General features: G+C 55.5%; 46 protein-coding genes, 1 tRNA gene and 1 other RNA gene (1 of these 48 running past the window's edge). 39 read left to right on the top strand and 9 right to left on the bottom strand.

The window, feature by feature from the left end; translation table 11 throughout:
* Positions 1-291: 291 nt before the first annotated feature.
* From csm6 to RBQ93_RS07415, 6 genes are all read left to right on the top strand, one after another.
* Positions 292-1,443 (top strand): CRISPR-associated ring nuclease Csm6, encoded by a 1,152-nt coding sequence (csm6, locus tag RBQ93_RS07390; protein WP_320371462.1) that lies wholly within the window; start codon positions 292-294, stop codon positions 1,441-1,443.
* Between the two features lie 76 nt (positions 1,444-1,519).
* Positions 1,520-2,656, top strand: coding sequence for an ATP-binding protein (locus RBQ93_RS07395; protein ID WP_320371463.1), 1,137 nt, complete (start codon positions 1,520-1,522; stop codon positions 2,654-2,656).
* A gap of 84 nt (positions 2,657-2,740) precedes the next feature.
* Positions 2,741-3,088: a hypothetical protein gene (locus tag RBQ93_RS07400; protein ID WP_320371464.1), complete on the top strand. Its 348-nt coding sequence runs from the start codon at positions 2,741-2,743 to the stop codon at positions 3,086-3,088.
* Between the two features lie 15 nt (positions 3,089-3,103).
* Positions 3,104-6,016 (top strand): TIR domain-containing protein, encoded by a 2,913-nt coding sequence (locus RBQ93_RS07405; RefSeq protein WP_320371465.1) that lies wholly within the window; start codon positions 3,104-3,106, stop codon positions 6,014-6,016.
* A 20-nt stretch (positions 6,017-6,036) separates the two neighbouring features.
* Entirely contained in the window at positions 6,037-7,704 is a 1,668-nt protein-coding gene (locus RBQ93_RS07410; protein WP_320371466.1) for a hypothetical protein, read from the top strand.
* Positions 7,701-8,981, top strand: coding sequence for a TRAFs-binding domain-containing protein (locus tag RBQ93_RS07415; RefSeq protein ID WP_320371467.1), 1,281 nt, complete (start codon positions 7,701-7,703; stop codon positions 8,979-8,981). The genes RBQ93_RS07410 and RBQ93_RS07415 overlap by 4 nt, the downstream gene beginning before the upstream one ends.
* A 3-nt stretch (positions 8,982-8,984) precedes the next feature.
* Here the strand turns inward: RBQ93_RS07415 and RBQ93_RS07420 are convergent, their stop codons facing one another.
* A complete protein-coding gene (locus RBQ93_RS07420; protein WP_320371468.1) occupies positions 8,985-9,167 on the bottom strand; it encodes a hypothetical protein in 183 nt (60 codons plus the stop codon).
* Between the two features lie 153 nt (positions 9,168-9,320).
* On the opposite strand from RBQ93_RS07420, the gene RBQ93_RS07425 reads away from it, so the two are divergent.
* The 6 genes from RBQ93_RS07425 (at position 9,321) to RBQ93_RS07450 (ending at position 12,765) form a co-directional block, all read left to right on the top strand.
* On the top strand, positions 9,321-9,548 hold the full coding sequence (locus tag RBQ93_RS07425) for a hypothetical protein (RefSeq protein WP_320371469.1): 228 nt from the start codon (positions 9,321-9,323) through the stop codon (positions 9,546-9,548).
* A gap of 192 nt (positions 9,549-9,740) precedes the next feature.
* On the top strand, positions 9,741-10,187 hold the full coding sequence (locus RBQ93_RS07430) for a hypothetical protein (RefSeq protein WP_320371470.1): 447 nt from the start codon (positions 9,741-9,743) through the stop codon (positions 10,185-10,187).
* Positions 10,188-10,386: 199 nt separating this feature from the next.
* Positions 10,387-10,953 (top strand): LemA family protein, encoded by a 567-nt coding sequence (locus RBQ93_RS07435; RefSeq protein WP_320371471.1) that lies wholly within the window; start codon positions 10,387-10,389, stop codon positions 10,951-10,953.
* Positions 10,950-11,909 carry a DUF3137 domain-containing protein gene (locus tag RBQ93_RS07440; RefSeq protein WP_320371472.1) on the top strand — a complete coding sequence of 320 codons (960 nt, stop codon included), beginning with the start codon at positions 10,950-10,952 and terminating at the stop codon, positions 11,907-11,909. Before RBQ93_RS07435 ends, RBQ93_RS07440 begins: the two co-directional genes overlap by 4 nt.
* Before the next feature lie 13 nt (positions 11,910-11,922).
* Positions 11,923-12,360, top strand: coding sequence for a hypothetical protein (locus RBQ93_RS07445; protein WP_320371473.1), 438 nt, complete (start codon positions 11,923-11,925; stop codon positions 12,358-12,360).
* Between the two features lie 18 nt (positions 12,361-12,378).
* Complete coding sequence (locus RBQ93_RS07450) at positions 12,379-12,765, top strand: DUF3232 domain-containing protein (protein ID WP_320371474.1); 387 nt, start codon at positions 12,379-12,381, stop codon at positions 12,763-12,765.
* A gap of 7 nt (positions 12,766-12,772) precedes the next feature.
* On the opposite strand, the gene RBQ93_RS07455 is transcribed toward RBQ93_RS07450, so the two are convergent.
* Positions 12,773-13,366: a helix-turn-helix domain-containing protein gene (locus RBQ93_RS07455; RefSeq protein ID WP_320371475.1), complete on the bottom strand. Its 594-nt coding sequence runs from the start codon at positions 13,364-13,366 to the stop codon at positions 12,773-12,775.
* 131 nt (positions 13,367-13,497) lie between these two features.
* On the opposite strand from RBQ93_RS07455, the gene RBQ93_RS07460 reads away from it, so the two are divergent.
* The 5 genes from RBQ93_RS07460 (at position 13,498) to RBQ93_RS07480 (ending at position 17,894) form a co-directional block, all read left to right on the top strand.
* On the top strand, positions 13,498-14,673 hold the full coding sequence (locus RBQ93_RS07460) for a S1C family serine protease (RefSeq protein ID WP_320371476.1): 1,176 nt from the start codon (positions 13,498-13,500) through the stop codon (positions 14,671-14,673).
* 87 nt (positions 14,674-14,760) lie between these two features.
* Entirely contained in the window at positions 14,761-15,024 is a 264-nt protein-coding gene (locus RBQ93_RS07465; RefSeq protein ID WP_320371477.1) for a hypothetical protein, read from the top strand.
* Between the two features lie 74 nt (positions 15,025-15,098).
* Entirely contained in the window at positions 15,099-16,064 is a 966-nt protein-coding gene (locus RBQ93_RS07470) for an RluA family pseudouridine synthase (RefSeq protein WP_320371478.1), read from the top strand.
* Positions 16,065-16,162: 98 nt separating this feature from the next.
* The gene (locus RBQ93_RS07475; RefSeq protein ID WP_320371479.1) at positions 16,163-17,251 is read left to right on the top strand and encodes an alkene reductase; all 1,089 of its coding nucleotides are present in this window, start codon (positions 16,163-16,165) and stop codon (positions 17,249-17,251) included.
* 184 nt (positions 17,252-17,435) lie between these two features.
* The gene (locus RBQ93_RS07480; protein WP_320371480.1) at positions 17,436-17,894 is read left to right on the top strand and encodes a hypothetical protein; all 459 of its coding nucleotides are present in this window, start codon (positions 17,436-17,438) and stop codon (positions 17,892-17,894) included.
* 39 nt (positions 17,895-17,933) lie between these two features.
* Here RBQ93_RS07480 and uvrC read toward each other — a convergent pair whose 3' ends face one another.
* Positions 17,934-19,778 (bottom strand): excinuclease ABC subunit UvrC, encoded by a 1,845-nt coding sequence (gene uvrC, locus RBQ93_RS07485; RefSeq protein WP_320371481.1) that lies wholly within the window; start codon positions 19,776-19,778, stop codon positions 17,934-17,936.
* A gap of 211 nt (positions 19,779-19,989) precedes the next feature.
* Here uvrC and bamD point away from each other — a divergent pair, with 211 nt between their 5' ends.
* Both bamD and RBQ93_RS07495 read left to right on the top strand, forming a co-directional pair.
* Positions 19,990-22,521 carry an outer membrane protein assembly factor BamD gene (bamD, locus tag RBQ93_RS07490; protein ID WP_320371482.1) on the top strand — a complete coding sequence of 844 codons (2,532 nt, stop codon included), beginning with the start codon at positions 19,990-19,992 and terminating at the stop codon, positions 22,519-22,521.
* A 1-nt stretch (position 22,522) separates the two neighbouring features.
* Entirely contained in the window at positions 22,523-23,080 is a 558-nt protein-coding gene (locus tag RBQ93_RS07495) for a LysM peptidoglycan-binding domain-containing protein (protein WP_320371483.1), read from the top strand.
* A 77-nt stretch (positions 23,081-23,157) separates the two neighbouring features.
* Here the strand turns inward: RBQ93_RS07495 and RBQ93_RS07500 are convergent, their stop codons facing one another.
* Positions 23,158-24,435: a hypothetical protein gene (locus RBQ93_RS07500; protein WP_320371484.1), complete on the bottom strand. Its 1,278-nt coding sequence runs from the start codon at positions 24,433-24,435 to the stop codon at positions 23,158-23,160.
* A gap of 137 nt (positions 24,436-24,572) precedes the next feature.
* On the opposite strand from RBQ93_RS07500, the gene RBQ93_RS07505 reads away from it, so the two are divergent.
* The 5 genes from RBQ93_RS07505 to RBQ93_RS07525 are packed head-to-tail and all read left to right on the top strand — an operon-like array spanning position 24,573 to position 28,062.
* The gene (locus tag RBQ93_RS07505) at positions 24,573-25,973 is read left to right on the top strand and encodes an FAD-binding oxidoreductase (protein ID WP_320371485.1); all 1,401 of its coding nucleotides are present in this window, start codon (positions 24,573-24,575) and stop codon (positions 25,971-25,973) included.
* The gene (locus tag RBQ93_RS07510) at positions 25,963-26,229 is read left to right on the top strand and encodes a hypothetical protein (RefSeq protein ID WP_320371486.1); all 267 of its coding nucleotides are present in this window, start codon (positions 25,963-25,965) and stop codon (positions 26,227-26,229) included. Before RBQ93_RS07505 ends, RBQ93_RS07510 begins: the two co-directional genes overlap by 11 nt.
* The gene (locus tag RBQ93_RS07515; protein ID WP_320371487.1) at positions 26,216-26,800 is read left to right on the top strand and encodes a Maf family nucleotide pyrophosphatase; all 585 of its coding nucleotides are present in this window, start codon (positions 26,216-26,218) and stop codon (positions 26,798-26,800) included. The genes RBQ93_RS07510 and RBQ93_RS07515 overlap by 14 nt, the downstream gene beginning before the upstream one ends.
* 2 nt (positions 26,801-26,802) lie before the next feature.
* Positions 26,803-27,489: a YggS family pyridoxal phosphate-dependent enzyme gene (locus tag RBQ93_RS07520; protein ID WP_320371488.1), complete on the top strand. Its 687-nt coding sequence runs from the start codon at positions 26,803-26,805 to the stop codon at positions 27,487-27,489.
* Between the two features lie 24 nt (positions 27,490-27,513).
* Positions 27,514-28,062 (top strand): DUF4124 domain-containing protein, encoded by a 549-nt coding sequence (locus RBQ93_RS07525; protein WP_320371489.1) that lies wholly within the window; start codon positions 27,514-27,516, stop codon positions 28,060-28,062.
* A gap of 21 nt (positions 28,063-28,083) precedes the next feature.
* Here the strand turns inward: RBQ93_RS07525 and RBQ93_RS07530 are convergent, their stop codons facing one another.
* From RBQ93_RS07530 to yihA, 4 genes are read right to left on the bottom strand one after another with little or no spacing between them, the layout of a single operon-like run.
* Complete coding sequence (locus tag RBQ93_RS07530; protein WP_320371490.1) at positions 28,084-28,635, bottom strand: carbonic anhydrase; 552 nt, start codon at positions 28,633-28,635, stop codon at positions 28,084-28,086.
* A 1-nt stretch (position 28,636) separates the two neighbouring features.
* The gene (gene mqnB / locus RBQ93_RS07535; RefSeq protein ID WP_320371491.1) at positions 28,637-29,413 is read right to left on the bottom strand and encodes a futalosine hydrolase; all 777 of its coding nucleotides are present in this window, start codon (positions 29,411-29,413) and stop codon (positions 28,637-28,639) included.
* Entirely contained in the window at positions 29,410-30,216 is an 807-nt protein-coding gene (folE2, locus tag RBQ93_RS07540) for a GTP cyclohydrolase FolE2 (RefSeq protein ID WP_320371558.1), read from the bottom strand. Before folE2 ends, mqnB begins: the two co-directional genes overlap by 4 nt.
* 38 nt (positions 30,217-30,254) lie before the next feature.
* Positions 30,255-30,863, bottom strand: coding sequence for a ribosome biogenesis GTP-binding protein YihA/YsxC (yihA, locus tag RBQ93_RS07545; RefSeq protein ID WP_320371492.1), 609 nt, complete (start codon positions 30,861-30,863; stop codon positions 30,255-30,257).
* A 319-nt stretch (positions 30,864-31,182) separates the two neighbouring features.
* On the opposite strand from yihA, the gene RBQ93_RS07550 reads away from it, so the two are divergent.
* From RBQ93_RS07550 to RBQ93_RS07580, 7 genes are all read left to right on the top strand, one after another.
* Positions 31,183-31,605, top strand: a complete 423-nt coding sequence (locus tag RBQ93_RS07550; protein WP_320371493.1) for an ankyrin repeat domain-containing protein — start codon at positions 31,183-31,185, stop codon at positions 31,603-31,605.
* 101 nt (positions 31,606-31,706) lie between these two features.
* Positions 31,707-32,270, top strand: a complete 564-nt coding sequence (locus tag RBQ93_RS07555; RefSeq protein ID WP_320371494.1) for an elongation factor P — start codon at positions 31,707-31,709, stop codon at positions 32,268-32,270.
* A gap of 67 nt (positions 32,271-32,337) precedes the next feature.
* Positions 32,338-32,414 (top strand) — tRNA-Ile (locus tag RBQ93_RS07560).
* Positions 32,415-32,530: 116 nt separating this feature from the next.
* Positions 32,531-33,655, top strand: a complete 1,125-nt coding sequence (locus RBQ93_RS07565) for a Nif3-like dinuclear metal center hexameric protein (protein ID WP_320371495.1) — start codon at positions 32,531-32,533, stop codon at positions 33,653-33,655.
* 49 nt (positions 33,656-33,704) lie between these two features.
* The gene (locus RBQ93_RS07570; protein WP_320371496.1) at positions 33,705-34,418 is read left to right on the top strand and encodes a zinc ribbon domain-containing protein; all 714 of its coding nucleotides are present in this window, start codon (positions 33,705-33,707) and stop codon (positions 34,416-34,418) included.
* Positions 34,419-34,594: 176 nt separating this feature from the next.
* Positions 34,595-34,960, top strand: an RNA gene (rnpB, locus tag RBQ93_RS07575) — RNase P RNA component class A.
* 28 nt (positions 34,961-34,988) lie between these two features.
* On the top strand, positions 34,989-35,330 hold the full coding sequence (locus RBQ93_RS07580) for a hypothetical protein (RefSeq protein ID WP_320371497.1): 342 nt from the start codon (positions 34,989-34,991) through the stop codon (positions 35,328-35,330).
* Positions 35,331-35,432: 102 nt separating this feature from the next.
* Here the strand turns inward: RBQ93_RS07580 and RBQ93_RS07585 are convergent, their stop codons facing one another.
* The gene (locus RBQ93_RS07585; protein ID WP_320371498.1) at positions 35,433-37,355 is read right to left on the bottom strand and encodes a GGDEF domain-containing protein; all 1,923 of its coding nucleotides are present in this window, start codon (positions 37,353-37,355) and stop codon (positions 35,433-35,435) included.
* Positions 37,356-38,526: 1,171 nt separating this feature from the next.
* On the opposite strand from RBQ93_RS07585, the gene RBQ93_RS07590 reads away from it, so the two are divergent.
* The 8 genes from RBQ93_RS07590 to RBQ93_RS07625 all read left to right on the top strand — a co-directional run.
* Complete coding sequence (locus RBQ93_RS07590; RefSeq protein ID WP_320371499.1) at positions 38,527-40,752, top strand: peptidase domain-containing ABC transporter; 2,226 nt, start codon at positions 38,527-38,529, stop codon at positions 40,750-40,752.
* A 47-nt stretch (positions 40,753-40,799) separates the two neighbouring features.
* On the top strand, positions 40,800-41,819 hold the full coding sequence (locus tag RBQ93_RS07595; RefSeq protein WP_320371500.1) for a hypothetical protein: 1,020 nt from the start codon (positions 40,800-40,802) through the stop codon (positions 41,817-41,819).
* 27 nt (positions 41,820-41,846) lie between these two features.
* Positions 41,847-42,206 (top strand): hypothetical protein, encoded by a 360-nt coding sequence (locus tag RBQ93_RS07600; protein ID WP_320371501.1) that lies wholly within the window; start codon positions 41,847-41,849, stop codon positions 42,204-42,206.
* Positions 42,207-42,229: 23 nt separating this feature from the next.
* Positions 42,230-42,907 (top strand): REP-associated tyrosine transposase, encoded by a 678-nt coding sequence (locus RBQ93_RS07605; protein WP_320371502.1) that lies wholly within the window; start codon positions 42,230-42,232, stop codon positions 42,905-42,907.
* Between the two features lie 42 nt (positions 42,908-42,949).
* Complete coding sequence (locus tag RBQ93_RS07610; RefSeq protein ID WP_320371503.1) at positions 42,950-43,906, top strand: hypothetical protein; 957 nt, start codon at positions 42,950-42,952, stop codon at positions 43,904-43,906.
* A 1-nt stretch (position 43,907) separates the two neighbouring features.
* Positions 43,908-56,102: a putative Ig domain-containing protein gene (locus RBQ93_RS07615; protein WP_320371504.1), complete on the top strand. Its 12,195-nt coding sequence runs from the start codon at positions 43,908-43,910 to the stop codon at positions 56,100-56,102.
* 81 nt (positions 56,103-56,183) lie between these two features.
* Positions 56,184-57,191, top strand: a complete 1,008-nt coding sequence (locus RBQ93_RS07620) for a M23 family metallopeptidase (protein WP_320371505.1) — start codon at positions 56,184-56,186, stop codon at positions 57,189-57,191.
* Positions 57,192-57,671, top strand: the beginning of a protein-coding gene (locus RBQ93_RS07625) for an HlyD family type I secretion periplasmic adaptor subunit (protein ID WP_320371506.1). Its footprint extends 939 nt past the window's final position; only the first 480 of its 1,419 coding nucleotides appear in the window; it begins with the start codon at positions 57,192-57,194; its stop codon lies off the right edge, out of view.

Raw genomic sequence — 57,671 nt, forward strand, 5'->3', positions numbered from 1 at the left:
TACTTCCCAGGGAGAGACGATGCCAAGGGCCATACCAAAGAGCTGTTCGGGTTGCATGTGACGGGCACCTCCAAAATGAGATGACCGACTATACCACGGCTACCCACTCATTTCGACGAAGAGCCTTCTTGAACAGGTTGGTGATGCTATAAACAGTGGCAGCTATGCGAGCCCAGACCAAACCGAGCCAGAGATCATACAGCTTGGTGAAACTCCCCAGCCAGACAGCCAACCTGTTGATTGAACAGCGTTGATACGGTATAGATAGTCGACTACATCACCGGAGTCTTTATGCCTTCCCCTAAACAATTCCGTGAAGTACTGATCTTTGTTGCTGGTGCCACGCCCCAGATCATTACAGAAACTATCTATGCCCTGGCCATGCAAAATCCGCCGATTCATGCGGATGAACTGCATATCATTACCCATAGCCAAGGCAAGCAGCTTATCATGCAGAAGCTTGGTAAGGATGGAGTGCTGCAGCAACTGTGCACAGAGTACGGCATCCCACGGCTATCGTTGAGCGATGCCAATTTTCTGGTCATCACTGATCAGGACGGAAACGAGCTGAGTGATATCCGCACGGTCGCCGACAACGAACAGGCCGGCGACCAGATCGCTGCCTTTCTGAGAACAAAGGCAGCAGAGCCATCAGTAAGGCTGCATTGCTCACTTTCCGGCGGCAGAAAGACCATGACGCATTACATGGGGATTGCCTTCCAACTCTTTGCCCGCCAATGGGACAGGCTTTATCACGTCATGGTGGCACCTGAATTTGAGAAGGTGGAGCAGTTCTTCTACCCGCCCAAGCAACCGCATCAATTAACCGTAAAAAGCCGTACGGGGGAAGTCATCATCAACACTGCCGATGCCAATGTCTCACTGGTGCAGTTGCCAATGATCTACCTGCGGGACAAAGTGCCTTCCCAGGCGGCCACAATTCGCGAGATCGTTGCTGAAGGGCAGAAAGAGATCGATATGGCTGCCACACAGCGGCCTGTACGGGTAAACCTGGCAGAGCGTACTCTCTATATTAGCGACACGCTGATTGACCTCTCGCCGATCCAGTTGATGCTTTATACCACCTTCCTCAACCTCAAGCGTCAGCCATGCCGGTTCAGTTCCCGCGACTACTGCCATGAATGCACTGCCTGCTTTGTCCCACTAGTGGAATTGACCAGCAGTGAGGCCATCGAACAGATGGCAAAGGATTACCAGGCCATCTATGGCAATGACCCCTTAAAGGCGGATGAGTTGCTGGAAAAGTGGGATAGAAACCTGCAGACCGACCTGTTGCGGCAGCAGATCAGCAAAATCAACGCTGCCATTCGAGATGACCTGAATGACCCCACTCTGTTACCGATCTATAAGGTGTCAACCGTCAAGCAGTACGGCAGCAGCCGGTATGGAGTAAGGGTTGATAAGGGCAAGATACAGATGTAAGAGCAATCATGCTTTACAAATAGGCTTACCAAAAGTATAGTTTGGTGGCATATTATTTTGCCCGCAGGCGGACGTCATGATAGAACGGCCATTCTGGATAGAACGGATTGAAAAGGCGTGGGGCGAAACCCCTATAGTTTGGCTGTGCGGTGTTCGTCGCTGTGGCAAGACCACCCTGGCTGAAAAACTTGGGCAAGAACGCATGCTGTATATCAACTGCGACCTGCCCAGTGTTGAAGAGATGGTGCGTGATCCGCACCTGTTTTTCAGTTCCTGTACAAAGCCGGTAGTGGTGTTTGATGAGATACATCAACTACAGGACCCAACCCGGCTGCTTAAGATCGGCGCGGATCTCTTTCCCCATATCCGCATCCTTGCCACCGGATCGTCCACCCTGGCAGCCAGTTCAAAGTTTCGCGATACCTTGACCGGTCGCAAGCGCACCATCCATCTTGTGCCTGTCCTGCTGGAAGAACTTTCCGCATTTGGTGTTGAACTTCCCCGGCGTCTGTTCCACGGGGGGCTGCCGCCAGCGCTGCTGGCAACCTCCAAAGCCCCGGGGATCTATCGTGAATGGCTTGACTCCTTTTTTGCCCGCGATATTCAGCGACTGTTCGGCTTCCGGGACATGAACCGCTTCAATGCACTTTTCGAGTACCTGATCCGCCAGAGCGGCGGCCAGTTGGAAGTGACCAGAACCGCCAGCGCACTTGGCATCAGTCGTCCCACCGTAGAAAGCCACCTGCAAGCCCTTGAGATAACCAATGCCATGACCCTGGTGCGTCCGTTTTTTGGCAACGGCCAGAATGAAATCATCAAGATGCCCAAGGCATATGCCTTTGACACCGGCTTTGTCAGTTATGTCAGGGGGTGGGACCCGCTCCGTCATGATGACCTGGGACATCTTTGGGAACACCTGGTTCTGGAACAGCTCCAGGCATATTTCCCCGAAACAACCGTGCGCTACTGGCGGGACAAAGCCGGGCGTGAGGTGGATTTCATCATCGAGCGTCGTCGGGACGAGGTGGATGCCATTGAATGCAAATGGGATCAGACCTCTTTTGATCCCACGGCGTTGCAGCTTTTCCGCACGTACTATCCGCAGGGCAGGAACTATCTGGTGGTTCCTTCGGCAAAGCCATCGTTTATGAGGCGTTTTGGACAGATCGAAGTGATGGTATGTGAACCGTTTAATCTGGCTTCAGACCATTAAAGAGTGCGGCAGCAGCCGGTATGGGGTGAGGCTGGAGAGAGGTAGACATGTGTCAGAATTTAATAAGTTAAATCAGGAGATATGATGTCAAAAAAAATGTCAAAGCCAATACAGAATGATAATAATGAATTCGCTAAATATTCTAATGACATCAATCATGTAATCGGCTTATTTGCATATGCGTCATTTGTTTCATGCATGAGCCTAAATGGCGAGAATTATGTAAGTACTTTTTCAAAACAACAGTATTACGCTTGGATATCATTTGCAGTAATGCTTTTAGCAGTAATTACACGAGGTAACGGGATACGCCAAATAATTGAAAAAAGAACAAAAAACACATCTGTTTTTAAATTCATAATAGAAAATCCAATTTATTTTTCAGGAGTTGCACTTTTAGTTATGCTTGGTTTTGGTTTAGTTAAAAACTGATTAGAGGTGGACGGCTTGAACGACGACATTTTCATATCATATTCGCGACGAGACAACTCTAGCAACCAGATCAGTCAGCTTGTTGAAAGAATTAAGACTGACTTCAAAGCGTTTTCTGGTCGAGAGCTCAGAATATTTTTTGATGTCGAAGAAATTAGAGGCATGGATGACTGGCGTCACCGAATTCTGGATGGTCTGAAAAGGTCTCATCTGTTTCTAGCTTGTCTTTCCCCATCATATCTCGAAAGCGAATACTGCGAATGGGAGTTTAACGAATACTCCAAACATGAAATCGGGCGATTCTGTGGTTTTGAAGGAATTGCCCCGCTGTACTTTGTTGAGGTTCCTGGTTGGAATGACAAATTATTTGAACAGAACTGCAAGGCATGGGTTACGGAACTGCGTCGTCGACAGCAGTTTGATTTTCGCCCGTGGTCTACAATGGGAATAGAAGCTTTGCGTAATGCCGATGTTCAGGAACGGATGACTAAGCTCAATGAGCAAATTAAAGAGCGTATTCTTCGTGGGGAGCGGGCACGACAAGCCATTGGTAACGTTGATTCACACAATCCGCACTTCATGGGACGCAGAGATGAACTGCGTCGCCTACGTGAGAACGTAACATATGGGCGGGCAGGAGTTCTGACGGTTATTCATGGGGTTGGTGGGCTGGGAAAAACAGCGCTTGCCATAGAATACGCCCATTCCTACGCAGAGCTATATGGAGGGGGCAGGTGGCAGGTGCCGTGTGAAGGGAAAGAAGACCTTCGTGCTGTAATTACAGAATTAGCCTCTCCGCTAGAGATAACTTTTTCAGATGACGAAAAGCGTAGCCCGGTGCTTCAATTTGAGAGAGTTAAGGCTAAGCTGCATACCTTGGCAAAGTCTGGGAATTCACAACACTCACTTATAATTTTGGACAACGTTGACAAAGCAAATTTGCTTGATGTTTCGCAAACAAAGCATCTTCCTTCAGACGATTGGCTGCACATAGTTGTAACTTCGCGCCTTGGGGAACAAGAACTGGCAGGTAACAGCAGAGACAGGGCCTTTTTAGCAATTGACGAGATAAGTGAAAAAGATGCCTTGGCACTGATCGAGTCCCATCAGCCAAATGGAAAATTCGCCAACGATACCGAGCGTGATGCTGCTTTGGAAATTGTTCGATTTCTCGGGAATTTTACTTTGGCCGTAGAGTCGGTAGCAGTGTACTTGGGGCATTTTTCCAGTGATATTTCATGTGCAGCTTTTCTTGCAAGATTGGAGAAGGAGGGACTTGAAGGTCTGGATTCAGCTTCTGATACAGTAGAAGTGGTTGTGAGACATGGGGAAAAGCGGCTGAATGCTACGCTACAACAGACATTGGAGCGTTTGAATGAAGCTGAAAAATTAGTTTTGAATTATGCGGCATTCTTCCCGACAGATCAAATTGTAGTCCCATGGTTACGGGAACTGCTTGCTCAGGCATTCCCTGAGTATGGTAAAGATGCTGAACCTGGGTATCCAGATCCATGGAGTACACTTCTACGGCGACTAATCAGCTTAAGACTTATTCAAATTACAGGTATCGTAGCCTACGACAATAAGCCACTTATCGTTCGAATGCATAGACTTATTCACACTTACTTGGGCGACTTTGTTGCCGATAGTGATAATGTTAATTTAGCAGAAAAGTTTTTTGTCTATATGTATAGCAAAACAGAATATATAGCTAAAAATTACTTCGATAAGAATATTCATAACGAAATAAAACCATTAATATCATTAGCTATCAGATATGCAAAATTAGAAATAGAGTACGTTCAGTCCATGATTGATAGTATTGTATGCTTGGCAATAAATACTGCGTTGTATAGTGACGCAAAACTTTTATGCAGTAGTATGCTAGTTAATGATTTAAAAAAAGGAAACGATAAAAATATATCTTCAACATACAGTAAATTGTCAATTATTGAAGAAAATATCGGCAATCTAACAGAGGCGATTGAATTTGCAAAACTAGCTATAAAATATAACATGAATGATATTGTACTTGAAAATAATATAGCTAACATTTATGAAAAGATTGGTAATACAGATGAGGCATTAAATATCAAAAAAAATGTTGCTACTTTTTATTTGAAACAAAATAAGCGCGAAGACCTTATGTATGCGTTGTTGGTTAGTAATTTGTCAACTGCTGAATTTAAGTCTGGTAACATTCTTGAATCATATATTTTGTCAAAAAAATCCATGACCATAAGAGAAAAACTTTTGCCTGCAGGACATCTGGATATCGCCAAAAACTGTCTGATATTGGCATCTATTGCGAGAAAGCTTGGCCTTTATGTTGAATCAAAAAGCTATTCAGAAAAGTCGCTATTTATATTTTTAGATAGTTTGCCAGAAAATCATCCTGCTATATCTGATGCATATAGCGAAATAGCTTTGTCAGATAGGTCTCTAGGCAATATTGAGTCTGCTAAGGCAAGCATACTCAACGCAATCGAAATCTTAGAAAGAAACGATACTATTAACAAATATAAATTAGCGAATCTTTTAGCTATCCTTGCGTTAATAGAACACGACTTAGGTAATTTAGTAACCGCTAAAGTTATGAACAATAAAGCTATAGATATTGCACGAAGTATAAATGATAAAATTGGAGAATCAATTTATTGTAATAATTTATCATTTGTTGAAATGGATCTTGGTCTTTCAGATAGCGCAAAAGATGCAATGTTTGATGCGTTAAGCTCTGCAAAAAAAATATTATCAGAGAATCATCCTGATATAGATTTAATGTCAAATAATTATTCATATGTTGTTAGAAATACAGTAGATCCTTTTATTCAATATAAGCAATTGAATCGTGTAGAAAAGATTGGCCGCAACGATTCATGCCCGTGCGGAAGTAATAAGAAATACAAAAAGTGCTGTGGCGCTTGAAAGAAAGGAGCCCACAGCATATGAGCAACCAGTTCCAACGAACACGCTACCGTCTCCGTATCGGTATCACCGGTCACCGGACATTGCATGACATTCCGTTGCTCAGCACCTGTCTGCGCAACTTCCTCATCACCGGTTATCTTAAAGCCTTTACGCCGGAGGCCCTACAAACCCTAACCACGACCACAAACACCCCCATTATGTTCTCCACCATCTCTCCCTTAGCAGAAGGCGCAGACCGCTTGGTGGCGAATGTAGTACTCAAACATGGTGGTATGTTGGAAGCTCTGCTCCCCATGCCGGTTGAAGAGTATGAGAAAGATTTTATAAGCCCTGAATCAAAGTGTGAGTTTAGAGAGCTCCTTTCGCAATCCCACCATGTAACGGTAACAGAGTGTGGAGCACCTCTTGACGATCCGAGCTACCGTCAGAATGCATACCTGCGTGTAGGTGAAGAAACCGTAGCCCGCTGCGATATCTTGATTGCCCTGTGGGATGGCTTGCCTTCCCGTGGTATAGGTGGCACTGCAGATATCGTGGCCCTGGCGCTGAATCAGAATAAGCCGGTGTTTATTGTTTTTACATCGCAACCCGGTAAAGTTGAGCTACTAAACGGAGGCACGTTACAGGTGAAATTCATTTCTGAGTTGGATGCATTTAATTCCTTTCCAATCAATGATGCAGAGCTGGAGGCCTGCTGTGCCAGCACCTATCAGGAGATTTTTGGATCAGCTCAGTCGGAATCGCTACCGGGGCATTTAAAGGAGCAGGTCAGAACACAGCTGATACCAGCCTATTGTAGGGCATCAAAGATTGCTGAATATTACCAGGGTCGTTACAAGCGGGTTGGCCGACTTGGCTATCTTTTCTCCACGCTGTCGGTTGCCTTTATGGCGTTTGCCGTTGTTTTTGCAAAACATCCGTTTTTATCCATACCTGGTTACATTGCTGAACTATGCCTGCTTATCTCCCTGTTCATCATGATCCACCGTGCCGAGCATGCTCGGGTGCACCCTGGCTGGTTGGAAAATCGTGCATTGGCTGAGCGTTTACGTACAGCCTTTTATTTTGTGGCCTGTGGTGAATCCCCTGTATCTGGTAGCGGCCAGAAGATCAGCTATCACCAGAACCAAAGCTGGGTTGATTATGCGTTTCGCCAAATCATCTCCAGTATTCCTGGCTTAAAGCGGCCCGAATCAGATTCTTTGCAACAGTATTGTGCTTTTATCAATACAGGCTGGCTACAGGGACAGATTGCTTACCACACGCAGAATGCAGCTAAAGTATCAGTCAAGAGTACTCAGCTTATGCGCTGGATGAAGATGTGCTTCATACTGGCAATTGTGGTGTCAATTGTGCACCTGGTTATTGCAACGTATGGTGCAACAACAGGACATCATCCTGAAGGCCTGCTGCTCGTGCTGGAAGAACTTTTGTCTATTGTTGCCATAACGCTCCCGGCAGCCGGCGCAGCCGTAGGGGGCTACCGTGCACTGCTGGAACAATCTCGGATTGCAGCCCGCAGTCGGGCAATGGCACAGCACCTTTCAAGCATCATTGAGCAGCCGGTGGCGGATACACCTGAGGCATTTAGAAAGCACCTCGAACAAATTCAAGACGTGATGCTGATCGAGTCAGAGGATTGGTTGGCATTGATGGAGCATGCCGAATTGGAGCGGATCGCATGAATACCTTTGTCGGCAACCTGCGCCAGGACGTTTTGATATCTGATGTGAATAAGGAGAAGCTAGAAAATGACCTGCGTAATTTGGACAAAGTCTACGGGGTAGGTGCTACAGAAGCAGTGGTCTTTTACTGCGCCCGTATACTTGAGGCAATTTTAAAAGAGGCCCATGTTAAATTTTTTGAGATGAATAGCAAGACGGGCATCGCAGAATCAAAACTAGTGGAAATGGAAAGTGCGCTTTACGAGTACAACCTGCTTCAACAGAACCGTTATTACTGGGCAAAGGGGTTGAGGCTGCTTGGTAATGAAGTTCGTCACAGCTTGCGCAAAATTAAAGCGGACGAAGCAGACTGCGCCCTTGTTTTTCTCGAATTCATACTGGTCTGGTATTTTTGTGAGTTCCCGCTAGGACCGAGGCAAAATACCATCTACAAAGGACAAGCCAGGATTGATCGAGCTGGTGGCAATCTGCTGCCGGATTTAGCATGGACCTTAGACAGTAGCAGGCTGAATCCAGAGAAGCTTAAAGTCATATTTGGCCCACACGGGCAGGACTATTTTAAAAAATTCTCCACAAACTTCACGTTCCCACTGTTGCTGATCGACATCTTTATTGCCCAGGGCGACCATACTTCTGCAGCTCGCCTCATTGAAGGATTGGAGTCCTTTGCGTACAAGCAAAAAGGTGCCTTAAGATATCGCTTTTTTCAACTGCAGGGTTTGCTACTAAGCAGAGAAGACCGGCTAGACGAGGCCATGCAATTGCTTGAGAAAGAGGATGCTCGGTTGAGGGCAAGATCAGAGCGTATTGACGTTGAAACTACAGGCATTTTAGCTGGTGTTTATAAACGTATCTGGAAGCAGCGGCAGGATGAAGGCTACCTGCGCAAAAGTTATGAAACCTACCGCAGGGGCTGGCGAGACAGCAAAAATACTTACTTGGGTATCAATGCAGCAACTACCTCGCTTTGGCTTAATAACCCGCTTGAGTCTCAGCAGATAGCCAAAGAAATAAAGGGAATACTTGAGCAGCGCCGGAAGTTGATCCAGCAGAAAACAGATAATCGCTATGACCTTAACTATTGGGATATGGCAACACTGGCCGAGGCCTGCCTGCTGACACATGATTTGGAGAGCTCGGTTGAATTGTATCAGCGAGCCTTTAAAAACTGCAAGAATCAGCCGGAAGACATTGATGTTACCCGGAGGCAACGGGACAGCCTGATCGAAGGATTATCGGTTCCAGCATCTGTTATCGAAAGACTCCGCACTCTTTAAGCACTATTCCCGGTTGCCCATAATCAGGCCGATAATGGCAAACACAACGGCACTACCAACCAATACCAAGGTTTTTGCCAGCGGCACATCTGGTTTTACCATGTTGCCAATTACTGCAATCGCTATGCAAATTTTGGATACATCCCAACAGAGCTTAATGAGTGATGTGCGTTGGCGTTTATTCACCGTGTTCCTCCTGAATCCATGGATGATCAATGCGAACCTCAGCGTCCCATATTCGGTTGTCGGAATGGGAAAGAAAATATTTCCACAATGTTGTTGAAGGCAGTAGAGATGTAACCCTAAGCGAGATATACAATGCCCCAGAGATCGAAATACATGCTCGCCTCGTTTATTATTGGAGGCGGCTGCTTTGTTGTCATGATGTTCCTGCTTGCAACGGCCTATATTCCAGATTTTATGCCCCGGGCCTACGAAAATTTCAGACGTAGCGGGCTGATCACAATTGTGCCGACTATTGCTGCGGTCGGATTACTAGCCTCCGTTGGCTGGTTGTGGTGGGAATGCCGCGCTGCATCCACCCCAGACGAAGATCAGGAAAACTGATTCTGCCTTTCCCCCTAAGCCCGCCTGTCCACGGCAACCTTTCGGCAATGTTTCGTTTTGCTCCCCATCTGTCTGCTCAGTCTATAGTCCCTTAAAAGCTACTACGGAAATGTACCTCTGTGGAGTGATCAGAGGGCTATCTTGCGGGGTTCTCTACCTCGCTCCAAAAGACTGATGAAGAAAGGATAATCTATGGACAAGAAAGTGGTTACGATTGTAGCAGCGGTTGTGGCATGCCTGGGTTTGTTTTTGCCTATGGCGGTTGGCGGGAATCTGAGTGTGAGTCTAACCCATCTGACAGGCATTCCCAAGGCTCTGTACCTTGCGGTCCCGGCGGTTCTGGCCTTGGCCATTCTCCGTAAAGCGAAGCCGTTCAGCGGTGATCACGGCTGGTTGGCGGGGACTGCTGCGGTTGCCGTGCTGCTTGCCGTTGTCGCCATGCTTGGCGGTATGAACACACTTGAGGCGGTGGCGGCTATGCAGAACAGCAGCATGAACATGTTTAATGCGCTCGGCGGTCAGCAGCAAGAGGTTGTCAAGATCGAGACAACCATGGGATTGGGCTCCGTGGTGATTATGGTGGGTTGCCTTGCCGCTGCGATGGTTGGCTTGTGGGACAGTAAAGCTCACAAACAGTAGTGTTTGACCCAGAAGAAGCATCGCGAGGGGCGCCAGCAGTGGCGCCCCTTTTGTATAACAGGTGTCCTGCTGCATCCTTCCGCGCAAAATCCCCTGCAGTTTGGCCCTGCCAGCATCAGCAACCTTTCCGCAATGTTTCACTTTCCCTGGCATAAGCCTGCTCAGGCTACAGTTTCTCCAAAACCACTACGGAGGAGCTATGAATACGATAACCCTGATGACTGTCGTCTGTGCCGGCCTTGTGCTGTTGGTCGGGATTGTGCTGTTCAACACCATGGTCGGACGCAAAAACCGGGTGCAGTTCGCCTTCAGCGGCATCGACACCCAGCTCAAGAAACGGTTCGATCTGATCCCCAATCTGATCGCAACGGTGGAGCGCTACATGCAGCACGAGCAGCAGGTGCTGCAGCAGCTGACCAGCCTGCGTTCCCAGGCTGTGCGGGGTACTGCCACCACTGACGAGCTGGTGCAGATGGACAACCAGCTGACCTCGACCCTGCGCTCGGTGTTTGCCCTCTCAGAGAACTACCCACAACTACGGGCCAGCGAGAATTTTATCCAGCTGCAGGGGGCCCTGAACGAGACCGAGGAACAAATTGCCGCAGCGCGACGGGCCTACAACGCTGCCGTTACCGACTACAACAACGGCTGCGAGATGTTTCCCTTGAACATCGTGGCCCGGATGATGGGCTATCGCACTAAGCTGTGGTTCGAGATCAGTGAGGCCGAACGTCAAAACGTGAATGTGAAGGGGCTCTGGTCATGACCGTACATGAGTGTGTTGCCGACGCCCTGCAAAACGGCTTGGGCGAAACGTTATCAGCATTGGAACAAAGAAGACAGCAGGTGCTGCAGGGTAACAAAAAGATCATGCTCTGGCTTGGCGGGGCAACCATCGTCGTACTGGCAGGGATGCTGATAGGCGGCCAGCATTGGGGCTTTGCGCTTATAGCAGGCTTTAGTGTGTTTGTGATCGTGGCGCTGATCGTCAGCCGCCGTAAGGCTAAGCTGGCTCATCTGTTTAAGCAGGAGGCAATCCCCGAATTGTTGCGTACGGCCCTGCCTGGATTCTGGTATGCCAGCAGCCGCTACGTCAGTGAGTTTGAGTTCAATAGCGCCAACCTGTTCATCAGACCGGATCGCTACAGCGGCAAGGATTACTTTGAGGGGACCCATGGCAAGACCAGGCTGCGCTTTTCACTGGTGCATGCTGAAGAACAATACGAGACCACCACCACAGACACCGACAGTGATGGTCACACGACCACTCGGACCGAGGAACATTGGCGTGATATCTTTAAGGGCCTGTTCTTTGCCGCTGACTTTAATAAGCACTTCAACGGCTGCACCCTGGTGAGAGCTGGCAAGGCCGGTATCTTCTCTGGGCTGTTCGGTAATCTGGTCAAGCTGGAAGATCCCCGCTTCAATCAACAGTTCAAGGTGTATTCCTCTGATCAGATGGAGGCACGCTATCTGCTGACCCCGCGCATGATGGAGCGATTACTGGACCTGAAAGACAGCCTCGGCAGTATTGAACTGTCATTCGTCGGTTCTTGGGTTAATATCGCTGCCGGTGGGTTCCCTTACAACGCCTTCGAGCCAGACGTGAAGCATCCTTTTACTGATCCGGCCCAGGTGGAACGGACGCTGGGTTGGATTTTCCTCGTAGTGGGTATTGTGGAGGAGCTCGACCTGAATACCCGCATCTGGAGTAAACAGTGAAAGGAGCCGCGAGATGAGACGGTTAACGATTGTCGCAGTGATGCTGCTGGTTACGGGGTGCGGCTCCGGCACGCAGGAGCTATCTTCAGCGCCGCAAACCTCTGTGTTCGGGAAAGCAGCGAAAGGTGGTATGACAACGGGCACGGTATTTCTCAAGGATTGTAACAACCGCGAGATATCCACCAGCACGACAGCTGACGGCAGCTATACGTTGGATACCACGGGGCTGACCAAGCCGTACCTGATGAAAGCGGTGTTTGCAAACCATTCGACGCTTTATGCTATTGTTCCGGATAATGGAACGGCTCATATCAATGAGTCGACCAACTGGATAGCCCAGCTGGCAGCAGTGGGGCTCGAACTGGCTGAAGTATATCTGTACATTAAAGGGACACTACTGATCCTGCTGGCAAACATCGCAGGGGCCATCTCGGATGCGTTGCCGCAATAAGCGGAAGGAGCAGAAGCTATGGAACCATTGAAGCTGATCAGGCAGGTGCTCGAGCTGGTTGAACGGGAGCCGGTGGCCTGCCGCTTAATCCGCGATGTACTGCGCTGTGCGGAACAGTATGGTGCTGCGGTCTGTCAGATGGAGGCCGATCTGTTGTTTGCCGATCCTGAGGGTGCGTTGTATCGAGAGCAGGTACAGGCGTTGGATCAGAACCGTACCCTGGCGCACAATGCTTTGCTCGACGCCATCAATATCTGCAACCGTTACCTTCGTAAGTTATTGGGAGAGGCTATGCCACCGGGAGGAATTTATCCTGACCCCGTGCATATTACGAGCGCCAACCGGCGTGCCATTGGTAATTGGGCCGGCCGCCTGGTGGAACAGCTCTTCAGTGGCCGTCGTTGATCTGCATCTATTTCGAGTACAGCACCGCCACGATGCGGGCCTTGCGGTCCCCCACCGAGACCAGGCCGTGGGGTTGGCTGGAGTCGTAGTAGACGCTGTCGCCGCTCTTGACCCGGTAGATATCGCTGCCGTAGTGCAGGTCGATCTCCCCCTCCAGCACGTAGAGGAACTCCTCCTCACCCTCGTGGCGGAAGAACAGCTTGTCGTCCCACTGGGAGTTGTCCACCTCCACCAGGAACGGCTCCATATGCTTGTGGCGCATCCCCTGGGCCAGGGAATGATAGGTATAGGGACGGTGTTCGGCGTTGACCGCCTGGCGCTGCAGGTCGGGCCGCAGCTGTTCGCCATGGGTCACCACCAGTTTCTGACGGTTGCCTTCATCCTCGAAGAAGAAGTGGATATCCACCTTGAGTCCACGGGCGATCTTGAGCAGGGTGGCCAGGGGCGGGATGACCTGTTCGTTTTCGATCTGGGAAAGCAGCGGCTTGGAGAGGCCGGTCAGCTCAGAAAGCTCCTGCAGGGTCAGGCGCCGTTGCTGACGCTGGCTGCGGATTTTTTCGCCGATCCGGAATTCTTTGATCTGTGCCTTGATGTCGCTCACGGGCGGGGCCTCCTGCAACGGGCGGTGATGACGGGCAGAACGGTTGACAGTGGGCGGAAAAGTGATTATGTCTAACCCTGTTCTATTCGTATGAGATTACCATGTAGCAACTATCAGAACGGGTTGTCAATATGATGCATCATTACTTGTCGCTTTCACGTCTGGTGCTGGCCGGTACGCTGCTGTTGCTGCTGGCCGGCTGTTCGTCACCTTCCTCGGATGAACCGCTGCTGTTTTCTTCCAAGCGGCCGGTGGGGGAGGCCGAAGCGCCGGTCAAGCAGGTGCCGGCCGATGTACTGGCGGCCCAACGGGCCTTTACGGCGGTCTCACGGCAGGTCACCCCCAGCGTGGTCAACATCTCCACCCTGGGGCGGCGTAAGCTGGTGCGGCCGATGCCGGATTTTCCATCCTTTTTTGATGATTTCTTCGGTGGTCCCCAGGTGCGGCAGAACCGCAGCCTCGGTTCCGGTTTTATCATCAGCCGCGACGGCTTTATCGTGACCAATGAACATGTGATCCGCGATGCCGAGAGTATCCAGGTCAAGCTGTCCAGCAACAAGGTCTACCAGGCCAAGGTGGTGGGGGGCGATCCCAAGACCGACATCGCCGTGATCAAGATCGAGGCCAGTGACCTGCCGGTGTCGGTGCTGGGTGATTCGGACCGGATCGAGGTGGGGCAGTGGGCCATCGCCATCGGCAATCCCTTCGGTCTGGAGCATTCCATGACCGTGGGGGTGATCTCCGCCACCGGCCGTTCCAATGTCGGTATCGAAACCATCGAGAATTTCATCCAGACCGACGCCTCGATTAACCCTGGCAACTCCGGCGGGCCCCTGCTGAATATCCACGGTGAGGTGGTCGGCATCAACACCGCCATTGTGGCGAGCGGACAGGGGATCGGTTTCGCGATCCCCACCAGTATGGCCAAGCCGATCATCGCCCAGTTGGTGGAGAAGGGCAGTGTCACCCGGGCCTGGTTGGGGGTCGGCATCCGTCCGGTTTCAGCGGAGGAGGCCAACCGTTTGGGGCAGGAGCATGGCGAAGGGACGCTGATCACCGAACTGGCGCCCGGCGGTCCGGCCGAGCGGGGTGGCCTGCAGCCGGAGGATCTGCTGGTGGAGTTTGGGGGCAGCCCGGTCAAGGATCCTTCCCATCTGCAGCGGCTGGTGGCCGAGGCCCGGATCGGCAAGCCGGTGCAGGTCAAGGTGCTGCGGTCGGGACGCCCGTTGTCGTTGACCCTGGTGCCCGCTAACGCCGACGAGGCCCGTCCGCTACGTTCCTCCGGTCCGGGGCGTCTGTCGCGCTGAGGCAGCGACACCTGTTTACTTTATGCGCTAACTACGCTACAGTGCGTTCACTTTTTGTCGTGCGCACTCCCTCCGAAAGGACGGCCTATGAACATCATCACCAGTAAAGAGCAGGCAGCACGTCTGGCGCGGGCTGTCGTCTCGGATGTGGCGATCTACAATCAGGAGAAGGTGGAGAAGGGGATCAAGAACGACAACATCTTCGAGACCCTGAGTGAGGAGATCGAGGAGGGGCGTCAGCACTTCTATTCGCGGGTAGCGCCGGAACTGAACCCGGAACAGATCTTTGACCTGACGCTGGTGGATATCCTGATCAAGCGGGCCGGTAAGATTGAATCGCCGATCTGGTAGCTTGTTGGCAACACTATATTTTATGACAGAGGCGTACCCGCTGGGGTGCGCCTCTGCTGTTTGGAGCGCAAGGTATGACGACGGAACAACAGCATAATCTGATTGTGCCGGCTGAGGCAGCTGGGCAGCGTCTGGATGCCTTTCTGGCAGCGCAATTGCCTGGTCAGAGCCGGTCGTCGCTGCAGCGGCTGATCACGGAGGGGCAGGTGCTGGTGCAAGGCGCCAAGCCCCGTCCATCATTCAAGGTGGAAGCCGGGCAGCAGGTGCTGGTGACGGTGCCGCCGCCGGTGCCGACCACGCCGCTGGCCGAGGCGATACCTTTGACGGTGGTCTATGAGGATCATGACCTGATCGTGATCGACAAGCCGGCCGGTATGACGGTGCATCCCGGTGCCGGGGTCGATTCCGGCACCTTGGTCAATGCCCTGTTGGCCCACTGCACCGACCTGTCCGGCGTGGGGGGCGAACTACGGCCCGGCATCGTGCACCGTCTCGACAAGGGCACCTCCGGTCTGCTGGTGGCGGCCAAGCATGACATCGCCCACCGCGGCCTGGCGGAACAGTTTGCCGCCCACAGCATCAAGCGGCTCTACTGGGCCTTGATCTATGGCTCGCCCGCAGCCGAAACCGGCAAGATCAGCGGTATCATCGGCCGTCACCCCACTGAACGGCTACGCTTGTCCGGCACCGCCCGCCACGGCAAGCCGGCCGTCACCAACTGGCGGGTGCTGGAGCGGTTCGGGGCGGCCAGCCTGGTCCAGCTGCGGCTGGAGACCGGCCGCACCCACCAGATCCGGGTCCACCTGAGCGAGGCCGGCATGCCGCTGTTGGGGGACCCGCTCTACCCGGACGGCGGCCGGTTCAACAACCTGAAGGATACGCGTCTGAAGGGGATGATCACCCATCTGGGCCGCCAGGCCCTGCATGCCCGGGTGCTGGGTTTTGTCCATCCGGTCAGCGGCCAGTATCTGGAGTTTGCGAGTGAGCCGCCGGAGGATTTTGCGGGCCTGCTGACGTATCTGCAGGGACTGGCCGCGTAACCGCGGCCGGCTTCGGGCTGTGCGTGGACATCCGACCCTGGTCTGGTATACTTGCTCCTCAAATCTGTTGCAGTCTTTTAAGTATGGAAGGAGTCGCCATGAAGCTGTTTGAACCGTGCCAGCTTGGTTATCATGCCCTGCAAAACCGGGTGGTGATGGCACCGATGACCCGTTCGCGGGCACCCGGAAATACTGCCAATGCCCTGATGGCGGAGTACTACGGCCAACGGGCCTCTGCCGGTCTGATCATCAGTGAAGGGGTCTCGCCGTCTCAGAACGGCCTCGGCTACGCCCGGATCCCCGGCATTGCCACGGCTGAGCAGACCGTTGGCTGGAAACAGGTCAGCGACGCGGTCCATGCCGGCAACGGCAAGCTGTTTGTGCAGTTGATGCACTGCGGGCGGGTGGGCAATCGGCGTAACCTGCCGCCTGGGGCTGAGCTGGTGGCTCCCTCGGCTGTGGCGCTGAGCGGTGCGGTCTGGACTGACAGCCAGGGCGAGCAGCCCTATGATCTGCCCCGCGCGATGACCAGCGTCGATATTGCAAAGACGGTTGACGAGTACCGTCAGGCCGCCCGCAACAGCATCACGGCTGGCTGTGACGGGGTGGAGGTGCATGGTGCCAACGGCTATCTGATCACCCAGTTTCTCGATCCCGGTTCCAACCTTCGTGACGACGGCTATGGGGGTGATGCCGGGCGCCGCAACCGCTTCGCGCTGGAAGTTGCGGTAGCGGTGGCCGAGGCCATCGGACCGGGCCGGGTCGGTATCCGACTTTCGCCCTACGGTGTCTTTAACGATATGAGCGGCAGTTACGACGGTAGTGCGGAGCAGTACATCGACCTGGCCGGTGAGTTGGGCAGGCTGGGGCTACTGTACCTGCACCTGGTGGATCACTCCGCCATGGGGGCGCCCAAGCCTGATCCGGTCACGGTGCAGGAGATGTGTCGGGCCTTTCGTCAGCGGGGCGGCCAGGCGGTGATCCTGTCCGGCGGGTATGACATTGCCAGGGCCGAGGCCGATCTGCAGAGCGGCGCCGCCGACCTGATCGCCTTTGGCCGGCCGTTTATCAGCAATCCTGATCTGGTGGCCCGGCTCAAGCTGGGCCGGCCGTTGACCGAACCTGACCAGACCACCTTCTACACCCCCGGTCCGGCCGGCTATACTGATTATCCGACGGCCGCCTGATGCGGCCCCGGTTTGTCCCGAGGAGTAGCATTGTCCCTTCGCGGTTGCATTCACCCCAAAGGAGCCTGCCATGTCTCAGATCAACTGGATTACCGATGTTAACGAGGGGCTGTCTCTCGCCAGACAGCACAACAAGCTGGCCTTTGTCGATTTTTTCAACCCCAACTGAATCGGTTGCAAACAGATGGACGCGGTCGCGTACATCGATCCGGCAGTCATCTCGTTCGTCAATGAAACCGTCATCCCGGTCCGCACGCCAGCCAGTGACCCTGAGCTGGGTTCCCGCTACAAGATCAAGTGGACCCCCACCCTGCTGTTGCTGGATGCCGACGGTGTCGAGCAGTACCGCACCCTCGGCTTCTATCCGCCCCAGGAGTTGATCCCTTCGCTGCTGCTGGGCATCGGTACGGCAAAGTTCAACCTGCCCGATCGTCAGGCAGCCTGCGAGTGTTTTGGGGAGATCATCGGCCAGTATCCGGCCAGTACTCAGGCGCCGGAGGCGATCTACCTGAACGGCGTGTCGCGCTACATTGAGAGCCGCGACGTCGCCAACCTGATCGGCATCTACGACCGGCTGGCAAGCGAGTATCCGGCCAGCCCCTGGCTGACCAGGGCCGATCCCTACCGGCTGCTGAAGAAGTAACTGGCTCTGCTGAGCGGCACAGGGCATGCCCCGTGCCGCTCAGGCCGGTGTCGGATCGTCGGCCCGCAGCGCTGCCTTGATCTCGTGGGCCAGCTGCGGGCCGATGCCCGGCAGAGCCGCCAACTCGTCTTGGCTCGCCTGGCGGATACCCTCCAGTGAACCGAAGCGGGTCAGCAGCTGGCGCTCGCGGCGTGGCCCGACCCCTGGAATGTCCCGTAGCCTGGAGCGGAGCAGCTCATGCTCACGCAGGCTGCGGTGGTAGTCGATGGCGAAGCGGTGGGCCTCGTCACGGATGGCGGCCAACAGTCTGATCGGGGTCCCGTCCTGCCGCAGTTTGACGGGGTTTCTGCGCCCCGGCAGGAAGACCCGCTCCTCGCTGCGCTCCACGGTTACATCCTTGCCGTCCCCCTTGACCCGACTCTTGGCCAGAGAGACCACCGGCAGCTGCTCGCGCAGCCCCAGCTCGTCGACAATCGCCAGGGTGCTGTTCAGTTGGCCGACACCGCCGTCCACCACCACCAGGTCCGGCAGCCCCCATTGCTCGATCCGCTGCGGGCTGAAGCGCCGGCTAAAGACCTCCTTCAGCATGGCGAAGTCGTCCTGGCCGGCAATGGCCTTGATCCGGTAGCGCCGGTAGCGGCCCTTGTCCGGCGCGCCGTCCAGAAATGCTACCCCGCTGCCCACTGAATGGCGGCCCTGCAGGGTGGAGATGTCGTAGCACTCGATACGGCGCGGCAGGGCAGGCAGGCCCAGCTTGTGCTGTAACTCCTGCAAGGTCCGTTCGATACCCTGCTGTGCGGCGTGCTTCTCCTGCAGCGCCGCCTGGGCATTGCGGACGGCCAGGGCCACCAGCTCCACCTTCTCGCCCCGCTGGGGGTGCGCGAGCCGCACCTTTTTGCCCTTCAACTCCGAGAGCCATTCTTCAAGTGCGCCCTGGTCGTCCAACGGCTGGGGCAGCAGCAGTTCGTCCGGGATGTTCCGTTCAGCATCGTAGTAATGTTGGATGAAGGCCGACAGGGCATCACCATCTCCAAGTTCGCCGCTGCCGTGCAGCACGCTGCTGCCGGACAGGCTGCCGCCCCGGATAAACAGCAGGGCTACGGCTAGCCGTTCGCCATCGCGGGCCAGGCCGAGGATGTCGCTGTCGCCGCCCTGGCTGACCACCTTCTGACGCTCCAGGGTGGTGTCGATGGCCTGCAGCAGGTCACGCCAGCGGGCCGCCTCTTCATAGCGCTGCAACGTGGCCGCCTCTTTCATGCGTTGCTTAAAGCCCGTCACCAGATCCTTGCTCTTGCCCTCCAGAAACAGGAGCGCGCCATCCACCAGTGAGCCGTACTGCTCAGGGCTGATCAGCTGGAGGCAGGGGGCGCTGCACTGGCCGATCTGGTGGTAGAGGCAGGGCCGGGCCCGGTTCATGCAGGTCGTCAGCGGGTAGTGGCGCAGCGGGAACATCCGTTGTAGCTGGCGCAGCACCTCCCGTGCCGCCGAGGCCGAGGCGTAGGGTCCGAAGTAACGGGCGCCGTCCCGGACGATCTTGCGCACCACCGTAAAGCGGGGGAAACGTTCCCGCAGGTCGATCCGCAGCGAAAAGAAGGTCTTGTCGTCTTTGAGGTTCAGGTTGTAGCGGGGTTGATGCTGCTTGATCAGGTTGTTTTCCAGCAGCAGCGCCTCTTTTTCAGTGTCGGTGACCGTAAAACGGATGGCGGTTACCCGCGCCATCAGGAAGCGGACCTGGGGCCGGCCATCGGTGTTGCCGAAGTAGCTGCGTACCCGTTGGCGCAGGTTGCGGGCCTTGCCGATGTACAGTATGGCGTCGTCGGCGTCGTACATCAGGTAGACGCCGGGGCTGGTCGGGAAGGAGCGTATGCTGTCGCGCAGATCCATGGGCTGCATTGTAGTCGGCCGCGCGCCAAAAGAAAAGAGGCTGATCAGTGCCGCTAGGTTGGTCGGGCAGAGCACGGTGCGGCGTGAAATCGAGCTTTCCGCGGTTGACAAGGGGTTGCGAAAGGTGCTATGAAATACGCATTTTATGTCAGTGTTTCTTGGCAGTTATCAACGTTGCCCCATCAATTGGGGAAAGGGTGCTCCCGTGAAGATGCCTAAGACCCGTCGCCGCTTGGCGACAATCGTCGCTGGACTGGCCTGTGTCGTCCTGTTTGCCGCACCGCTGGTAGTAGCCCAGGAAAGTGGGGATTCCCAGACCTTCCTGGCTGGTTTCAATGCCTACCAGCAGAAGGACTACCCGACAGCCGTCAATCGTCTCAGCGAGGTGTTGCAGAAGCATCCCGAGACACCGCTGCGGGACATGACGCTGTTCTGGTTGGCCCGGGCCCACTACAAGGCTGGCAACAACCAGGATGCGGCCCGCTACATGGCGCAGTTCACCCGCGAATATCCCGACAATCCCCTTAAAAACACCGTTGAAGATGAGTTGCTGACCCTGGCCAGCCGGTATGAGGCCAGCGGCCAGGCGGCTGCCGTCGCCAAGGCTGAAGCCGAGGCCAGCCGACAGGCTGAGGCGCAACGTCTGGCCCAAGAGCAGGCTGCCCGCGAGGCGGCCGACAGGGCTGAAAAGGCCCGTATCCTCAAGCTCAAGGCTGAGGAGGAGCGGCTGGCCCGCGAGAAGGCTGAAGCTGAACGGGTTGCACAACTGAAGCTCGAGGAAGAGCGCACGGCGAAGGAGTCAGCCGAACAGCAGCGTCTGGCCGCCGCCAAGGCTGAGGCAGAGCGTCTGGCCCGCGAGAAGGCGGAAGCCGAGCGTGTTGCTCAGTTGAAGCTCGAAGAGGAGCGCAAGGCCAAGGTGGCGGCTGAACAGCAACGTCTGGCGGCAGCCAAGGCCGAGACAGAGCGGTTGGCCCGCGAAAAAGCGGAGACCGAGCGTCTGGCCAAGCTGAAGTTGGAAGAGGAACGCAAGATCAAGGAAGCGGCAGAGCAGGCCAAAAAGCTGGCCGCACAGAAGGCTGCGGAGGAGCAAAAGGCTGCCCAGAAGGCGGCTGCCGCTGCTGCAGAGCAACGTGCCCTGCGCGAGAAGGCGATCAGCGAATACCAGCGCATCCTCGCTCAGTTTCCCGGCACGCCGGCAGCTAAAACTGCCGCTGCGCGCCTTAGCCAGCTTGGCGTCGCGGTGTCTGTACCTGCCGCTGCAAAGGCTGATCTGAAGACTACGACCGACAACGCCCAGGTGCTGTCGCTGGAAGTGGCCCAGTATGCCGCTTTTGAGTTCGGGTTGCAGCCGCAGCGCCAGCCGGCGGAAGTATCCCGCGTGGTTGCCATCCCCGTTGAGGTGCTGAACCGCGGCAATGGCAGTGACAGTTTCTATCTGGCCTCCGGTTTCCCGGCAGAGTTCGGCGCCCGTTTTGTCGCTGCTGCCGCCCCTGACCAGGCCATTAATCAGACCCCGCCACTGGCGCCGGGCGAGCGTTTTAATGGTCTGTTGCAGCTTACCGTTCCGGCCGACACCATCGACGGCCTGCGGATCACCTATCCGGTCAAGGCTGCGTCGCGATTCAATGCTGAAACATCCCAGAGCCGTGAGCTTTCGCTGGTCGCATCGGCACCGCTGCTGCGGGCCATGATCAAGCCGGCAACGACCCAGGCTGCACCCGGTGAGCGGATTCAGTACCGGATAACGGTCTTGAACGTCGGCTCCATGGCGGCCCGAGAGGTCAGTCTGCGACTGAACTTCCCGACCCAGTATGAGCCAGCCGAGTTTGCCGGTTTCCGTCAGGAGATGCAGGCGGTGCTGGTGCAGGATGGGCTGGCCTTGAAATCAGGCGAGAGTCGTGAGTTTGTGGTCAGCTTCAAGCTGCGTGATGAGGCCCTGGCCCGCGAAGAACTGGTGGTGCGGGCCGATCTGGTCAATGCACCTCTCAAGGCAGTCAGCACTTTCCACGCCGCTGCCGTTTATGTGCAGCCGGTCAGTGCTGTGGTCGTAAGGATGGCCAGCAGCCGGGTGGTGCTGATCCCTGGCCAGACCATCACGCTGCCGGCTACCGTGGTCAACAACGGCAATCAGCGTGAACGTTTCAGCCTGGTGGCCAGTGTGCCGCCTTCCCAAAAGGTAACCGTCTACCATGACCAGAATCGTGATGGCCTGCGGCAGCCCAACGAGCCGGAAGTGGATGCCATTGGGCCGTTGGGGCCCAAGGAGGAGGCCGCTCTGGTGCTGGAGGTGGCGACCGACCGCTCGGCCCAGGACGGTACGGAATCCGGCGTATCTCTGAGCGTTGCTGCGGAATCGGGCCAGGGCAAGGTAGTGGTTGCCGATGCCCGACTGGGCTTCTCCCGGCCGGTGGTACAGCTGGCTCTGAAAGGCCGTGGTGGTCTGCTGGTGCCAGGCGAGCTGCTGACCGTGGATCTGGTGGTACATAACCAAGGCTCGAACCTGGCGAAGGGTGTCGTGCTGCAGGCAGCCTGGCCTGTGCAGCTGGAGCTGGTGGCGGCTGAACCGGCAGCCGAGCTGAAAGCTGCCGGCCACGGCCGCACCTGGCGGTTGAATGAGCTGGGGGCCGGTGAGAAGCGGGTCGTCAAGGCCTCCTTCCGGGTTAAGGCGGGCACCGGTGTCGGCACCGGCATCCAGGTCAAGAGCGAGCTCTCCTACAACGACCAACTGGGGAACAGGTACTGATATGCGTTTTCTGATTGGCGCCTTGGCGCCGCTGTCGCTGTTGTTGACAACCCCGGTCTGGGGCCAGGACTATCTCTATCAACCCCGCCCACTGGCACAGGATGAGCGGCCTGCCGCTGATGCAGGGCTGCTGGTGCGGGAGGTGCAGGTCAAAAAGGGCGATACCCTCTCCCATATCTCCAAACGTTTTTCCGGTCGCGGCGCCTACTATCCCCAGATTTTGCTGTTCAACCGGATCAAGAATCCCCATCTGATTTACCCCGGTGATCTGTTGCGGGTGCCGGTCACCAGTCACCGTACAGCCCAGCAGCAAGCCAAGCCTGCAGCAGGTAACGCAATGGTCACGCCTGCAGTAAAGCCACAGCGGCCTGCCGAAAAGGCACCGCAAACCGGCGAGCAGACGGATTTCAATCGAGCCCTGGGTGCATTCAATCGCGGGGACTGCAACGAGGCAGTGAAGCTGTTTGATCGGTTTATTGCTATCTACCCCCAGTCGCCGTTGCTGCCGGAGGCCATCCTCAATCGGGCCGAGTGCTACCTCAAGCAGTCAGCCAACTAGGCCGGCGCGTTAGCTTGAGCTGAAAAAAAGGGCGTCCCCGGCGGGACGCCCTTTTTGTGTTGGATCTGGCCAGCTACTCAGGGCCAGGTGATCACGATTCCCCGCAGGCGGCCGCCTTGGGCATCGTGGTACTGGACCAGCTCGAGGCCGCCCGCTGTGCCGCGTCGAATCTCATAGCCTTCCTTGATCTCGGATGAGCTGGGGTGCATGGTGGTTACCCCGGCCAGTTCCTTGAGGATGCTGTTGTAAAAGGCATCCTGCATGCCGGCCCCACTGCGGTCGATCACCTGCAGCGCCTTGATGGCGCCGTCCTGTTCGCGGAAGAGACGAAATTCGTTGGCCTGGCCGTGGTAGCTTTCCCATCCCGGATTGTCTTTGCCGTAGGTGGGATCAATGCTGTCGGCCGGGATAAAGGAAGGCAGCGATTTTGGGCGCACGAGGCCGTGGGACGGCAGCCGGCCCTGTTCGCCGGCAGCGGATGGCGCCGGCAGAATGCCTGAGCTGAGCGGAGCCTGAGCTGAGGGGGCATCGGGCAGGCTGACCTGCTGGGGCGAGCGCGGTCGTTGTTGAACCAGGGTGATGATCACCACCAGCACCACAGTGCCAACCACCAGCCAGAAACCGGTGCGCCGCACGAGCGACGGCACGGAGGGGCGCTGGTCGTCGGTCAGGACAAGGGACTCGGGGGGCAGCTGATCGATGGGAACCGTGTCATCCAGTTCGGCAAGTGCCGCCGATCGTGGCTGTACCTCCTCAGCCGTGCTTTCCAGGTGCTGGCTGAAGGCCGAGATGATCGACAGGTTTGGCCGTCGCGGACGATCATAGGTCAACGGCTCCGCAGCTGTTGTCAGCGTAGCCGGCGTCAGGTTATCCGCTGGTGCTGCCGGTGTCGGGCTGAACTGTACGGTGTCAGCCGTCGATTCCGGCGTTACTTCAAGGTCGGATGTGGGGGGCAGTTCAAGAATAGAGCTGACCTGAGACGTTGCTGAACGTGCCGGCATGGCCGGCTGGTTAAGTAACTGCTCAATGGTTGATTCAAGCTGCTCGTCGCTTAAGGCCGGATCGAGGATCGTCTCAAAGCGGGCGGAGAGTTCAACATCAAGGCTCTCGGAGGGTGAGATCAGGGCAAAACGGGCTTTCCGCCGGTTCAGGCGTGATTTAAGATGCTTGTGCAGGATGTCGGCTGACAGGCCGGACAGGTGGTTCTGGATGATGATCAGATCAGGCCCGTGCTGTTCCAAGGCCTCGATGCCACGGTGGATCTCGCTTACCACCACCAGATCATCCCGTTCGACGGCAATCCGCTCAAACAGCGCGCTGATGCGGGGTATGTCGGTGATTACCAGCGTGGCCATGGCGACTCCCGAAAAAATAAAGGTGTATTGTACGGTAAGGCAGATCATCAGGCAACAGGGAATATCCGGCTGTTTCCCTTGCGTTTGCGGCGTTGAATCGGGTAATCTCACAACACTTACGGAATGAGGTGCAGTGTATGCTGTCAGCCACGATTATCGAGCAGTTACGGGCCATTGTGGGCCCTGAAAATGTTGCCACCGAGCGGCAGGATCTGATCTGCTACGGTTATGATGCCACCCAGATGGAGTTTCTGCCCTCGGCAGTCGTACATCCGGCCAATCCGCAAGAGGTAGCGGCGGTGCTCAAGCTGGCCAACCGGGAGCGGTTTCCGGTCTTTCCGCGGGGGGCCGGTAGCGGCTTCACCGGCGGCGCGCTGCCCAAGGCTGGCGGCGTGGTGCTGGTCACCACCCGCATGAATCGGATCTTGCGGATCGACACCGAAAATCTGATCGCCGAGGTGGAGCCGGGGGTGGTGACCGAGACCTTCCAACTGGCCGTCGAGAAGCTGGGCCTGTTCTATCCGCCCGATCCGGCTTCGCTCAAGTTCTCCACCCTGGGGGGCAACGTGGCCGAAAATGCCGGTGGCCCGCGCTGCGTTAAATACGGCGTCACCCGTGATTTCGTGATGGGGCTGGAGGTAGTCTTGCCGACCGGAGAGATCATCCGTACCGGCACCGAGACCTACAAGGCGGTGGTGGGCTATGACCTGACCAAGCTGTTGTGTGGCAGCGAGGGCACCCTGGGGGTGATCACCAAGATTATCTTCAAGCTGCTGCCGCTGCCCGAGGCCAAGAAGACCATGCTGACCATCTTCGATTCAATCGATGGCGCAGCCAAGGCGGTCTCCACCATCATCGGCGCCAAGATCATTCCTACCACCCTTGAGTTCATGGACTACGCCACCCTGCAGTGCGTGGAGCGCCGTTTCAATCTGGGAATCCCGGCCGAAGGGCGGGCCGTGCTGCTGATCGAGGTGGATGGTGACCGGGATCTGATTGAGAAGCAGGCCGCCCGTATCCAGGAACTGATCGCACCGCTGGGACTGGTGCAGTGCAAGATAGCCAAGGATGACGCTGAATCGGAGGCGTTGTGGAAGGTGCGCCGGTTGGTGTCGCCGTCGCTGCGAGACGTGAACCCCAACAAGTTCAATGAGGATATCGTGGTGCCACGCAGCAAGGTGCCGGAGGTGATCCGCCGCATCGAGCAGATTCAGCAGAAGTACGAGATCCCGATCGTCAACTTCGGTCATGCCGGCGACGGCAATATCCATGTCAACGTGATGATCGACAAGGAGGTGCCTGGACAGGAGGAGAAGGCCCACCAGGCGATCAAGGAGGTCTTTCAGGCAGCGCTGGACCTGAACGGCACCATGTCCGGCGAGCATGGTGTGGGTCTGGCTAAACAGCCTTTTATCGAGCTGGAGCTGTCGCCGGCGCAGATCGCCACGATGCAGGCCATCAAGCTGGCGCTGGACCCGAACAATATCCTTAACCCCGGCAAGATCTTCCCCTGGAAGGAGTTCTCGGATGCAGCATGATGACCAGAAAGAGCTGCAGGAGGCCTCGCTGCTGGGACGGCTGCTTTCGCTGGAAGCGGTGCTGATGCTGATGGGGGTGGCTTCGCTGGTATATGGGCTGATCAACGGTGAGCATAGCAGCACCTTTTTCGGTCTGGTGATTATTCCGGGCGTCTTTGTGCTGCACAAGGTGAAGCGCAAAGACTGGAAGGCCCACTGGGCGCAGCTGGAAGAGCTGCAGCGTCGTGAGCAGGAGCGCAAGAATGGCGGGAGCTGATAGTTCGATCGTGTTGGCGTCGGCCTCGCCCCGTCGGGCGGAGTTGTTGGAACTGGCCGGCATCCCGTTTCGGGTGGCACCGGCCGATATCCCGGAGGAACCGTTGCCCGGCGAAGAGGCGATCCCCCACGCCCTGCGGCTGGCGGAAGGCAAGGCCCGTGCCGCTGCCCAACGAGAGCAGGCTGGGCGCTTCTTCATCGGCGCCGATACCATCGTGGTGCTGGACGGCCGGATCATGGGCAAGCCACTGGACAGCGCCGATGCGGTGCGGATGCTGACGGCGCTCTCCGGCCGCAGCCATGAGGTGGTAACCGCCTACTGCGTGCTGGACCGTGTGACTGGTCAAGACTTCAGCGATGCGGTGCGGACAACGGTCCAGTTCAAAGGGCTGGCAGCCACCGAGATCCAGCGCTATGTCGATAGCGGTTGCCCTCTGGACAAGGCTGGCGCCTACGCCATCCAGGGCGGAGCGGCCCACATGGTGCGTGAAATCAGGGGCTCCTACACCAACGTGGTGGGACTGCCCACCTGCGAACTGTATGAGGCGTTACACCGCATGGGGGCGTTGTGACCATGCCGCCCATCGCCGATCATCTGGCCGCTGTTCATGAGCGCATCCGCAAGGCGGCAGAATGGGCCGGTCGAGACCCGGTTGCGGTGCGGCTGGTGGCCGTCTCCAAGACCAGACCGGCGACGGATATCGAGGCCGCCGCCCAGGCTGGGCAGTGTCTGTTCGGCGAAAACTACGTGCAGGAGCTGGTTGCCAAGGCTGCTGCGGTGCAGCAGCCGGTGGAGTGGCACTACATCGGCCATCTGCAGTCCAACAAGGTTCGTCAGCTGGCCGGACTGGTTTCCATGATCCATTCGGTGGACCGGTTGTCGCTGGCGGAGGAGATCAGTCGTCAGTGGGGGCGGTTGGGCAGCAGCTGTGATGTGCTGGTGCAGGTGAATGTGGCTGAGGAGACAACCAAGTCGGGCACCAGTACAGAAGAGGCGTTGACGCTGGTGAGCCAGATGGCGACGCTGCCCCACCTGCGGGTGCGGGGGCTGATGACCATGCCACCCTTTTTTGATGACCCCGAGGCAGCCCGCCCCTACTTCAGGCAGCTGCGGCAACTGGCTGAGACGATTCGTGCCGCAGCATTCCCGGGCGTTGCACTTGACGAGCTGTCGATGGGCATGTCGGGCGATTTTGAAGTGGCCATCGAAGAAGGGGCCACCCTGGTACGGGTCGGAACGGCGATCTTTGGTGAGCGTTGAAACAATCGGCAGGGAGGGACGACTATGAAACGACTGGTACTGGTGATGTTGCTGGCGCTGCCACTGCAGGTCTCGGCCGAGATATATTCCTGGACCGATGCAGCCGGTACGGTGCATTTCACCGAGGATCTGGGGAGTGTGCCGAAAAACTATCGAGCCAAGGCGTTACGTCAGGCCAGCGGTGAAGATGTGACCGTGCCGGCAGCCGTGCCGGAGGCCAGCTCGCCGGACGGTTCCACGAAAGCTGAACGTACGCAATCAGAGGTATCGCAAGACACTGCAGCACCGGCTCCAGGCATCACCTCCGCCACCCGTTTCGGCAGCCGCAGTGCGGCTGAGTGGCAGGCCGAGTTCAGGTCCCTGCGTCAAAAGCTGGCTCAGATTGAGCAACAACAGGAGCAGCTGCGCAAGGAGGGGGGCGACGGAACCAAGGCGTTGAGCAGGCAGCAGATCGAAGAGATCAATGCACGCAACAAACAGTTCTATGACGAGTATGAGGCCACCCGGCTCCGTTTCAACCAGCTGGTTGAGCAGGCCAATCAGGTCGGTCTGCCGCCGGAGTTTGCTCAGTAATCATCTGCTGCGGCGGTTAGCTTAGCTCTCATACCCGCTGGCCACCAGCTCCAGGTGGCCATCGTTGGGGCAGAACAGCAGGCCGTGTACCGGCACATCCTTCGGCAGCAGTGGGTTTTCACGCAGTATCTGTACCACCCGTTCTACATTTTCGCGCGGGTGTGAAAATGCCCCTACCCAGGTTGCCATGTCAGGTATCAACCGGTCCACCTCTGCTGCAGCAACCCCTCGCGCCAGCATCTTGGCTCGCAGTCCGTCGCCATCCACGCTGGCCATGCCGCAATCCACGTGGCCGATCACGATGATCTCCTCCACCCCCAGTTCATAGACCGCCACCACCAGGCTGCGGATCACACCGCCCTGATTGGGGTCGATGATGGTGTTGCCGGCATTCTTGATGATCTTGGCGTCACCGCGCTCCAGGCCCATGGCCGGCTCCAGAAAATCAACCAGCCGCGTGTCCATACAGGTGAAGATGGCCAGCTGGCGACGCGGTGATTTTGAGAGTGGCGGAAAGGCGCCCGGATGGGTGAATTTCTTGTTGTGGGACAGTATTTCGTCAAGCAGGGTCATCTCAACTAACCTCCTCGGCTTCAGTCAGAATGATCGGTTCCTCGGCAAGGGACGATCGCTGCGCGTCTTCGACTACCTTGATCACAAAGCGTTGGGCCGCCTCTATGGCCAGCTGCAGGTCCCAGCGCGACAGGTCGCGATCCTCCACCAGATTGCTGATGCCGCGTATCTCCAAGCAGGGGATGCCGTAGCGCAGCGCAACCAGCGCACAGGAGGCGCCTTCCATGTTTTCGCAGATCGCTTGATGGCGCCGCCGCAGCTCCCGGCCTCGGGCCAGGGTACCGCTGCAGGCTGAAACGGTCAGGAAACGTCCCCGTGCCAGGCGGACGCCATGGGTATCGGCCAGTTGCATCGCCTTTTCGGCCGCATGGTGTGAGAGGGGGATGGCATTGTAGTACTGACGATTTTGTCGGGTGTAGAGCGGCAGTTGCATGGCCCGCAGGTCCAGCCAGCCGTGCGGGGTTTCAGCCCCTTCGTCGGCAAACAGCTCGTCACTGGCCACCGCCAGGTCACCCACTGCCAGGCCGCTGCCGGGGTAGGCGCCGCCGCAGCCGGTAATGATCATCAGGCTCGGCCGATATTGTTCAAGCAGATAGGTTGCCGAGGCAGCCGCGTTGGCCTTGCCCACCCCCCCGGCACAACAGACCAGGTTCGAGTCGCCCAGAAACCCCTCAGTGGTCGGGTAGAGGCCCCGTCCACCGCTGCGCGTGCCTTCCAGCATGCTGATCAGCAACTCCAGTTCACGGGGCACTGCTGCCTGGATCAGGATCGGCTTCATGGGCGGATACTTGCGCTCGATTGCTGGTCGTCTCGTCGGTCCAGCTCTACGGCGGCATAGGCAGAATGGTTGTGGATCGATTCGAAGTTTTCCGCCTCCACCGAGAACCAGCTGACCTGCTCCAGCCCAGACAGCCGCAGGTAGGCCTCCCGCACCATGTCCTCCACAAAACGGGGCTGTTCAAAGGCCTGTTCGGTGACGTACTTTTCGTCGGCCCGCTTCAGCAGCGCATAGACCGGGCTGCTGCCGCACTGTTCAATCAGCTCGACCAGGTCTTCGATCCAGATGAAATCGCGGTAGCGTAGCCGTACCGTCATAATACTGCGCTGGTTATGGGCCCCGAAGCGGGACAGTTCTTTGCTGCAGGGACAGAGCGAGGTGACCGGTACTTTGACCCCCAGTACGAAATCCAGCTGGTCCCCTGTCAGGCAGGCGTCAAACTCGCAGGTGTATTCCATCAGCGAACGAGCGCCTGAGACCGGGGCTGCCTTGTCGATGAAGTAGGGGAACTCCACCCGCAGATGGGCGGTGCTGGCCCCCAGCTTGTGCTGCATCTCCCGCAGGATGTCCTCCAGCCGGTCCAGGGCGATCTGCTCCCGGTACCGGTTGAGAATCTCCACGAAGCGGCTCATGTGGGTGCCCTTGAACTGATGGGGCAGGTCGACATACATATCCACCCGGGCCACGGTGTGCTGCAGGTTGTGGTGCTTGTCCTGCACCACGATCGGGTAGGAGATGTCCTTGACACCCACCTTCTGGATCGGAATCTTGCGGTGGTCGCGGCTCTGCTGCATGTCTGGCATGGTTGTCGCATCTGGCGTGGCTGAGGAGTGCGTCCGTTTCATCTGGGCGCCTCCTCGGTCTGTTCCAGGCCGGCAGCGGCGACGATGGTTTGCCAGATCTGGTCGCGCCCCTCGCGGTTCAGCGCTGAAAACAGCAGCAGTTGATCGCGCGGCATCTCAAGGGTCTTGGCGATCAACGCAAGCTGCTTGGCCCGTTCGTTCTTGGTCAACTTATCCGTTTTGGTGAGCACGATGATCGGCCTGCGCCCGTAGGCGCGCAGCCAGGAGAGCATCTGCAGGTCGCCGTCAGCCGGAATCCTGCGGATGTCGAGGATCAGCACTACCCCCTGCAGGGTTTCCCGACCGGCCAGGTAACGCTCCATCATCGGCCCCCACTGGCGTTTTACCTCCAACGGCACCTTGGCGTAGCCGTAGCCCGGCAGGTCCACCAGGTTCAGGCAGCCGTTCACGTCAAAAAAGTTGATCAGTTGGGTGCGGCCCGGTGTGGAGCTGGTCCTGACCAGACCCTTGCGTTCAACCAAGACGTTGATCAACGAGGATTTTCCCACATTGGAGCGGCCTGCAAAGGCGATCTCCGGCAGGCTGGGAGGGGGGTAATCGGCCGGCTTGACGGCGCTTTTGATGAAGGTTGTACTCTTTATCCGCATGGTTGTGGCATTATAGGCGTGGCCCGGCCCCGTTGCAAGAATGAAACGGCGCCTGTCAGCTTTCCGTAGCAACAGCCAGCTTTTTGTGGTACATAGTGAGCCATGCAGGAAACTCCAAGAGCCGGCAGGTACCTATGGCGGATCAGGCGGTTGACAGCATATCGTTGGTAGTCGCAGGGGTTCCCCACCTCTGCGGCGGCAGTGCGCATGACGTTATCCCCCAGTCAGTATTCCCCTTGTTGTCAGATGCAGGCAGACCTGTGTCACTCGGCTCTGTGGAGCTCTACCCATTCACATCACGCATAAGGAGGAGGCAACTATGGAGAATGTTAACGCCAAGGATCGTAATGGCCATACCCAGCTGATCAACGCATCCAAGGAGGGCCTGGTTGAATCGGTACAGGACCTGCTCCGTCGGGGTGCCGACATTACCGCCTCCAGCGATAAGGGCAAGACCGCCCTGCACTACGCGGCGGCCAATGGCCAGACCGAAATCGTCAAGATGCTGATCGAAAAAGGGGCCGAGGTGGAGGCCCGTGACCGCGAGGGCCATACTCCGTTGATGCTGGCCGCCATCTACGGTTGCAACAAGACGGTGCAGGTGTTGCTGGAGGCCGGGGCCGACCCCCGCGCCAAGACCAAGACTGGCAACACGGCAGCCCTGTATGCTGAAAACAACAACCACCCCGTTGCCACCACCCTGCTCAAAAAGGCCGAACGGGTCAAACACGGAAACGCCTGATGCTATAACCACCCGCCGGGCACCAGCCCGGCGGGGTACACCGTTTCATGTCAGGACTGCAGCTCGTTGCAGTCTGTATCTTTACTGCAAGGAGTCTGTACATGCTGACCACCTCGGATTTTAAGCGCGGGCTGGTGATCCAGCTCGATGGCGCCCCGTGCCTGATCCTGGACGTCACCTTTCAATCCCCTTCGGCCCGTGGTGCCAATACCATGGTTAAGACCCGCTACCGCAACCTGCTGACCAGTCAGGTGCTGGACCGCACCTTCCGTTCCGGTGACAAGGTGGACGAGGCCGACTATGAACGCCATAAGGGACAGTTTCTGTACGCCGACGGCAACGGCGGGGTCTTTATGGACCTGGAGACCTACGAACAGTTCGAGATGGGGGAGGAAGGCTTTGCGGCCCTGGCACCCTACCTGCTGGACGGTACTGAGGTCACGCTGGGTCTGTTCGAGGGTCGGATGGTGGCGGTTGAGTTGCCCTTGACCGTGGAGCTGACCGTAACCGAAACAGCGCCGGTCATCAAGAATGCCACTGCAACGGCCGAGACCAAGGATGCCGTGCTGGAGACCGGCCTCAAGATCAAGGTGCCGCCCTATCTGGAGAGCGGCGTCAAGGTCAAGGTGGACACCCGTGAGGCCCGCTTTATCAGCCGCGCCTGAGACCCTTTTAGGGCTAATCTTCTTGACAGTCTTGCGTAAGTTCCTGTAGTGTCGTGCTTTCCTACGCGGGCCTATAGCTCAGTTGGCTAGAGCCACCGGCTCATAACCGGTTGGTCCCAGGTTCGAGTCCTGGTGGGCCCACCACATTTTATCAACGTCAGGGGAACAGACCGGATGCGGTCACAACGACAACGACCTACCGTGACCACAGGTTCACCAGAGTGCACGCCACAAGGCTGCACTCTTTTTGTTTCTTGTCGATGAAAGCAGCAAAAATCTCTGACATAGTTGGAATTATTGGGAAAAAATATCCCTTTGGGTTGGCTGAAGAGTGGGACAACGTCGGTTTACAGCTGGGTGACCCGGCAGGAGCGGTGGAACGGGTCATGGTGGCCCTGGATCCCTTGCCCGAAGTACTGGACCAAGCCCTCAGCCGCAACTGTCAACTGCTGATTACCCATCATCCCCTGATCTTCAAGCCACTACGCCAGATTACGACGGGCTCCATCACCGGCAAGCTGGTGCTGCAGGCAGCCAGTCATGGGCTGGCACTGGTGGCCATGCACACTAACTACGACATTGCCGATGGCGGGCTGAACGATCTGTTGGCTGAGCGTCTGGGGCTGCAGCAGCTGCGGCCGCTTACGGTCACTGACCAGCAGCAGCTGGTCAAACTGGTGGTGTTCGTACCTGAAGGCGCCCTGGAAGCTGTCAGACAGGCGATGTTTGCTGAGGGCTGCGCCTTGGGCAACTACCGTGACTGCTCCTTTACCACCACCGGCGAGGGAACCTTTACCCCGCTACCGGGTGCCGAGCCGGCCATTGGTGCCGTAGGCCGTCTGGAGAGGGTGGCTGAGTGCCGTCTGGAGCTGCTGGTGCAGCGCGACCGTTTAGCGAAGGCTATGCAGACGTTGCTAAAGGTGCACCCCTACGAAGAACCGGCCTTTGACTGTTATCCGCTGCTGAACCAGGGGCATGCGCAGGGACTCGGCCGGATCGGTGTTCTGGAGACGCCCAGCACCCTGGCCGCCTATAGTGATCAGGTTCGCGAACGGCTGCAGTCGGGCCCTGTTCGGCTGGTTGGTGATCCAAGCCGGTTGGTGCGCAGCGTGGCGCTCTGCAGCGGCAGCGGCGCCTCGCTGCTGAAGGATGCCGTGCGTGCCGGCGCTGATCTGCTGGTGACCGGTGATGTCAAATATCACGAGGCCCGCGAGGCCGAAGCCAGCGGTATCGCCCTGCTTGATGTCGGGCATTTTGCCTCAGAACAGCTGATGGTGGTGGCAGTGCAGCAATTTTTGCAGACGACACTGACTGCTGCCGGCTACGCCTGTGACGTGCTGGCAGCGGAAGGGGAGCGCGATCCTTTTCAGGTCAGGTGCTTATAGAGGTGTGAAGTAGACAGGGAGGCTTTTGACCTCCCGGGAGGAGACAGGTTTGAAGAAAAAGCTGCTGTTGCTGGAAGAGTTGCAGGTCATCGACTGTGCCATTGACAACAAACAGGCGGAACAGGCTGTCCATCAGGCCGATATTGCCGATCTGGAACAGCGTCTGACTGCGGCGCGGTCAGCCTTGGCCGGGGAACAGGCCAGCCTGGCCGAGATCCAGCGTGCAAAAGAAGAGCTCGAGGCTGCCCTGCAGGCTGAACAGGACAACATCAAGCGTTCTGAGACCAACATGAAGGAAATCCGCACTAATAAGGAATTCCAGGCCGTTGGTCGCGAGATCGCTGCCGCCCGCAAGCAGGTTGCCGAGCTGGAGGAGCAGATCCTGCAGAAGACAGGACAGCAGGAAGAGCTGCAAGCGGCAATCGACGAGCACAGCGCGGAACTGGCCAGCCTTGAAGAGACTGCTGCCAGTGATTGTCAGGAGCGGATGGCGGCCATAGCTGACCTGCAGGCGGTCATCGATGCGGCGGTTGCCAATCGTGAGCAGATTGTAAAAGAGCTGTCCAGTTCCGTCGTGCGGCGCTATGCCCAGCTGCGCAGCCAGCGGCGTGGACAGGCACTGGCCGAGGCCCGCGAGGGTTCATGCCTGGGCTGCAATATGCAGCTGCCGCCCCAGCTTTACAACACGCTCTTCAAGTGCGACGAGCTGTACTTTTGTCCGCATTGCCAACGGATTCTGATCCTCAAACAAGAGCAGTGCTAGCAACGGCCTTTTTACGCCCTGGCCGCGTTTCGTCGGCGGCATGGCTGCTCAACGTACTTAATGTACGCCTGCGCGCCATACCTGGGCTTGCCGCAACCAGGACCTAAAAATCCCCGTTGCTACTAGTATGAAGGTCACAGCGTATTGAGAAGTACACGTTGTGCTAACGATTGGCTGGAGCAGGACAGACGGTCGCCGCTGCAGATGCAGGGGAGGAAAGTCCGGGCTCCGCAGGGCAAGGCGCTGGATAACGTCCAGCGGGGGCAACCCCAGGGAAAGTGCCACAGAGAGCAGTCCGCCCGCTACGGCGGGTAAGGGTGAAAGGGTGAGGTAAGAGCTCACCGGGTTCGGCGGTGACGTCGGATGCCAGGTAAACCCCGCCCGGAGCAAGGCCAAATAGGGAGGCGTTAAGGGTGGCCCGCCCGTGCCTCCGGGTTGGTCGCTTGAGGCCATCGGTAACGGTGGTCCTAGATGAATGACCGTCGCCCGACGGCGGGTAACCGCCGACGGGAACAGGACCCGGCTTATGGACTGCTCCAGCCAATATTTTTGTGGAAAAGGTGTCATCGTATGGCGGTAGAACACGATCTGGTGCTGGTGCACGTGGATAACAAGCCCGGCTTCTATGCGCGAGTGGAAGAGATTGAGCCTGATGTCAAGCCCGGCTGGTGGCAGGTCAAGCTGTTGGTGTTGACCTTTCCGTTGCAGGTCTTTACCTGGATTCTGGATGATAATCAGATTCAGGGCGAACCTTTCACCATGGGGGGGACGCCGCTCTGCCTCGAAAAGCTGGTCTCGCCCCTGGAAGAGGAACGGCGCCAAAAGGCGGTTGAGTCAACAACCACGAACAGCCCGAAGCCTGTTGATGGTGGCGCTAAGGTGGTGTCGCTGGCGGACCGGCGTAAGAAATAATCTCAGTCACAGATCCGGCTGGTAAACAGCGCCCTCTCTGGAGGGCGTTTTTTGTTGATCGTGTGCTTGGGGCAGGTAGCTGCAGCAGAAGGCAGGGAATCGTTACGCGAGGGCCATTGCCAGGGATTGCTGGCGAACCAACGGCTTCAGTAAGGGTCCGCTGGCTCGCAGATACTGTTCTGTAAAGCGATCAAGCGGTTCCGGGTGGGAAAAATGATAGCCCTGGGCAATCACGCAGCCAAGGCTTTGCAGTGCCTGGCGCTGTTCCTCGCTCTCGACACCCTCAGCCACGGTGGTCAGACCCATCTGCTGGGCAATGGCCAGTATGGTGGCGATAATCGCCCGGTCATTGCTGCTGCCAAGCATATTCTGCACAAAGCCCTGATCGATCTTCAGAGTGTCGATCGGGAATCGTTTGAGATAGGCCAGCGACGAATAGCCGGTGCCGAAGTCATCGATGGCAATGCTGAATCCTAAGGCGCGTAGTTCGGCCAAAACCTCAAACATCCGTTCAGGTTCATCCATCAGGCAGCTCTCGGTCAACTCCAGTTCGATGCTCGTAGCAGACACCCCTGCAGTCTCCAGCACCCGCAGCACCCGTTCAATGAAATACGGCTCGGACAGCTGCTGGGCTGAGACGTTGACCGCAATCCTGCCGCGCCAGCTAAGCCCCTGCCGCTTCCAGGCCCGAATGTGTGAACAGGCCGCCGTGAGGGCCCACTCGCCGATCTTCGGCATCAGCCCACGTGATTCAGCCACGGGGATGAATTCAGAGGGGCTCACCCAGCCCAGCTCCGGGTCGCGCCAGCGCAACAGCGCCTCGGCGCCCACCATCATGCCGGCATACAGCTCCACCTTTGGTTGATAGAACAGCTGCAGATCACCTGCAGCCAGGGCGTATTCCAGCCGCGTGACCAGGTCCAGCTTGCGGGTCAGGGTGTGGGTCATTGCCGGCTTGTAAAAGACGAACCCGCCGCCGGCCTTTTTGGCCTGCGACATCGCCAGGTCGGCCCGGGCCAGCAGGTCGGCCGGTTCGATTGCATGGTCGGGAAACAGTGCAATGCCGATGCTGCCGCCGATGGAGAAGGAGCGACCATCGATCAGCAGCGGCTGTTTGATGGCCAGCAGGATCCGCTGCGCACGTTGTGCCGCTGTTTCCGGGCAGGTCTGGCGGCAGATGAGGATGAAATCATCGCCGCCGAATTTGGTGATGCTGCACTGATCGCTGGCCAGCTCCTGCAGTGTGCGGCTGACCTGGACCAGTATCTTGTCGCCCGTGCTGTGGCCGTAGGTCTCGTTAATCTCGCGGATGTAGTCCAGATCGAGCATCAGCAGGGCCAATGGCTGCTGTTGCTGCTTGGCCTCTATCAGCGCATCCGCCAGCAGGCTGGTCAGATGGTTCCTGTTGGGCAGCCCGGTCAGGGTGTCGAAAAAGGCCAGGCGATGGATATGGGCGTTGGCCTGCTCATGGGCGCTGCGTAGCCGGATGGTTTCAATGCCGAACGACAGGTCGCAGGCCAGTTCCTCGAGCAGTTGCACCTCGCGGTCATGAAAGGCGTTGGGCTCAGGGGCGTACATGGCGATGGCGCCGATGGTCTGACCCTCCACCGCCAACGGCAGGGCAATCGCCGATTGATACGTTCTGAGTTTTGCGTCGTGATGGCAGGGGGAGAGCTGGGCGTTGTGCAGGATGTCGTGACGGAGCTGGATCGTACTGGTGCGGATGGCGCCACTGATGATGGCGCAGCCGTGCTGGTCGCCGTCGGCCCAACTCATCTGCAGGGCGCCCAGCAGGCCTCCGTCGTACCCGTGGGAGGCCACCGGCAGCACGGTGCGTTCTGGGTTGAACTGTTTGAAGCCTACCCAGCTGAGCGAATAACCGCCGATCTCCGTTGCTATGCGGCAGACGTCGTGTAGCAGCGTCGTTTCGTCAGTTGCCCGCAGCAGTGTGCGGTTGCTGGCGGAGAGCAGACGCAGGGCGCGGTTGGCCCGGTTCAGCTCATCGGTAATGGTTCCCTGCGGCATGGCGACTCGTTACTGATGGTTAGTTGGTGCTGCATCTGCCAGGCAGGCCTGTTTCGGGCTGCTCGTGGCGTTAAGCGTTGGATTAATAATTCTATACTATAGCGCGGATAAACATGGCAACCGGAAACAAACGTTTTTAGCCGTATTTTCTTGAGGTGCCAACCCCTCACCCGATCGCCTCCCCCTGTTATGCCCCTCTGTAACTTGAATCATATCTTTGTAGGCAACGGAATCATAAACACCCTCAAAATTCAATTTCCGAGCTATGCCTCAAGTAGTGATCTGGAAATCGGGAAGCATAAAGATGGAAGGAGTTCACAAAAGGTGGCGGCCGGTGACGTTGGATCGACCGTCTTCGACCAGTCGGGAAGGAGGCGAGGTTCTTATGTGCTGAATTAGGCGGGTTGTGTCGGGATTTGCGGCATAACGACTTACCACACAAACAGGCAGTGCAGGAGCGTTTTGCATATATCCTCCAGAAGGAATGTCTTCTTGGTCATACCTTATGGGAGGAGTTAAAAACGCACAAGCTATTGAAAATTAATGGCCTAATGCATGATAAAAGCTTTTTTAAAAAAGCAGATAAGATATTTTACCCTGAAGTCGACAGAGAAGGCCGTCTGGTTGCTGGACGAGTGGCCAGAGAGATTTGTTGATGTATGCCAGCGGCGTGGAATTGGGGGTCGGCGTTGCAGCATGATTTGGAGGTGGCACTAATCTGATATTGGGATGTGGTGTACATCCGCCAGACAAGGTTGACTCGGAAGATGAGATCAGGGCGGCTATTCAGGTCATGAATAGGCATGGCATACTGGTAAAGCAGCTGAGACTGCCCGCCAGCGGGCCTGCTTGCGAAGTGTGATCTGCTGGATTTGCCGTTACGTAACATATTGCCCCCTACGGGTGGGTTGATCTGGATATGAAAGTCAGACCACTCTGCCGATGGTGCAGTTTAGGTCCAAGCTATGTTGTACCCACCGCCCATCCTCTGGTGTGCATGGCAACCTAACCGCATAAATTCCAATCATTTACTTTGCCTTGACGTCAGCTTAAATACTGTTAGCTACATCAGCCAGCTTCACGTGAAAAATATTTTATGTGAGGAGTTGACAAGCAGCGATTATACGGTAATGTCTGCATGTTTTGATTCCATACAAATGCAAGGCCGACAGTGCAACTTTTCAAAACCACCAAAGCGCCTAATGCCGGCCATGACAACACCCAATTCGCTGACCCCGACCTGCTCTGGCTGCTGGGCAGCCTCTGTCAACTGCACCGCATCCCCTTTGATCCGGTCCTGATTCAGCGGCAATTTCCCCCTCCATCAACCCGCGTCACCCTGACCACCGCCCTGACCGCTTTGGGCTTCAAGGTGGGGGGCTTGCCGATCCCCGCCAGCGGCAGTCTGCAGGATATTCCACTGCCAGCCATCGCCTATCTGCAGCCGGAGCAGCCTTCGGCTGAGCCGGATGCTGCTGATACCCAGGCAGAAGCTGTTGAGGTGTTATGCCCCATACTGATCATCAAGGCCGACAGTGAACGGGTTATGTACTTCCGGCCAGGATCTCATACCCCGGTAACCATCGATAACAGCGCCATTGCCGAGCGTCTTTTGCCGCAACTGACCATGATCTCGCGGGATGAATCACGTCAGAAGACCGGCCTGCAGGACGAAGATGCCCCTGCCGGGGGGGCTCAGCAACAGCGCTTCGGGTTCAAGTGGTTCATCCCCGAACTGCTCAAACACAAAAGCATCTGGCGGGATATCCTGCTGGCCTCGCTGCTACTTCAGTTGGTTGGTCTTGCCACACCCCTCTTTACTCAGGTAGTCATTGATAAGGTAGTCGTCCATCAGAGCCAAAGCACCCTGATCGTAATCGGTGTCGGCATGCTGATCTTCATGATCTTCAGCGCCATCATGACCTGGCTGCGCCAATACCTGGTGCTGCATACCGGCAACCGGATCGACGCTGTGCTGGGTGCCAAGGTATTCGGGCATCTGCTGCGTTTGCCACTGCCCTACTTCGAACACCGCCCCACCGGCATTCTGGTGGCCCGTTTGCAAGGGGTTGAAAGCATCCGCCAGTTCGTCAGCGGAGCCGCTGTAACCCTGTTGCTTGATTTCCCCTTTCTGCTGATCTTCCTGGGGGTGATGTTCTGGTACAGCTGGCAGCTCTCCCTGATTGCCTTTGGCATGTTGGGCTTGATCGCCTTTATCAGCCTGCTGGTCACCCCGGTCTTCCGTGATCGTCTCAACAAGCAGTTCCTGCTGGGTGCCCGAAACCAGGCCTTTGTCACTGAATACGTCTCCGGCATGTCCACGGTTAAATCACTGCAGATGGAACCGGTGCTGGAGAAGCGTTACGGTGACTACATCGCCTCCTACCTGGCGGCCGGCTTCACCACCCGTCAGCTCTCCAACGGCTACAACGTGGTGGCCAACAGCCTTGAGCAGCTGATGACTCTGGCCATACTGGTGGTAGGTGCACTGCTGGTCATGCGCAATGATGGCTTCACCATCGGTCAGCTGGTGGCCTTCCAGATGTTTGCCGGACGGATGAGTCAGCCGATGCTGCGCCTAGTTGGCCTCTGGCAGGAGTTCCAGCAGGCAGATATTGCGGTTAAGCGTCTGGGGGATATCATGGATATGCCCACCGAACCCTACGCCCTGACCCCGGCCCGTGCACAATCAACCCAGGGGGGCAGCATTGAACTGAATGATGTCAGCTTCCGCTACTCACCGGAACACCCCTACCTGTACCGTAATCTGAACATCTCCTTCAAGGCAGGCCACTTAAGCGTTCTGATGGGGCCCTCCGGCTGCGGTAAAAGCACCCTGGCCAAGATGCTGCTGGGCTTCTATATGCCTACTGATGGACAGATCAAGATCGACAACACCGATATCCGCCATATGTCAGCCAATGAACTGAGGTCCATCTTCGGCGTAGTACCGCAAGAGACCGTCCTCTTCTCCGGCACCATCTATGAAAACCTGAGCCATGCCAACCCCCATGCAGGATTCCAGGAAATAGTCCAGGCCTGCCGACAGGCCGAGATACATGATGTGATTGAAGGACTACCCCAGGGCTATCAAACCGAGATCGGTGAGCAGGGGGTCGGCCTCTCAGGTGGACAGCGGCAGCGGATAGCCATTGCCCGGGCGCTGCTCAAACGACCCCGTATCCTGATCTTTGATGAAGCCACCTCCAACCTGGATCATCAGACAGCTGAACACTTTGCCGCAACAGTTAATCAGCTAAAAGGCAAGGTCACCATGCTGTTCATCACCCACCAACTGCCCAAGGGCTTACAGGTGGATGAGGTGTTCAGGTTTGGCCAGCAGAACCAACAGCCGCAGATGATGGAAGTGGTGGAGCAGGAACAGGATAGGGAGTAAGCCGGAATTCAATGAATTTAAAGTGACTGAATATAAGGAGTGGTTCCATGAACATTCAGAACAGTAAAAACAGGCCACTAAACAAGCTGTTATTGGTCATTACGGCATTAGCGCTTGCCCTTTATAGCAACATTTCCCAGGCCGAGGATTACAGCAACAACATCGGCTTTATGAAGAACCCGCCCAAGGAACTGAAAGAGAAGTTCCCGATGTGCGAGCAGTTTCTGGATGTGAAGTGGATCAGGCAGTTTCCCAACGGCGGATGGGTGGGGACGGTTACGGCGGATGTGTACTTCGGAGCCAAGAAGGAGCAGCGTGAGCTGGCGGTGATGCAACAGCAAGGTGAATTTGTAACCGACTCCAATGCCAAGGTTATTGATATGTTGGATATGACAAATTCTACATGTCGCGGCAGAGCCCTTGTTGAGCTGATTTCAACAGCAGATATGGCGATCAGTCGGTATCGTTATCACGACAATCCGCAGCTGGCATTTGCAGTAAAGAAAGGCAATGAAAGCACTTTGATATTTAGACAAAAGCGTGATGACAGAAATTCAACAGAATTGGTGAATGGGCTACCCAAGCGCAGTTTTGCACAATTTAGTCGGAATATATGTGTGACCCTTCCTACGCAAAAAGCTGGCTGGTTGGTTGAAACACACAAACCTTTTCTGATCGAAAGCAGAATGTCTACTCTTGATAAAAAGCAATTCCAGTTGTTTATGAAAATAGCTGTTAGAGATTGCCCTATTATAAGTCCTCAACTGCCTTCAGGAATTGCAAGTAGCATTTGTTCCAATTTTAAAGAAGAAACTGCCCGTCTGTTTTCTGCATACGATTATGATGGAGATGGGAAAACAGACTATTACGCAGACTTCCTTCATGTCACTGCGTTTATCAACGATGACAGGCCATTCATAATGAAGGGGCCTTCCGGCTGTGACAATGGACGTTTCTTTAAAACTGGCCAGTTGCATCTTGAGCCGTACGACAGTCAGAAAGTAAGTAAGTGTATTTCAAATGAAAAGAGTAAATACCTGAAAAAGCTTGAAAATACCAATCGATAACATACAACCTCTTCGAGGAGACTGAAAATGGCTGATCAAGACAGAAGGAACCTTATTATTTCTCAAATGACAGATTCATTGGGATGGCATGCGCCGACAGTTGAAGATGGCCTTGGCGGGGCACCCGGCACCCCGGTATCGTTGAAATACAGCTTCCTTACCTCATACCCAAGCGATTCTGGTTTCATGACTCTCGGAGCAGGGGCCAGGACTGCTGTTGATAATGCTCTCAAGCTTTGGCAAACCTATGCTGGGTTGACATTCACGGAAATAACCAACCCTGCGGACTTAAACAAAGCAGATATTCAAGTTCGTTATTATAACGATCCAACAGATACGAAATATGGTGTCTCGTTCGAGGCAATAAGGGGACAGGCTACTTATTGAAGTCCTGTTAGAGAGGCTGCCAGATGCCGAGAATAGCAAGAGCATTGGGAGACAACTGCTATTACCACATCATCAATCGAGGTAATGGCAGGCAGCAGGTTTTTCATAAGGATGAAGACTATGGTGCCTTTCTGGGTCTGATGCAACAAGCACGGTTGAAGCACCCGGTTCGACTGCACGCATGGTGCCTGATGCCTAACCACTTTCATATGCTTGTACAACCAGAGCATGCTGATGAACTCAACAAATATATGCAGTGGCTCATGACCAGCCATGTTCGCCGTTACCACGCCCACTACAAAACCAGTGGCCATGTCTGGCAGGGAAGATACAAAAGCTTCATCATCCAGAGCGACGAGCACCTGTTAACGGTAGCCCGCTATATTGAAGCCAATCCTGTGCGTGCCGGTCTGTCGCCAACAGCCGCCCAATGGCGGTGGTCATCACATGCCGCCCGAACTGCTGGGAGTGATGGCTTACAGCCCGATACGTTTTTACTATCGTTGCCTGACGATTGGACTGCTTACGTGGATATGCCGCTAACTGACAGAGAACTAGAGAAACTGAGGAAAAGCGTGAACCGTCAGACACCATTTGGCAAGGAGGATTGGCAACATGAAGTATGCCGTGAAATGGGAATGGAATCGACATTGCGACCAGTCGGCTGGCCAAAAGGCAAAAAGCGTGACACCAATAAGTAGCCTGTCCCCTTTATCTCTTCAGGCCGCCTAAAGGAGCCATTCATGGGATTTGAAACAGCGCTCGATATTCTAAATTTTATAACCAACGCGGTAAACATCGGCTACTGGTTTTTGGCCGCAGCGGCAATGGTAGGTTCATTTATCACACTTAAGGGAAAAGCACCGATATGGGGACGGATTCTGGTGGCCCTTGCCATTGGCGGTCTGCTGATGAGCTGGCCGATCAGCAACCAGATCAAACACAACAAGCAAAAGAAGGAACGCAAAGCGGTTTACGATGCGGCCGACGCACAGTTTCAGATGCGCTGCAAGAGCGCCGGGGTCAAGATCTACCGCACCGTGGATAATGTGGAAGGGGTTCTGCTGATGAAGCTGCGGCCCAAGTGGGACCCCTATGATCAGAATCAGATTGATCCATATGGTGAAGATTTTGGCAGGGCTGATGGAGACCCGAAAGGCTACATCGGATCATTTCTGTGGGGGCGCGATAAAATAGGATCAACTGTTGAAGACCCCAAAAAAGCAGTTCGCCCCGCTTACCGCTACGTAGACGTTATTGAGGCAGATGGCAAACGTTACCGGTATACGGGATACATGAAGGAAGTCGGTAAAAGGACGCCTGAGTATGTTGCACGTGAACGCCTGAAAGATCCAACTTTTTCAGACGGAATCTTTGAATTCAGTTTGAAGCGTACCCTTGCCAAAGGGCCGGCCCCACGTTATGGCGTTACCTATGACGACATTACCACCCCGGAAGAGCGCAAGATGTGGATAGCAGGCAGTTCGCTCAAGATCATCGACCTGAAGACAAACGAGGTGATAGCCGAGCGAATCGGCTACATGATTGATCGGGGCATGGGTAGTACTGGTGGTGGAAGATCGCCCTGGCAGCATGCGGCCAGGTGGGCTTGCCCTAAATTCCCGGGGGTAGAGCGTCCAAAGCAGATGGAACAAACCAGAGACTTTACTGAGCAAGTACTCAAGATAAAGGGGCGTTAAAATGGCAACGCAAGAGATTGCAACCTATTTGAAGTATGCAAACCTGCAGATGGCGGCAGAGGCGTTTCTTGCTGATCCAATAACGAAGGTAATATATACAGGCGATAAGTATGTTAAAGCGCTTATAGACGGCAACGGCCACCCCAGCAGGTTCCCAACCTTGCTTGCCGAAGAGTTTGCCAGTACTTGGGAGGTGGTAGACCAGCAGGAAAATACCCCAAGCGGTTTTTCAGGCACCTTATTCCGAGAAAAAGCAACGGGCGACCTTGTCATCTCCTTCCGCAGTACCGAAGCCATTGATGACACCTTGCGCGACAGCGAGGGTACGAACAGATGTATTTCAAGTAACGGCTGGGCCTTCGGCCAGATAGCCGATATGGAGGACTGGTATAAAAGCCTCATACAGCAAGGTAAGCTTACCGCATCTTCACAATTTGATGTTACCGGCTACAGCTTGGGGGGGCATCTTGCCTCCGCTTTTGCCATCTTACGCCGCGAGTCCAACACCGAAAACGTTATAAAGCATATCTACACCTTTAACGGAGCTGGAACCGGAGGCTTGGAACCCGGAGTGACGTTAACCAACGTAATGGAAACCTACTTGGAGGTAATGTGGGGGGGAGAACCAGCTGTAACACAAGAAATTTTTTCTTATGATGAGCTGGGGAATCCATCGATGACGGTTGGGCAATTTTTGATGGCCAATGCACAAGCCAAGCTTGATGCCTTTATGCAGGAAAGCGACCGCGTGCATGGGCTTATTTCATCCGATCAACCGAATGCGTATTATAACAAATCACCAGTTGGATCATTGTTCAGCGATATTCGCTACTGGTATGCGATTGAAGTGGCACATTACCATACGACTACTTCGGCCTTTTGGGAAAATGTCGTATTTCCATTAGCCAAAATTGAAACCAACCCAGACCTACTGTTTGACAGCAAAATGACGGAGTTTTACGGCAGTGGGGTGACTGCAGTTGCTACCTCTGGACTTCATCACAGCAAAGACCGGGTTGCAATACAGATTGAAAACCAGCCGTTAATAAGAGGAAATCCCAGTTTGTTAGACTTACGAATAGTCGATAAATGGGAGCAAAACAGCTCTGGCGATACCCATAGTCTTGTGCTGATCATAGATTCGCTGGCCGTCATGGATACCATCAGTAAGCTAGACGACTATGTCACCATGGATCAGCTACAAAGCCTGTTTAAATCAGCTACTGCGACAAACGCAGATACCGTGCCTGGTGCCCAAGGCAAATCGGAAGGCGATACCCTTGAAACCATAGTCGATGCCCTTGCAAAGATATTTACCGGCAAAGATTCTAATCTTCGCAAGACTGTTGGCATAAACGAGAGTAATACATGGTGGATACCTGACTGGCGTAACGCTTTTTATAATGCTCTTAAAGACATCAAGACCAGTGACGGTTACAAAAACCTTGTAGGTAGTGGCAATTTTAGTGTTTTGACCAGCATGTCCGCAGAAATTGTCGCCAGCATTGCTAAAGCCGGCGACGAAAGTCCTACATCCGTCCCAACCGCCTACCGCTATGCACTAAAAGAACTAAACCCGTTTGCAATATCTGGTGTTGATTACAGTCAATTTAACAAAAATGGCGAACTCGACCTGTACAACCCAACCACCGACCAAGGCAGCCTTTCTGATGCCTGGATAGCCGACCGTGCAGTCATGCTCGCTTGGGTGATGAAAGCAAATACTGCTGATACTGGCGGTGTACCGAATAATCTGCAAGTGAGTGCTACTGTTGCCGAACTTGGAGGAAATGCTTGGAGTTTTATCGACCGGATTAGTGGTAAGAACGTATTGGTGTTTCCGCAAGGTAGTAGCTCAGACCCGACACAGGCAAAACGGTATGTTTTCTTCGGTAATGAAACAAGTGAGGAATTCCGTGGAGGCGAGTATACAAATCGCCTCTATGGCGGTGCCGGCAACGATACACTTTACGGAAATCGCAGCGATGACTACCTCGAAGGTGGCGCTGATAATGACAAACTGTATGGCGGTGGCGGTAACGACCAACTCTACGGCAACAGCGGCGATGACAAGTTATATGGTAACGATGGTATTGATACTCTCTACGGCAATACCGGCAACGACACCCTGGAGGGCGGTAAAGGCAACGACATCCTCTACGGTGGCACCGGTTTCGATACCTACGTCTACAATATAGGCGACGGTAACGACATCATAGTAGATGAGGATAATCAAGGCCATGTTATCATCAAGCGTAACGGCGTTACCATTCAAAGCAGCTGTTTTTACCGTGAAAGCAGTAGCAACATCTGGCGCGACGCCACCGGCTCCATAACTATCACCCACAACTCCCCCTGGCGGCTGGTCCTTGAAGACGGCGGTGTGATTGAACTGGGAGAAAACTTCCAGAACGGCGACTTCGGCATTAACCTGACTGAGCTACCCACCATCACTACCACCCGCACCATAGTCGGCGATTTAAACCCAATCCCACTCGATCCTGATTATCCTGATGAGTATCAATTTGATCCCTTTGGCAATCCTATTGAAAATGCCCAGGTAGATTCTTTGGGCAATGTGATCTGCGACCCTAGCGTGCATCTGCCCTTGAGGAGAGATTTTCTTTACGACAGCGCCGGTAACGATCGCATTCAGGCCGGTGGAGGAGACGATATTATCGATGCCCTCCGCGGTGGTGACGATATCCTTGAGGGGGGCAGTGGCAGCGATATCGTAAGCGATTATCATGGCGGCAATAACTTGCTGTTTGGTGACTACTACGGCGAAATGACAGCGTTGGTGAGTGCCGGAGAAACAGCAGAAAGCATCAACGAAAGAGGTGATCTGCTTGCGGCCGGCGGAGGTAATGATCAACTGTACGGCTCAAACCGCAATGACGCCCTGTTCGGTGGTGGTGGCAATGATCTGCTGGTGGGAGCAGGCGGCAACGACATCATTCTGGCAGATATGGGCATCACCTGGGCCCAAAAAAACTGGAGTGTCAACGGTTCAAACTTTACTGACATAGGTTTGGATACTGCTGTTGTTGCAGGTAATGACAATATCTACGGCGGTAGCGGCAACGACATCATTTATGCCGGTGGCGGGACTGATAGTGTCGACGGCGGCAGCGGTGATGATGTGCTGTATGGCGAAGGCGGTGATGATTCGATTATTGGCGGCTCCGGCAATGATGTAATCCAGGGTGATGCCGACTGGCAGGCTGCCAGCACTCACGGCAACGATTACATCGATGGTGGTTCTGGCGAAGACATCATCGAGGGGCTGGGCGGCAACGACACCCTGTTTGGCGGTGGTGATAACGACGAGATATCCGGCGGTGATGGCGATGACTATCTGGATGGTGAAGAGGGTGATGACCTGCTGTTTGGCGATAAAGGCAACGATCAGTTGATGGGGGGTGCTGGCTCGGATCAACTGTCAGGCAATGAGGGCGATGACTATCTGGATGGTGAAGAGGGTGATGACAGCCTGTTTGGTAATGCCGGGAATGACGAACTGTTTGGCGGCAGTGGCAATGACTGGCTTCAAGGGGGCACGGGCGATGATTACCTGGATGGTGAAGGTGACGATGACACTCTGCTGGGGGGAGACGGTAACGATCAGCTGATGGGGGGCGACGGAAATGACCATCTGCAGGGCGATGCCGGTAATGATTACCTGGATGGTGAGGCTGGTGACGATGTCTTGATGGGACTTGACGGCAACGACCAGTTGATGGGCGGTGACGGCAACGATCTGCTCCAGGGTGGTGCAGGTGATGATTATCTGGATGGCGGCGAAGGCGATGACCGATTGGCCGGAGAGGCCGGCACGAATCAGATCTTCGGAGGCGGGGGGAATGACCGCCTGCAAGGCGGCATCGGAGACGATTACCTTAACGGCGGCGAAGGTGATGACGAACTGTATGGCGACGCCGGGCATAACATACTGGTGGGCGGTACCGGCAACGATAACTACTACGTCAGCCCAAACAAGGAAACCGTTGAGATTTATGACGACTTTTCAGGCACTGAAAACAATTCCATCAATATTCAGGGCATCATAGATCGGAACAGTGTTGTGTTTGTAGAGAAGGATGGCCGGCTGACGGTTACCCTGCGCACCGCTACCGACGATGGTGGGACTGGTGGCACCATAGGAGGTGTGACAAATCCGTGCTTCACGACATCTGCGTCGACGGGTCTTCCGGTCAGCTTTTCTCTTGGCTCTAGCACTCCCTCCGGAAGCAGGGGCACGTATGTGGGGCCAGGCATCATGAATACCAGTTCTGCATTGATAAGACTTGGCATACCGCTGCCACAAGATGGTGGCGGTGTTGTGAATTATTGGAGCCAGGTGCCGTCATCCACTGTTCCTACACAGATGAACCTTTCTGAGCTAATAGCCGTTAGTCACAACCTGAACGAGGCCGACTTCTGCCGGGCAGGCAGTGTCGCTCCTCCCATCAGAATGGATCCACTGATTCTTGATCTCGACGGCGATGGGATTGAGACTACCCGCATCAACACCAGCACCTACTTTGATCATGATGCTAACGGTATGTCTGAACGGACCGCCTGGGTGGGTAAGGATGACGGCCTGCTGGTGATGGACAGAAACGGTGACGGCATCATCAACGATGGCCGAGAACTGTTCGGCGACAACACCCTGCTAAGAAGCGGCAGGCTGGCCAATAATGGTTTTGAGGCCCTGGCCGATCTGGACAGCAATAAGGATGGTTTGATCGACGCAAGGGATATCGGCTATGACCGGCTGCGGGTCTGGCAGGATGCCAACGGTGATGCCGTAAGCCAGGCAGATGAACTGCACGACCTGTACAGCCTGGGCATCAAGCAGATCAGCCTAGCCTCACAAGCGGTAAACACCCCGGACGGCAAGGGCAATACTATTGTCAGCAGCAGCAGCTTCCTGCGGGAGGATGGCACTGAAAGTGCGATTGCCGAATACCGCTTGCAGCGCAATCTTACCTACACCAAATCAACCACAACGACAACCGTCGCCGCAGAAACAGCGGCCCTGCCCGAGCTGGCAGGCACCGGCACGGTGGCAAGTCTGCAGCAAGCCATGCACGACAATCCTGATCTGAAAGCACTGGTGGGACAGTTCGTTGCTGAAATCGACAGCAGCGCACGGAATGTCCTGATGAAACAGATACTTTCTGTGTGGAGTGAAACTGAGACCGTTGAAGACGGTTCTCGTGGCGTCTTTATCGATGCAAGCAAACTTGCCGTTATTGAAGCGTTCATGGGCCGTGCCTTTGTTGGTGCGTTCGGCCCTAGCCCCAATAACGAGGCTGCTGTCGTGTTGGACGGTATTTATCAGCGGCTGCTGGAAAGCAACTATGCCCAGTTGATGATGCAGACTCACCTGAACGATCTGTACAGCGAGGTTGGTTGGCTATGGGACGAAAAGCAATACCGGCCGGTGGCCGACCTGACGCGGGTAATAGCACAGATAGCCGATAGCCTGGCAACGGACGCTACGGCAGGTAAGCAGCTGCTGGGCGAATTTGCCCGCACCTGGCGGGTCTCTAACTCAACCACCACCCTCTCCTACCTAAATTTCCGTGAATTTTTCGTGCGTATGGACGCCGACCTGGGCTGGGTGATCGATGCCGGCGGGTTACCGGTTAACAATTCACCAGCCGGAACAAACCGGTCGGAAGCTACTGATCGTCGCGGAACGACCTCTTTGTATGCTTCTTATGTCTCTTCCGGTGATGGCAACGATGTCGTCTATGGTGGTGATGGTAATAGTTCGCTCCAGAACAATGCCGGTGATGCCGTGCTAGTCGGCGGCAGCGGCGACAATCGGTTGTCTGCCGGCGCAGGTGACGACATTCTTGATGGCGGTGGTGGCAACGACACCCTCTATGGCGGTTCAGGTAATGATGTCTATATCTTCAGGCGTGGCACCGGCACAGACCATATCAGTGAGCTTAGTGCCGGTGATCTGCGTGATCTGATCTATGTTGGTGACTTTATCCGCCCTGATGAAATTGCCCTACGCAGGACGGGCAGTGATCTTGAACTGACGATCATCGATAGCGGTGACCGGATGGTTGTCACGGATTGGTTCGCTGACGAACAGTCCCGTATAGAACTGGTTCAATTCTCTGATGGTACGATCTGGACAGTGGATGCCATCAAACGGATGGCTTTGAAAGGCACCGAGGGCGATGACATCCTCGTTGGCTATGATAGCGATGACAGTGTCACAGGTCTGAGTGGCAATGACCAGCTGTTCGGTGGCGCCGGGAATGACATACTGGATGGCGGAAGCGGCGATGATCGGCTTGAAGGGGGAGTCGGTAATGATACCTACCTGTTCGGCCGCGGCTACGGCAGAGATCTTGTGGTAGAAACCCAAGCCACCGCCGAAGAGCACAACGTGATGCAGCTGACCGACGGCCTGCTTCCCGAAGACCTGCAATTGATGATCAACGGTGAAGACCTTGTGCTGGCCATCAAAAACAGTGACGATCTGCTGCAGGTCAAAGGCTGGTTTGCGTCCGTCCCTGCTCAATTGAACGAGATCCGCTTCAGCGACGGCACGATTTGGGACCGGGCTGCAATCCTCAGCCGGATGTCCGTTGCCAGTGATTCTGATGATTATCTGGTGGGGACACCTAACGCTGATCTGCTTGCTGGCGGGGGCGGGTTCGACACCATCTACGGCCTTGGAGGCAACGACATCTTGCACGGTGGTGTCGATGATGACTCAATCTATGGTGGAACCGGTGACGATCAGTTGAATGGCGGCGAAGGCTATGATTATCTTTACGACGATAACGGTAGCAATACCCTGTCAGGTGGTACCGAGGCAGACTTTCTTGAGGTAGCTGGAGGCACCAACACGCTCGACGGCGGAGCAGGCAACGACAATCTAACCATAACCGCTGGTGTCAACACCATCTTCTTCAGACGAGGGGACGGATTTGACAATCTCCAGACCTACCTGACTTCGGCCTCTATTGAAGGTGATACGGTCATTTTCGGTGCAGGCATCAGGCCAGAAGACTTAAGCATCCAGATCAAAAACAGCTCTCTGTCGGATGGCGGCGGTGATATCCGGCCAATGTTTATGGAATCAAGTCTGATTGATGGTGTTGATGAGACTGAAGAAGGATCACTATCAGGTTTTGTGCAGCTGGCCATCGGCATCGGCAATGATGAGGGGATGCTGATTACCGGTTCTGTTGAAGGTAGTTACCCTGAGGCTGAAATGCCGATGCTGGCCGACTATAGCTATGATGGGAATGACGAAGTTGACTACGGTGGCGAAGTTCTGAACCTGTATAACCTCCCCATTAAACGGTTTGTCTTTGACGATGGACGAGAATTGTCGCTTGAGCAGATCATCGGCATGGCCGATGCCGGAATAATCGGGTATCAAAATGGCTCGTGGGATGGTGAATTTCTTCTGGGAAGTGTCGCAAATGACGAGATTTACGGCGATGATAATAACAATGAAATCGATGCCCGCGACAACGCTGACTATCTGAGTGGCAGCTACGGCAATGACGCCTTGGCGGGAGGTTCAGGTGAGGACTATATCCGCGGCGGCTATGATAATGACGTAATTGCAGGCGGGACCGGTGATGACTACCTGGAAGGTGGCACAGGCAATGATGTCTATGTCTTTAACCGTGGTGACGGAAGTGATTATATAAATAACTACCCAAGTGGAACCTATGGAGATGTGGACACGCTTTCCTTTGGTGTCGATATTCTGCCCGGAGATGTACTTGCCCGGATTGATAGCGAAAGCGGAGAATTAATACTCAGTATAGCCGGGACTGAAGACAGCATCACGATACTGTGGCTTAATTCCTACAATAACTATGCCCCCTATCCATATTATCAAGTACCCCGGGTTCAATTTTTAGACGCAAGCGGCAGCGCCCGTATCTTTGACCTTATTGCAATGATCGAAGCGCACAAGGCTGATTTACTTGCTGCAGATGTAAACGCTGCAATTCCACTTTTTGGCGATGACACGGCAAATTTTGAGTTGACCGGAGCCGTGGAAATGGCCGGTGGCGACTATGCCGTGGCCTATGCCCAGACCGGTAATCTGTTCGCAACGCCTCGCTATCTGCAAGGCTCTTGGAGCAATGACACCATACTTGGCAGGGCTGGTGACGATACCATCGAAGGCGGAGAAGGGGACGATATCCTTGCCGGTGGGGCAGGCGACGACACCTACCTTTACTCCCAATGGGACGGCAACGACACCATTGACGATATCTCAACACCATCCGATCCAAACAGCCTGCTGTTCGGCTATGGCATTAGCCCCGATGACATCAGCCTCAGTCACGACCCGCAGAGTGGTCAGCTGCTGCTGAATATCACCACTACCGGCGAAACCATTCGCATTAACCACTTCATTGCTGCTGACCCATACGGCCCTCATGCCGTCGAATATTTCAAGTTCGATGATGGCACTGTCATGACCTGGAGTCAGATGATTGATAAGGGTTTCGATATCATCGGTAGTGAATGGGATGACATCTTGCAGGGAACCGGCACTGCCGACAGGATTACGGGAAGCGATGGCGATGATACACTGATCGCCGGCAGAGGTAATGACCAGCTTGTAGGCGGTAACGGTGATGACCTGTACCTCTATCAGCGTGGAGATGGGATCGACCGCATTGATGACTATGCGGTGCCGGACGAGGGAAATCGAATCGCCTTTGGTGAAGGCATCGCTGTTAGCGACATCACCCAGCGCCTGACGTACCGTGACAATACCCTGATCATCCGCGTGGGTAATGGCGGCGATGAGATTCATCTGACCAACTTCAATCCCGATGCGGCCGACACCGGAACGCGTGCGGTGCAAAGCTTTACCTTCAGCGACGGAACCATCCTTGCGTACGAAGATCTGGTCAAGCACACCTTTATCCTACAGGGCGACTCAAGTAATGACCTCATCCGTGGCACCAACCTGACCGACCGCCTCTATGGCTACGAAGGGGAAGACCTGCTGCAAGGAAGCAGCGGTAACGATACCTTGACCGGTGGGATCGGCAACGACCGGCTAGAAGGCGGCGCCGGCAGTGATGCCTATGTCTTCCATCTGGGCGACGGGGTGGACACCATCGCCGATGTCGCCACCCTTGAGGAAGGCAACCTGATCGTCTTTGGCGAAGGAATCACGGCCGCTAACCTGCAAACCAGAATCGAAGGGAGCAACCTGGTTATCGAATATGGTGACCTTGGCGATGCAGTCATTCTTGAGAATTACAGTTATAGCGGCACTAGCGGCAGCCATGTGGTAGAACAGATCGAGCTTGCTGACGGCAGCAGAATCAGACTTTCCAGCATTGTTGCTCCTGGCAGCGATGGTGACGACCTGATCATCGGCACGCCGTTTGACGATGTCATCGATGCAAAAGCTGGCAACGACGAGGTCTATGGCCTCTCTGGCAATGACCGGTTATTGGGCGGAGCCGGCAATGATTATCTGAATGGCGGGGCTGGTGACGACATGATTGCTGGTGGTCAGGGCAATGACGATTTAAATGGCGGCGCAGGCTTTGATACGTATCTCTTTAATCTCGGTGATGGTTCGGATCTCGTCTTTGATGCTGCCGAGCAAGGCGTAGGCAATATCCTTGCCTTTGGCGACGGCATCGCACGTAACGATATCACCATGACCGTGGAAGGCGCCGATTTGATTGTCAGGTATGGCGCCATGGGAGACCAGGTACGCATAGTTGGTTACAGCCCCACCGGCCAACGAAGCGATCTGCCGATCAGTGCACTACAACTGGCCGACGGCACCACCATAAACCTGCAGGAACTGATTAATCAGGCACCTGTATCAGGTTCTGATTCGATTGATCGGATGATAACCGAGGACACGGCATTCAGCTTCAAGCTGCCAGCCGATGCTTTCCTTGATCCGGAGGGTCTGCCTATGACCTATCGGGTGAGCGGGGCAGACAATACAGCATTACCTTCATGGATCAATTTTAATCCGATAACCCGTACCTTCAGCGGTACCCCCGGAAATGATCAGGTCGGCAACCATGAGGTGGTGGTTACCGCCTATGATGACCTAGGTGCAACCGTTAGCCGTACCCTGGTATTCACTGTGCAGAATACCAATGATGCACCGATTGTTGGCGTTGAAATTTGTGCTCATAACACTATTGAAGACCAAGGATTTAATTTCACTATTCCGGCCAATGCCTTCAACGATATTGATGCTGGAGACACTTTAACCTATACGGCTACCTTGGCTGATGGTTCTGCCTTGCCGGAATGGTTGTCCTTTGACGCTGCCACAGGAACCTTCAGTGGCACCCCAGGCAATGGTGAAGTCGGCAGCCTCAACCTGAACATCATCGCTACTGACCTAGCCGGAGCATCGGTGTCAACAAGCTTCACCCTGAACGTAACCAACACCAACGACGCCCCGGTAGTATTCAGCGCGATCGGCGGAAAGCGTGCCGTTGAAGATGAGCTATTTAGCTTCCAGATCCCTGCCGACACCTTCAAGGATGTTGATGCCGGTGATACGCTAACCCTGTCGGCCACCCTTGCCGATGGATCAGCTTTGCCCGCATGGCTTTCCTTTGACCCGGCAACCGGCACCTTCAGCGGTACTCCTGACAACAGCAGCGTCGGTACCCTGCAGGTTGCAGTAACCGCCACCGACCTGGCCGGCGCACAGGCATCCAGCAGCTTCAGCATCGCTGTTGCCAATGTTAATGACGCTCCGGAGCTGGCAAATCCGCTCGTAGATCAGGACGCCAAACAGGGTCAGGCCTTCAGTTACCAGATCCCGGCAAATAGTTTCATCGATATTGATTCGGGGGATTCGCTCAGCTACACCGCAAGTATGGAAAACGGCAGTCCACTGCCTGCGTGGCTCACCTTTGATGCAGCAACTGGCACCTTCTCCGGCATGCCTGATAGCACCAGGGTGGGCAGCATCGCCCTGAACCTGACCGCCACCGACCAGTCCGGCGCAAGCGTTGCTGATGCATTCACCATCACCGTAACAGGCGGCAACAGCGCACCGGTCGCAACCCCCGACACCGCCAGCATTGCAGAAGACCGCTGCCCGCCGGTTGTTGTCGGTAACGTGCTGGCGAACGACCACGACCCTGATGCCGCTGACACCCTAACGTTAGCCAATCCCGGCTTCAAACGGGGCGACTACGGCTATCTGGGGCTCTCCAGCGACGGCAAGTACGGCTACATGCTCAATAACCTTTCCTATCAGGTCCAGAGTCTCGGACGTACCGCTGAGGTGGTTGACAGCTTCGACTACACCGTCAGCGACGGGAAACTATCAGCAACCTCCTCACTTGACATAACCATCAAGGGAACCAACGACGCGCCGATCGTGGCCCAGCGTCTGGCTGATCAGAGCGTTAAGAACAGCAAGGCCTTCAGCTTCACCATGCCGGGCGATAGCTTCATTGATATCGACCAAGGGGATGCGCTCAGCTACACCGCCACCTTGGCCAACGGTAAAGCACTACCAAGCTGGCTGAAGTTTGATGCCGCAACCGGTACCTTCTCCGGTACCGCGCCCAAGAAGGCCGGTTACCTGGATATCCGGGTCACTGCCACCGACCAGGTAGCAGCCACCGGTAGCACCGAAGGCAGCCTTTCCACCTCCGATGTCTTCCAGCTCAGCTTCGGCAAGAACAACAAGAGCTCGTCCTACTGCTCCGACGATGATATCGAACGTAACGACAACTTCGACTGGATCAAGCGATACAAAGCCGGCAACCATGGTAATGACCACGATAATCACCGGTTCGGCGGCCATGATGATCATCATGATAACCGGCGCACAGATATGCCGGCAGCCAGTTCGATCCACTACCTTGATGCGGAACAAATGGACGCCTATCTGCGTGAATTTGACGGCCACACTACCCGCTCCAGCCACAGCGACAACACGATTGCCCAACGCTGGCTGGCGGTAAGCCGTGCTCTGGCCTACGACCTGGCCGAACTTGGCGACGATCAGGGCCGTAACCACCGCCTGGGGGCCGACATCGGCAACTTCGGCCGCAATATCGCCGGTACCCTCGGTTCTACCCACGCCTTCAGTATGGACACCACCCTTGCCTCCGGCAATTGTGGTACCGAGCTGAAGGGCTTCAAAGGATTGAACGAGGGTTTAAAGAGGATGTAGGTGTAAAAAACATGTGCATCAAACCGGGGAGATGGGCAACCATCTCCCCGGGAATTGTTTGGTTACACGAAGGGTAGTGCTATGGTCAGGTTACGTCTCTATACGGCAAAGCATATTTCTATTCTGGTTCTAATCTTATTTCTCCTGGCAACACCCGTCCAGGCCGCACCTCCGGTGCTGGAACTGCCGATCCGATGCACGCTTGAGCAGGACTGTTTCATTCAAAACTATTTTGATACCGATCCCGGCCCTGGTGCCCATGACTACACCTGCGGCAAGCTGACCTACGATACCCATCACGGCACAGACTTCAGGTTGCGGGATCTGTCCGCCATGCGAAGCAAGGTCGCAGTAATTGCTGCGGCTCCGGGAGTTGTGGTGGGAGTGCGTGATGGCGAACCGGATGTTTATCTGAAACAACGTGACAAGGCCAGCCTTAAGGGCAAGGAAGCCGGCAACGGTGTGCGAATTGATCATGGTGATGGCTGGGCTACCCAGTATAGCCACCTGCTGTTGGGTAGTGTTGTCGTGCGTAAAGGACAACGAATAAATGCAGGCGATGTCTTGGGTATGGTTGGTCTGTCGGGCAACACTGAATTTCCTCATCTGGATATGAGTGTCAGCAAGGATGGTAAACCGTTAGATCCGTTCAACCCTGAAGCAAAGCCCTGCGGCAAATCCGACAGGACACTCTGGTCTGCCACCGCCATGAAGGCGCTACGCTACCAGCCAACAGGTGTCTTGATCACCGGTTTCGCAGCTACATCTCCTCAAAAAGAAGTGGCCGAGGCCGGTGGCTATGATGTCAAAACCATCCCTGATGATGCAGAAAACCTGGTCTTCTGGGTGGAACTATTCGGCCTGCACAAGGGCGACCGCCTGACTCTTGAACTGTACGGTCCTGACAAGCAGCGTATCTCAAATAGCCAGTCTGTGCTGCCTGGCGACAAGGCGGTCTGGTTTGCCTACAACGGTAAACGACGAAGGGCTGAATTCTGGCCTAAGGGCAACTACAGTGGGCTGATACGGCTGGAACGGGTAGGCAGGGTGGTTGTTGAGGAACAAAAACAAATTGAGGTGAACAGGTAGATGCAGCATCCCGAGCAGCAAAAACAATCGTGGTGGCACAGGCTGAGCGAACGGCTGGCCGGTTCTTCTGAAGCCGACCCGTTGGATTTCCGTCCTTCTATCATGCAGATCCAGGACAAAGCCCCGGCTCCGTTGGGCAGAACTGTCCTGAAGGTTGTGGCAGCACTTTTCGTTGGCTTGGTCCTCTGGGCGACCTTCGGGCGTCTGGATATCGTGGCGGTGGCTGACGGGAAGCTGGTACCCCAAACCTATCTCAAGATCGTCCAGCCGGCGGAACAGGGGATCGTAAAAGAGATACTGATCAAAGAAGGGGAATTCGTCAAACAGGGACAGGTACTGATGAAGATGGATGCGGTCCTGTCCACAGCTGAAGGCAAATCCATCACCTCCGAATACCATCGTCTACAGTTGGCAATCCGTCGGATTGATGCAGAGCTGGGCGGCAAATCATTGATCCGGCAGCCTGAAGACCCGGCTGAT

Source organism: Trichlorobacter sp., assembly GCF_034008105.1.
Classification (GTDB): domain Bacteria; phylum Desulfobacterota; class Desulfuromonadia; order Geobacterales; family Pseudopelobacteraceae; genus Trichlorobacter.

Bases quoted from the DNA above. Each gene is read 5' to 3' on its own strand.
- csm6 (WP_320371462.1), top strand. From the start codon at position 292: ATGCCTTCCCCTAAACAATTCCGTGAAGTACTGATCTTTGTTGCTGGT.
- RBQ93_RS07395 (WP_320371463.1), top strand. From the start codon at position 1,520: ATGATAGAACGGCCATTCTGGATAGAACGGATTGAAAAGGCGTGGGGC.
- RBQ93_RS07400 (WP_320371464.1), top strand. From the start codon at position 2,741: ATGTCAAAAAAAATGTCAAAGCCAATACAGAATGATAATAATGAATTC.
- RBQ93_RS07410 (WP_320371466.1), top strand. From the start codon at position 6,037: ATGAGCAACCAGTTCCAACGAACACGCTACCGTCTCCGTATCGGTATC.
- RBQ93_RS07415 (WP_320371467.1), top strand. From the start codon at position 7,701: ATGAATACCTTTGTCGGCAACCTGCGCCAGGACGTTTTGATATCTGAT.
- RBQ93_RS07425 (WP_320371469.1), top strand. From the start codon at position 9,321: ATGCTCGCCTCGTTTATTATTGGAGGCGGCTGCTTTGTTGTCATGATG.
- RBQ93_RS07430 (WP_320371470.1), top strand. From the start codon at position 9,741: ATGGACAAGAAAGTGGTTACGATTGTAGCAGCGGTTGTGGCATGCCTG.
- RBQ93_RS07435 (WP_320371471.1), top strand. From the start codon at position 10,387: ATGAATACGATAACCCTGATGACTGTCGTCTGTGCCGGCCTTGTGCTG.
- RBQ93_RS07440 (WP_320371472.1), top strand. From the start codon at position 10,950: ATGACCGTACATGAGTGTGTTGCCGACGCCCTGCAAAACGGCTTGGGC.
- RBQ93_RS07445 (WP_320371473.1), top strand. From the start codon at position 11,923: ATGAGACGGTTAACGATTGTCGCAGTGATGCTGCTGGTTACGGGGTGC.
- RBQ93_RS07450 (WP_320371474.1), top strand. From the start codon at position 12,379: ATGGAACCATTGAAGCTGATCAGGCAGGTGCTCGAGCTGGTTGAACGG.
- RBQ93_RS07460 (WP_320371476.1), top strand. From the start codon at position 13,498: ATGATGCATCATTACTTGTCGCTTTCACGTCTGGTGCTGGCCGGTACG.
- RBQ93_RS07465 (WP_320371477.1), top strand. From the start codon at position 14,761: ATGAACATCATCACCAGTAAAGAGCAGGCAGCACGTCTGGCGCGGGCT.
- RBQ93_RS07470 (WP_320371478.1), top strand. From the start codon at position 15,099: ATGACGACGGAACAACAGCATAATCTGATTGTGCCGGCTGAGGCAGCT.
- RBQ93_RS07475 (WP_320371479.1), top strand. From the start codon at position 16,163: ATGAAGCTGTTTGAACCGTGCCAGCTTGGTTATCATGCCCTGCAAAAC.
- RBQ93_RS07480 (WP_320371480.1), top strand. From the start codon at position 17,436: ATGGACGCGGTCGCGTACATCGATCCGGCAGTCATCTCGTTCGTCAAT.
- uvrC (WP_320371481.1), bottom strand. From the start codon at position 19,778: ATGGATCTGCGCGACAGCATACGCTCCTTCCCGACCAGCCCCGGCGTC.
- bamD (WP_320371482.1), top strand. From the start codon at position 19,990: ATGCCTAAGACCCGTCGCCGCTTGGCGACAATCGTCGCTGGACTGGCC.
- RBQ93_RS07495 (WP_320371483.1), top strand. From the start codon at position 22,523: ATGCGTTTTCTGATTGGCGCCTTGGCGCCGCTGTCGCTGTTGTTGACA.
- RBQ93_RS07500 (WP_320371484.1), bottom strand. From the start codon at position 24,435: ATGGCCACGCTGGTAATCACCGACATACCCCGCATCAGCGCGCTGTTT.
- RBQ93_RS07505 (WP_320371485.1), top strand. From the start codon at position 24,573: ATGCTGTCAGCCACGATTATCGAGCAGTTACGGGCCATTGTGGGCCCT.
- RBQ93_RS07510 (WP_320371486.1), top strand. From the start codon at position 25,963: ATGCAGCATGATGACCAGAAAGAGCTGCAGGAGGCCTCGCTGCTGGGA.
- RBQ93_RS07515 (WP_320371487.1), top strand. From the start codon at position 26,216: ATGGCGGGAGCTGATAGTTCGATCGTGTTGGCGTCGGCCTCGCCCCGT.
- RBQ93_RS07520 (WP_320371488.1), top strand. From the start codon at position 26,803: ATGCCGCCCATCGCCGATCATCTGGCCGCTGTTCATGAGCGCATCCGC.
- RBQ93_RS07525 (WP_320371489.1), top strand. From the start codon at position 27,514: ATGAAACGACTGGTACTGGTGATGTTGCTGGCGCTGCCACTGCAGGTC.
- RBQ93_RS07530 (WP_320371490.1), bottom strand. From the start codon at position 28,635: ATGACCCTGCTTGACGAAATACTGTCCCACAACAAGAAATTCACCCAT.
- mqnB (WP_320371491.1), bottom strand. From the start codon at position 29,413: ATGAAGCCGATCCTGATCCAGGCAGCAGTGCCCCGTGAACTGGAGTTG.
- folE2 (WP_320371558.1), bottom strand. From the start codon at position 30,216: ATGCCAGACATGCAGCAGAGCCGCGACCACCGCAAGATTCCGATCCAG.
- yihA (WP_320371492.1), bottom strand. From the start codon at position 30,863: ATGCGGATAAAGAGTACAACCTTCATCAAAAGCGCCGTCAAGCCGGCC.
- RBQ93_RS07550 (WP_320371493.1), top strand. From the start codon at position 31,183: ATGGAGAATGTTAACGCCAAGGATCGTAATGGCCATACCCAGCTGATC.
- RBQ93_RS07555 (WP_320371494.1), top strand. From the start codon at position 31,707: ATGCTGACCACCTCGGATTTTAAGCGCGGGCTGGTGATCCAGCTCGAT.
- RBQ93_RS07565 (WP_320371495.1), top strand. From the start codon at position 32,531: ATGAAAGCAGCAAAAATCTCTGACATAGTTGGAATTATTGGGAAAAAA.
- RBQ93_RS07580 (WP_320371497.1), top strand. From the start codon at position 34,989: ATGGCGGTAGAACACGATCTGGTGCTGGTGCACGTGGATAACAAGCCC.
- RBQ93_RS07585 (WP_320371498.1), bottom strand. From the start codon at position 37,355: ATGCCGCAGGGAACCATTACCGATGAGCTGAACCGGGCCAACCGCGCC.
- RBQ93_RS07595 (WP_320371500.1), top strand. From the start codon at position 40,800: ATGAACATTCAGAACAGTAAAAACAGGCCACTAAACAAGCTGTTATTG.
- RBQ93_RS07600 (WP_320371501.1), top strand. From the start codon at position 41,847: ATGGCTGATCAAGACAGAAGGAACCTTATTATTTCTCAAATGACAGAT.
- RBQ93_RS07605 (WP_320371502.1), top strand. From the start codon at position 42,230: ATGCCGAGAATAGCAAGAGCATTGGGAGACAACTGCTATTACCACATC.
- RBQ93_RS07610 (WP_320371503.1), top strand. From the start codon at position 42,950: ATGGGATTTGAAACAGCGCTCGATATTCTAAATTTTATAACCAACGCG.
- RBQ93_RS07615 (WP_320371504.1), top strand. From the start codon at position 43,908: ATGGCAACGCAAGAGATTGCAACCTATTTGAAGTATGCAAACCTGCAG.
- RBQ93_RS07620 (WP_320371505.1), top strand. From the start codon at position 56,184: ATGGTCAGGTTACGTCTCTATACGGCAAAGCATATTTCTATTCTGGTT.